General features: G+C 51.4%; 59 protein-coding genes and 1 pseudogene (2 of these 60 cut by a window edge). 30 read left to right on the plus strand and 30 right to left on the minus strand.

What is annotated here, in order from left to right; all coding sequences use genetic code 11:
- Nucleotides 1–181 carry the start of a hydrolase gene (locus HV314_RS11210; RefSeq protein WP_016156803.1) on the minus strand. Its footprint begins 386 nt before the window's first position, so 181 of the gene's 567 nt are visible here — the first part of the coding sequence; it begins with the start codon at nt 179–181; the stop codon falls past the left edge of the window.
- 264 nt (nt 182–445) lie between these two features.
- Here HV314_RS11210 and aspS point away from each other — a divergent pair, with 264 nt between their 5' ends.
- The 6 genes from aspS (at nt 446) to ruvB (ending at nt 5,702) form a co-directional block, all read left to right on the plus strand.
- The gene (aspS, locus tag HV314_RS11215; RefSeq protein ID WP_016153415.1) at nt 446–2,218 is read left to right on the plus strand and encodes an aspartate--tRNA ligase; all 1,773 of its coding nucleotides are present in this window, start codon (nt 446–448) and stop codon (nt 2,216–2,218) included.
- 1 nt (nt 2,219) lies between these two features.
- Nucleotides 2,220–2,663 carry a dihydroneopterin triphosphate diphosphatase gene (gene nudB, locus HV314_RS11220; RefSeq protein WP_016153414.1) on the plus strand — a complete coding sequence of 148 codons (444 nt, stop codon included), beginning with the start codon at nt 2,220–2,222 and terminating at the stop codon, nt 2,661–2,663.
- A 28-nt stretch (nt 2,664–2,691) separates the two neighbouring features.
- Entirely contained in the window at nt 2,692–3,435 is a 744-nt protein-coding gene (locus HV314_RS11225) for a YebC/PmpR family DNA-binding transcriptional regulator (RefSeq protein WP_016153413.1), read from the plus strand.
- Between the two features lie 34 nt (nt 3,436–3,469).
- Entirely contained in the window at nt 3,470–3,991 is a 522-nt protein-coding gene (gene ruvC, locus HV314_RS11230; RefSeq protein WP_003034867.1) for a crossover junction endodeoxyribonuclease RuvC, read from the plus strand.
- Nucleotides 3,992–4,071: 80 nt separating this feature from the next.
- Nucleotides 4,072–4,683 carry a Holliday junction branch migration protein RuvA gene (gene ruvA / locus HV314_RS11235; RefSeq protein ID WP_016153412.1) on the plus strand — a complete coding sequence of 204 codons (612 nt, stop codon included), beginning with the start codon at nt 4,072–4,074 and terminating at the stop codon, nt 4,681–4,683.
- A gap of 8 nt (nt 4,684–4,691) precedes the next feature.
- Complete coding sequence (gene ruvB, locus HV314_RS11240; protein ID WP_016153411.1) at nt 4,692–5,702, plus strand: Holliday junction branch migration DNA helicase RuvB; 1,011 nt, start codon at nt 4,692–4,694, stop codon at nt 5,700–5,702.
- A 74-nt stretch (nt 5,703–5,776) separates the two neighbouring features.
- Here the strand turns inward: ruvB and purB are convergent, their stop codons facing one another.
- From purB to rluE, 5 genes are read right to left on the minus strand one after another with little or no spacing between them, the layout of a single operon-like run.
- Nucleotides 5,777–7,147 (minus strand): adenylosuccinate lyase, encoded by a 1,371-nt coding sequence (gene purB, locus HV314_RS11245; protein WP_016153410.1) that lies wholly within the window; start codon nt 7,145–7,147, stop codon nt 5,777–5,779.
- Between the two features lie 3 nt (nt 7,148–7,150).
- Nucleotides 7,151–7,792, minus strand: coding sequence for a high frequency lysogenization protein HflD (gene hflD / locus HV314_RS11250; protein ID WP_016153409.1), 642 nt, complete (start codon nt 7,790–7,792; stop codon nt 7,151–7,153).
- Between the two features lie 34 nt (nt 7,793–7,826).
- The gene (mnmA, locus tag HV314_RS11255; protein WP_003832402.1) at nt 7,827–8,933 is read right to left on the minus strand and encodes a tRNA 2-thiouridine(34) synthase MnmA; all 1,107 of its coding nucleotides are present in this window, start codon (nt 8,931–8,933) and stop codon (nt 7,827–7,829) included.
- Nucleotides 8,934–8,986: 53 nt separating this feature from the next.
- The gene (locus HV314_RS11260) at nt 8,987–9,448 is read right to left on the minus strand and encodes an NUDIX hydrolase (protein WP_016153407.1); all 462 of its coding nucleotides are present in this window, start codon (nt 9,446–9,448) and stop codon (nt 8,987–8,989) included.
- Nucleotides 9,449–9,461: 13 nt separating this feature from the next.
- Complete coding sequence (gene rluE / locus HV314_RS11265; protein WP_181548014.1) at nt 9,462–10,085, minus strand: 23S rRNA pseudouridine(2457) synthase RluE; 624 nt, start codon at nt 10,083–10,085, stop codon at nt 9,462–9,464.
- Nucleotides 10,086–10,287: 202 nt separating this feature from the next.
- Here rluE and icd point away from each other — a divergent pair, with 202 nt between their 5' ends.
- Together icd and HV314_RS11275 are read left to right on the plus strand one after the other, a co-directional pair.
- Nucleotides 10,288–11,538, plus strand: coding sequence for an NADP-dependent isocitrate dehydrogenase (gene icd, locus HV314_RS11270; protein ID WP_137347963.1), 1,251 nt, complete (start codon nt 10,288–10,290; stop codon nt 11,536–11,538).
- A gap of 782 nt (nt 11,539–12,320) precedes the next feature.
- Nucleotides 12,321–13,943, plus strand: a complete 1,623-nt coding sequence (locus HV314_RS11275) for an SIR2 family protein (protein ID WP_326928847.1) — start codon at nt 12,321–12,323, stop codon at nt 13,941–13,943.
- A gap of 239 nt (nt 13,944–14,182) precedes the next feature.
- Here the strand turns inward: HV314_RS11275 and HV314_RS11280 are convergent.
- Nucleotides 14,183–15,294, minus strand: a protein-coding gene (locus tag HV314_RS11280) for an IS3 family transposase (RefSeq protein ID WP_181548015.1) whose coding sequence is annotated in 2 segments (ribosomal slippage) — nt 14,183–15,033 and nt 15,033–15,294 — 1,113 coding nt in all. Because the reading frame shifts where the segments join, the coding sequence is not laid out codon by codon here.
- Between the two features lie 66 nt (nt 15,295–15,360).
- Here HV314_RS11280 and tnpA point away from each other — a divergent pair.
- A pseudogene (tnpA, locus tag HV314_RS11285) lies at nt 15,361–15,720 on the plus strand (IS200/IS605 family transposase); the annotation flags it as partial.
- Nucleotides 15,721–15,828: 108 nt separating this feature from the next.
- Here tnpA and HV314_RS11290 read toward each other — a convergent pair.
- The gene (locus tag HV314_RS11290) at nt 15,829–17,202 is read right to left on the minus strand and encodes an MFS transporter (protein ID WP_181548016.1); all 1,374 of its coding nucleotides are present in this window, start codon (nt 17,200–17,202) and stop codon (nt 15,829–15,831) included.
- 174 nt (nt 17,203–17,376) lie between these two features.
- On the opposite strand from HV314_RS11290, the gene kdgR reads away from it, so the two are divergent.
- Nucleotides 17,377–18,168, plus strand: coding sequence for a DNA-binding transcriptional regulator KdgR (gene kdgR, locus HV314_RS11295; protein ID WP_003833778.1), 792 nt, complete (start codon nt 17,377–17,379; stop codon nt 18,166–18,168).
- 112 nt (nt 18,169–18,280) lie between these two features.
- Here the strand turns inward: kdgR and HV314_RS11300 are convergent, their stop codons facing one another.
- The gene (locus tag HV314_RS11300; protein WP_016153403.1) at nt 18,281–18,520 is read right to left on the minus strand and encodes a YobH family protein; all 240 of its coding nucleotides are present in this window, start codon (nt 18,518–18,520) and stop codon (nt 18,281–18,283) included.
- Between the two features lie 164 nt (nt 18,521–18,684).
- On the opposite strand from HV314_RS11300, the gene mgrB reads away from it, so the two are divergent.
- From mgrB to rlmA, 6 genes are all read left to right on the plus strand, one after another.
- Nucleotides 18,685–18,828 carry a PhoP/PhoQ regulator MgrB gene (gene mgrB / locus HV314_RS11305; protein ID WP_016153402.1) on the plus strand — a complete coding sequence of 48 codons (144 nt, stop codon included), beginning with the start codon at nt 18,685–18,687 and terminating at the stop codon, nt 18,826–18,828.
- A gap of 74 nt (nt 18,829–18,902) precedes the next feature.
- On the plus strand, nt 18,903–19,187 hold the full coding sequence (locus tag HV314_RS11310; protein ID WP_181548017.1) for a YebO family protein: 285 nt from the start codon (nt 18,903–18,905) through the stop codon (nt 19,185–19,187).
- A gap of 636 nt (nt 19,188–19,823) precedes the next feature.
- Nucleotides 19,824–19,967, plus strand: coding sequence for a DUF2627 domain-containing protein (locus HV314_RS11315; protein ID WP_006684179.1), 144 nt, complete (start codon nt 19,824–19,826; stop codon nt 19,965–19,967).
- Nucleotides 19,968–19,979: 12 nt separating this feature from the next.
- A complete protein-coding gene (gene cspE / locus HV314_RS11320) occupies nt 19,980–20,189 on the plus strand; it encodes a transcription antiterminator/RNA stability regulator CspE (RefSeq protein ID WP_001062678.1) in 210 nt (69 codons plus the stop codon).
- 219 nt (nt 20,190–20,408) lie between these two features.
- Nucleotides 20,409–22,154: a peptidoglycan glycosyltransferase FtsI gene (gene ftsI, locus HV314_RS11325; RefSeq protein ID WP_181548018.1), complete on the plus strand. Its 1,746-nt coding sequence runs from the start codon at nt 20,409–20,411 to the stop codon at nt 22,152–22,154.
- Between the two features lie 63 nt (nt 22,155–22,217).
- Nucleotides 22,218–23,027 carry a 23S rRNA (guanine(745)-N(1))-methyltransferase gene (gene rlmA / locus HV314_RS11330; protein ID WP_181548019.1) on the plus strand — a complete coding sequence of 270 codons (810 nt, stop codon included), beginning with the start codon at nt 22,218–22,220 and terminating at the stop codon, nt 23,025–23,027.
- Here the strand turns inward: rlmA and mntP are convergent.
- From mntP to manX, 5 genes are all read right to left on the minus strand, one after another.
- On the minus strand, nt 23,024–23,590 hold the full coding sequence (gene mntP / locus HV314_RS11335) for a manganese efflux pump MntP (protein ID WP_016153398.1): 567 nt from the start codon (nt 23,588–23,590) through the stop codon (nt 23,024–23,026). The two genes, rlmA and mntP, sit on opposite strands and share 4 nt — an antisense overlap.
- 433 nt (nt 23,591–24,023) lie before the next feature.
- Nucleotides 24,024–24,482, minus strand: coding sequence for a DUF986 family protein (locus HV314_RS11340; RefSeq protein ID WP_016153397.1), 459 nt, complete (start codon nt 24,480–24,482; stop codon nt 24,024–24,026).
- 60 nt (nt 24,483–24,542) lie between these two features.
- Nucleotides 24,543–25,394: a PTS mannose transporter subunit IID gene (locus HV314_RS11345; protein WP_016153396.1), complete on the minus strand. Its 852-nt coding sequence runs from the start codon at nt 25,392–25,394 to the stop codon at nt 24,543–24,545.
- A gap of 12 nt (nt 25,395–25,406) precedes the next feature.
- Nucleotides 25,407–26,207: a PTS mannose transporter subunit IIC gene (manY, locus tag HV314_RS11350; RefSeq protein ID WP_016153395.1), complete on the minus strand. Its 801-nt coding sequence runs from the start codon at nt 26,205–26,207 to the stop codon at nt 25,407–25,409.
- A gap of 58 nt (nt 26,208–26,265) precedes the next feature.
- Nucleotides 26,266–27,228, minus strand: coding sequence for a PTS mannose transporter subunit IIAB (gene manX, locus HV314_RS11355; protein WP_016153394.1), 963 nt, complete (start codon nt 27,226–27,228; stop codon nt 26,266–26,268).
- 313 nt (nt 27,229–27,541) lie between these two features.
- Between manX and HV314_RS27595 the strand changes: the two genes are divergently transcribed.
- Together HV314_RS27595 and yoaE are read left to right on the plus strand one after the other, a co-directional pair.
- Nucleotides 27,542–27,700, plus strand: a complete 159-nt coding sequence (locus HV314_RS27595) for a protein YoaL (protein ID WP_371745393.1) — start codon at nt 27,542–27,544, stop codon at nt 27,698–27,700.
- Entirely contained in the window at nt 27,688–29,247 is a 1,560-nt protein-coding gene (yoaE, locus tag HV314_RS11360) for a CNNM family cation transport protein YoaE (RefSeq protein WP_016153393.1), read from the plus strand. Before HV314_RS27595 ends, yoaE begins: the two co-directional genes overlap by 13 nt.
- 6 nt (nt 29,248–29,253) lie before the next feature.
- Here yoaE and HV314_RS11365 read toward each other — a convergent pair whose 3' ends face one another.
- From HV314_RS11365 to pabB, 4 genes are all read right to left on the minus strand, one after another.
- Nucleotides 29,254–30,855, minus strand: coding sequence for an EAL domain-containing protein (locus tag HV314_RS11365; protein ID WP_181548020.1), 1,602 nt, complete (start codon nt 30,853–30,855; stop codon nt 29,254–29,256).
- 130 nt (nt 30,856–30,985) lie between these two features.
- Nucleotides 30,986–32,350 carry an L-serine ammonia-lyase gene (gene sdaA / locus HV314_RS11370; protein WP_181548021.1) on the minus strand — a complete coding sequence of 455 codons (1,365 nt, stop codon included), beginning with the start codon at nt 32,348–32,350 and terminating at the stop codon, nt 30,986–30,988.
- 183 nt (nt 32,351–32,533) lie between these two features.
- Nucleotides 32,534–33,112 (minus strand): CoA pyrophosphatase, encoded by a 579-nt coding sequence (locus HV314_RS11375; protein WP_016153390.1) that lies wholly within the window; start codon nt 33,110–33,112, stop codon nt 32,534–32,536.
- A gap of 3 nt (nt 33,113–33,115) precedes the next feature.
- Nucleotides 33,116–34,477, minus strand: a complete 1,362-nt coding sequence (gene pabB / locus HV314_RS11380) for an aminodeoxychorismate synthase component 1 (protein WP_181548022.1) — start codon at nt 34,475–34,477, stop codon at nt 33,116–33,118.
- Between the two features lie 83 nt (nt 34,478–34,560).
- On the opposite strand from pabB, the gene HV314_RS11385 reads away from it, so the two are divergent.
- Nucleotides 34,561–34,740 (plus strand): YoaH family protein, encoded by a 180-nt coding sequence (locus HV314_RS11385; RefSeq protein ID WP_016153388.1) that lies wholly within the window; start codon nt 34,561–34,563, stop codon nt 34,738–34,740.
- Between the two features lie 6 nt (nt 34,741–34,746).
- Here the strand turns inward: HV314_RS11385 and HV314_RS11390 are convergent, their stop codons facing one another.
- On the minus strand, nt 34,747–35,091 hold the full coding sequence (locus HV314_RS11390; RefSeq protein ID WP_016153387.1) for a RidA family protein: 345 nt from the start codon (nt 35,089–35,091) through the stop codon (nt 34,747–34,749).
- Between the two features lie 141 nt (nt 35,092–35,232).
- On the opposite strand from HV314_RS11390, the gene HV314_RS11395 reads away from it, so the two are divergent.
- The 5 genes from HV314_RS11395 (at nt 35,233) to rnd (ending at nt 41,665) form a co-directional block, all read left to right on the plus strand.
- Nucleotides 35,233–37,143 (plus strand): ATP-dependent DNA helicase, encoded by a 1,911-nt coding sequence (locus tag HV314_RS11395; RefSeq protein WP_016156792.1) that lies wholly within the window; start codon nt 35,233–35,235, stop codon nt 37,141–37,143.
- A 58-nt stretch (nt 37,144–37,201) separates the two neighbouring features.
- A complete protein-coding gene (gene tsaB, locus HV314_RS11400) occupies nt 37,202–37,897 on the plus strand; it encodes a tRNA (adenosine(37)-N6)-threonylcarbamoyltransferase complex dimerization subunit type 1 TsaB (RefSeq protein WP_094761103.1) in 696 nt (231 codons plus the stop codon).
- Between the two features lie 94 nt (nt 37,898–37,991).
- Nucleotides 37,992–38,576 (plus strand): Slp family lipoprotein, encoded by a 585-nt coding sequence (locus tag HV314_RS11405; RefSeq protein WP_053389065.1) that lies wholly within the window; start codon nt 37,992–37,994, stop codon nt 38,574–38,576.
- Between the two features lie 204 nt (nt 38,577–38,780).
- Nucleotides 38,781–40,466, plus strand: a complete 1,686-nt coding sequence (fadD, locus tag HV314_RS11410) for a long-chain-fatty-acid--CoA ligase FadD (protein ID WP_131379489.1) — start codon at nt 38,781–38,783, stop codon at nt 40,464–40,466.
- An 83-nt stretch (nt 40,467–40,549) separates the two neighbouring features.
- Complete coding sequence (gene rnd, locus HV314_RS11415) at nt 40,550–41,665, plus strand: ribonuclease D (protein ID WP_016156789.1); 1,116 nt, start codon at nt 40,550–40,552, stop codon at nt 41,663–41,665.
- 49 nt (nt 41,666–41,714) lie between these two features.
- On the opposite strand, the gene HV314_RS11420 is transcribed toward rnd, so the two are convergent.
- The 4 genes from HV314_RS11420 to HV314_RS11435 form a co-directional block, all read right to left on the minus strand.
- A complete protein-coding gene (locus HV314_RS11420; protein ID WP_181548023.1) occupies nt 41,715–42,680 on the minus strand; it encodes a PDR/VanB family oxidoreductase in 966 nt (321 codons plus the stop codon).
- Nucleotides 42,681–42,750: 70 nt separating this feature from the next.
- Nucleotides 42,751–43,875, minus strand: coding sequence for a carnitine monooxygenase, oxygenase subunit YeaW (gene yeaW, locus HV314_RS11425; protein ID WP_003833746.1), 1,125 nt, complete (start codon nt 43,873–43,875; stop codon nt 42,751–42,753).
- 45 nt (nt 43,876–43,920) lie between these two features.
- Nucleotides 43,921–45,522 (minus strand): BCCT family transporter, encoded by a 1,602-nt coding sequence (locus HV314_RS11430; protein WP_016153380.1) that lies wholly within the window; start codon nt 45,520–45,522, stop codon nt 43,921–43,923.
- A gap of 255 nt (nt 45,523–45,777) precedes the next feature.
- The gene (locus tag HV314_RS11435) at nt 45,778–46,860 is read right to left on the minus strand and encodes a tartrate dehydrogenase (RefSeq protein ID WP_080859661.1); all 1,083 of its coding nucleotides are present in this window, start codon (nt 46,858–46,860) and stop codon (nt 45,778–45,780) included.
- 103 nt (nt 46,861–46,963) lie between these two features.
- On the opposite strand from HV314_RS11435, the gene HV314_RS11440 reads away from it, so the two are divergent.
- Complete coding sequence (locus tag HV314_RS11440; protein WP_016153377.1) at nt 46,964–47,881, plus strand: LysR family transcriptional regulator; 918 nt, start codon at nt 46,964–46,966, stop codon at nt 47,879–47,881.
- Nucleotides 47,882–47,966: 85 nt separating this feature from the next.
- On the opposite strand, the gene minE is transcribed toward HV314_RS11440, so the two are convergent.
- The 3 genes from minE to minC are packed head-to-tail and all read right to left on the minus strand — an operon-like array spanning nt 47,967 to nt 49,780.
- Nucleotides 47,967–48,233 (minus strand): cell division topological specificity factor MinE, encoded by a 267-nt coding sequence (minE, locus tag HV314_RS11445; RefSeq protein WP_001185666.1) that lies wholly within the window; start codon nt 48,231–48,233, stop codon nt 47,967–47,969.
- Between the two features lie 3 nt (nt 48,234–48,236).
- Nucleotides 48,237–49,049, minus strand: coding sequence for a septum site-determining protein MinD (gene minD / locus HV314_RS11450; protein ID WP_003020956.1), 813 nt, complete (start codon nt 49,047–49,049; stop codon nt 48,237–48,239).
- 23 nt (nt 49,050–49,072) lie between these two features.
- A complete protein-coding gene (minC, locus tag HV314_RS11455) occupies nt 49,073–49,780 on the minus strand; it encodes a septum site-determining protein MinC (protein ID WP_016153376.1) in 708 nt (235 codons plus the stop codon).
- Nucleotides 49,781–49,906: 126 nt separating this feature from the next.
- Between minC and HV314_RS11460 the strand changes: the two genes are divergently transcribed.
- The 3 genes from HV314_RS11460 to HV314_RS11470 all read left to right on the plus strand — a co-directional run bounded on the left by HV314_RS11460 (nt 49,907) and on the right by HV314_RS11470 (nt 51,468).
- Entirely contained in the window at nt 49,907–50,200 is a 294-nt protein-coding gene (locus HV314_RS11460; protein WP_016153375.1) for a YcgL domain-containing protein, read from the plus strand.
- Between the two features lie 69 nt (nt 50,201–50,269).
- Nucleotides 50,270–50,929, plus strand: a complete 660-nt coding sequence (locus HV314_RS11465) for a fumarylacetoacetate hydrolase family protein (RefSeq protein WP_181548024.1) — start codon at nt 50,270–50,272, stop codon at nt 50,927–50,929.
- A 92-nt stretch (nt 50,930–51,021) separates the two neighbouring features.
- Nucleotides 51,022–51,468 (plus strand): YcgN family cysteine cluster protein, encoded by a 447-nt coding sequence (locus HV314_RS11470; RefSeq protein WP_016153373.1) that lies wholly within the window; start codon nt 51,022–51,024, stop codon nt 51,466–51,468.
- Between the two features lie 29 nt (nt 51,469–51,497).
- On the opposite strand, the gene HV314_RS11475 is transcribed toward HV314_RS11470, so the two are convergent.
- The 3 genes from HV314_RS11475 to nhaB all read right to left on the minus strand — a co-directional run bounded on the left by HV314_RS11475 (nt 51,498) and on the right by nhaB (nt 54,166).
- The gene (locus HV314_RS11475; protein WP_016153372.1) at nt 51,498–51,839 is read right to left on the minus strand and encodes a DUF1971 domain-containing protein; all 342 of its coding nucleotides are present in this window, start codon (nt 51,837–51,839) and stop codon (nt 51,498–51,500) included.
- A gap of 110 nt (nt 51,840–51,949) precedes the next feature.
- A complete protein-coding gene (gene dsbB / locus HV314_RS11480) occupies nt 51,950–52,480 on the minus strand; it encodes a disulfide bond formation protein DsbB (protein WP_003844060.1) in 531 nt (176 codons plus the stop codon).
- A 141-nt stretch (nt 52,481–52,621) separates the two neighbouring features.
- Nucleotides 52,622–54,166 (minus strand): Na(+)/H(+) antiporter NhaB, encoded by a 1,545-nt coding sequence (gene nhaB / locus HV314_RS11485; protein WP_029139569.1) that lies wholly within the window; start codon nt 54,164–54,166, stop codon nt 52,622–52,624.
- Nucleotides 54,167–54,402: 236 nt separating this feature from the next.
- On the opposite strand from nhaB, the gene fadR reads away from it, so the two are divergent.
- Nucleotides 54,403–55,122: a fatty acid metabolism transcriptional regulator FadR gene (gene fadR / locus HV314_RS11490; protein ID WP_181548025.1), complete on the plus strand. Its 720-nt coding sequence runs from the start codon at nt 54,403–54,405 to the stop codon at nt 55,120–55,122.
- Between the two features lie 79 nt (nt 55,123–55,201).
- Here fadR and HV314_RS11495 read toward each other — a convergent pair whose 3' ends face one another.
- Nucleotides 55,202–56,734, minus strand: a complete 1,533-nt coding sequence (locus HV314_RS11495; RefSeq protein ID WP_003833557.1) for a SpoVR family protein — start codon at nt 56,732–56,734, stop codon at nt 55,202–55,204.
- A gap of 322 nt (nt 56,735–57,056) precedes the next feature.
- Between HV314_RS11495 and HV314_RS11500 the strand changes: the two genes are divergently transcribed.
- A protein-coding gene (locus HV314_RS11500) for a D-amino acid dehydrogenase (RefSeq protein ID WP_046275019.1) crosses the window boundary here: on the plus strand, nt 57,057–57,413 show its start. It continues 942 nt past the right edge of the window; only the first 357 of its 1,299 coding nucleotides appear in the window; its start codon is at nt 57,057–57,059; its stop codon lies off the right edge, out of view.

The following is a 57,413-nucleotide window of genomic DNA, read 5'->3' on the forward strand; positions in this document are numbered from 1 at the left end:
CGTCAGACCAGCCGACGCGCACCATTACCACCGGGGAACCGTGGGCACGGAATTTTTCCGCCAACTGCGCTGCGCGGGCAACCACGTCGTTTGCCGAGTATGGGCCGCCAGCGAAAGGCAGGATACCTTCCTGTAGATCAATAACAACAAGAGCGGTTGTTTTTGCGTTCAGTTCCAGCATGATCACTCCAGTAAAAAAAGAATTCCGTTACACCTTAATCGCGAATCAGTGTGAAAGGGACGACAATTTTTGTTATTTTTTGTGAGATTACGCAATGCCCGTCCATGAAACAGGCGTACAGTCAGTACCGGACTTATCGTGCGGCAGAATTTCCAGTATAATAGCCGCCTTTTTTCATTCAGTTGTGACATTCAGCTAAAGCTGCGACTTCGTCACCTGCGAGACAGGTGACAATCCGCCTGCGGCAAAGTTAAGGGATATCTCATGCGTACAGAATATTGCGGACAGCTACGTCTGTCCCACGAGGGGCAGCAGGTGACTCTGTGTGGTTGGGTCAACCGTCGTCGTGATCTTGGTAGCCTGATCTTTATCGATATGCGCGACCGCGAAGGTATCGTGCAGGTATTTTTCGATCCGGACCGTGCGGATGCGTTAAAGCTGGCCTCCGAACTGCGTAATGAGTTCTGTATCCAGGTTACGGGCACCGTGCGTGCGCGTGACGCGAAAAACGTCAACGCCGATATGGCGACTGGCGAAATTGAAGTGCTGGCCTCCGATCTGACCATCATCAACCGTTCAGACTCGCTGCCGCTGGACTCTAACCATGTAAACACCGAAGAAGCGCGACTGAAGTATCGCTACCTGGATCTGCGTCGCCCTGAAATGGCGCAGCGCCTGAAAACGCGTGCCAAAATTACCAGCCTGGTGCGTCGTTTTATGGACGATCACGGCTTCCTCGACATCGAAACTCCGATGCTGACCAAAGCTACGCCGGAAGGCGCGCGCGATTACCTGGTTCCTTCCCGTGTTCATAAAGGTAAGTTCTACGCGCTGCCGCAGTCTCCTCAGCTGTTTAAACAACTGCTGATGATGTCCGGTTTTGACCGCTACTATCAGATCGTAAAATGCTTCCGTGATGAAGACTTACGTGCTGACCGTCAGCCTGAATTTACTCAGATCGACGTTGAGACTTCCTTCATGACCGCGCCGCAGGTGCGTGAAGTGATGGAAGCGCTGGTGCGTAACCTGTGGCTGGAAGTTAAAGGTGTGGATCTGGGTGATTTCCCGATCATGACCTTTGCCGAAGCCGAGCGTCGTTACGGTTCTGATAAACCAGACCTGCGTAACCCGATGGAACTGGTTGACGTTGCCGATCTGGTGAAAGGCGTTGAGTTCGCTGTGTTCTCTGGTCCGGCGAACGACGCGAAAGGCCGTGTGGCTGCCCTGCGTGTACCGGGCGGTGCGAGCTTAAGCCGTAAGCAGATCGACGATTACGGTAACTTTATTAAGATTTACGGCGCGAAAGGTCTGGCTTACATCAAAGTCACCGAGCGTGCGAAAGGCCTGGAAGGCATCACCAGCCCGGTTGCTAAGTTCCTGAACGCAGAAATCGTAGACGCGATTCTGGAGCGTACTGGTGCGCAAGACGGCGACATGATTTTCTTCGGTGCCGACAACAAGAAAGTGGTGGCCGACGCGATGGGCGCGCTGCGTCTGAAACTGGGCAAAGACCTGAACATTACCGACGAAGCCAAATGGGCGCCGCTGTGGGTTATCGACTTCCCGATGTTTGAAGACGATGGTGAAGGCGGGCTGACCGCGATGCACCACCCGTTCACCGCGCCAAAAGACATGACTGCCGCTGAGCTGAAAGCTGCGCCGGAAGACGCGGTTGCCAACGCGTACGATATGGTCATCAACGGCTATGAAGTGGGCGGTGGTTCCGTGCGTATACACAACGGTGATATGCAGCAGACCGTATTCGGCATTCTGGGCATTAACGAGCAAGAACAGCGCGAGAAGTTCGGCTTCCTGCTGGATGCGCTAAAATACGGTACACCGCCGCATGCGGGCCTGGCGTTTGGTCTGGATCGCTTGACTATGCTGCTGACCGGTACTGACAACATTCGTGACGTTATTGCCTTCCCGAAAACCACCGCTGCAGCGTGTCTGATGACTGAAGCACCAAGCTTTGCCAATGAAGCCGCGCTGGCGGAACTGAGCATTCAGGTTGTTAAGAAGGCCGAGAATAACTGATATGAGATACAAACAGCCTGTCTCGGTGTTAGTCGTGATTTATGCAAAGGACACCGGGAGAGTGCTGATGTTACAGCGACGCGACGATCCTGATTTTTGGCAGTCGGTCACCGGCAGCCTTGAAGAGGGTGAAACCGCGTCGCAAGCCGCGATGCGCGAAGTAAAGGAAGAGGTCGCCATTGATGTTGCGACTGAGCAACTGACCTTAATTGACTGTCAGCGCACGGTGGAATTTGAGATTTTTAGCCATTTACGTCATCGCTATGCGCCGGGAATTGAGCGTAATACTGAATCCTGGTTTTGCCTGGCACTTCCCTCTGAACGAGAGATCGTGTTCACCGAACATCTGACCTACCGTTGGGTTAATGCGCACGAAGCCGCGCAGTTAACCAAGTCGTGGAGTAACCGGCAGGCGATTGAAGAGTTTGTAATTAACGTCGCCTGAGAAGGCGCGCTTTTTGGAGAGATTATTTATGGCAGGTCATAGTAAATGGGCCAACACCAGACATCGTAAAGCAGCGCAGGATGCTAAACGCGGTAAAATTTTCACCAAAATCATTCGTGAGCTGGTGACGGCAGCCAAACTGGGCGGCGGCGATCCGGATGCTAACCCACGTCTGCGCGCCGCGGTTGATAAAGCGCTGGCAAATAACATGACCCGTGACACCCTGAACCGTGCAATCGCGCGTGGTGTTGGTGGCGACGATGATGCGAACATGGAAACCATCATCTATGAAGGTTACGGTCCTGGCGGAACAGCCGTTATGATTGAGTGTCTGTCTGACAACCGTAACCGTACCGTTGCGGAAGTGCGTCACGCATTCACTAAAACGGGCGGCAACCTCGGTACCGACGGTTCCGTAGCTTACCTGTTCAGCAAAAAAGGCGTGATCTCTTTTGAACAAGGCGACGAAGACGCCATTATGGAAGCGGCACTGGAAGCGGGCGCTGAAGACGTTGTGACCTTCGACGACGGCGCGATTGACGTTTACACCGCGTGGGAAGAGATGGGCAAAGTGCGTGATGCGCTGGAAGCGGCTGGTCTGAAAGCGGACGCGGCTGAAGTGTCTATGATCCCCTCCACCAAAGCGGATATGGATGCAGAAACGGCACCGAAGCTGATGCGTCTGATCGATATGCTGGAAGACTGCGACGACGTGCAGGAAGTTTACCACAACGGCGAAATCTCCGATGAGGTTGCTGCAACGCTCGAATGATGTGGTTAAGCCATAAACTAACAGGAGATGCGTGATGTCTATCATTCTCGGCATTGACCCGGGGTCGCGCATCACCGGTTATGGCGTAATTCGTCAGGTCGGCAGACAGCTGACCTACCTCGGTAGCGGCTGCATTCGCACCAAAGTCGACGATCTTCCATCACGTCTGAAGTTGATTTATGCGGGCGTGACGGAAATCATCACTCAGTTCCAGCCCGACTATTTTGCCATTGAGCAGGTCTTTATGGCGAAGAATGCCGACTCGGCGCTAAAGCTGGGGCAGGCGCGCGGCGTGGCAATCGTTGCGGCTACCAATCAGGATCTTCCGGTCTTTGAATACGCGGCCCGCCAGGTAAAACAGACCGTGGTAGGTATCGGCAGCGCGGAAAAAAGCCAGGTTCAGCATATGGTGCGCACGCTGCTAAAACTCCCGGCAAATCCGCAGGCGGATGCCGCGGATGCGCTGGCGATTGCTATTACCCATTGCCACGTCAGCCAGAACGCCATGCAAATGAGCGAGTCGCGGCTGAATCTGGCGCGAGGTCGGTTACGTTAGTGATAAATGAGGCTGGATATCTATCCAGCCTTTTTTTATGATAGCGCATTACCTTTTAGCCCTTAACGCAGGAGCGTCACGTGATAGGCAGACTCAGAGGCATCATTCTTGAAAAACAACCCCCGCTGGTCCTTCTGGAAACCGGCGGAGTAGGCTATGAAGTCCATATGCCGATGACCTGTTTCTACGAGTTGCCGGAAGCTGGGCAGGAAGCGATTATCTTCACCCATTTTGTGGTGCGTGAAGACGCTCAACTGCTATATGGTTTTAACAACAAACAAGAACGCACGCTGTTTAAAGAGTTAATCAAAACCAATGGCGTCGGGCCGAAGCTGGCGCTGGCGATCCTCTCCGGTATGTCTGCACAGCAGTTCGTTAATGCCGTTGAGCGCGAAGAGCTTGGCGCGCTGGTGAAATTACCGGGCATAGGTAAGAAAACCGCAGAGCGTTTGATTGTGGAAATGAAAGACCGCTTTAAAGGCCTGCATGGCGATCTCTTCACGCCGGCGGCGGATCTGGTCCTGACCTCTCCGGCCAGTCCTGCAACGGATGACGCCGAGCAGGAAGCGGTTGCTGCGCTGGTGGCGTTAGGCTATAAACCACAGGAAGCCAGCCGCATGGTGAGCAAAATTGCTCGCCCTGATGCCAGCAGTGAAACCCTGATTCGTGAAGCGCTTCGCGCGGCATTGTGAGGTAAAGGATGATTGAAGCAGATCGCCTGATTTCGGCTGTCAGCACGACCCCTGAAGATCTGGTGGATCGCGCGATCCGCCCCAAATTGCTGGAAGAGTATATTGGCCAGCCTCAGGTGCGTTCGCAAATGGAGATTTTTATCCAGGCGGCGAAGCTGCGCGGTGAAGCCCTCGATCACCTGCTGATTTTCGGTCCTCCAGGTCTCGGTAAAACCACGCTTGCCAATATTGTTGCTAATGAAATGGGCGTTAATCTGCGCACCACTTCCGGTCCGGTACTGGAAAAAGCGGGCGATCTGGCGGCAATGCTCACCAACCTTGAACCGCACGATGTGCTGTTTATCGATGAAATCCATCGCCTGTCACCGGTGGTGGAAGAGGTGCTGTATCCGGCGATGGAAGATTATCAGCTGGATATCATGATTGGCGAAGGACCAGCCGCACGTTCGATTAAGATCGATCTGCCGCCGTTTACCCTGATCGGGGCGACGACGCGCGCCGGTTCGTTAACGTCTCCGCTGCGTGACCGCTTCGGTATTGTACAGCGCCTGGAATTCTATCAGGTGGCAGACCTGCAGCACATTGTTGGACGCAGCGCCCGCTTTATGGGACTGGAAATGAGCGATGAAGGCGCATTGGAAGTGGCACGCCGCGCCCGTGGTACGCCGCGTATCGCCAACCGTTTATTACGCCGGGTGCGCGACTTCTCCGAAGTGAAGCATGACGGCACAATTTCAGCAGATATTGCCGCTCAGGCACTGGATATGCTCAATGTGGATGCGGAAGGATTCGATTATATGGACCGTAAGCTGCTGCTGGCGGTTATCGATAAATTCTTCGGCGGACCGGTAGGACTGGATAACCTGGCGGCGGCGATTGGGGAAGAGCGTGAAACCATTGAGGACGTGCTGGAGCCGTATCTGATTCAGCAAGGTTTTCTGCAGCGAACTCCGCGCGGACGTATGGCAACGGTGCGGGCGTGGAACCACTTTGGCATTACACCGCCGGAAATGCCATAAGATCCAATAATCCCTAATGGCGCTACGCCTGGCAGGCCTACGATATGATGCAGGCCTGACAGGCGTAAAACAGATTACTTCAGTTCATCAACCATGGTGACGGCGCGACCAATGTAATTGGCCGGCGTCATTGCTTTCAGGCGCGTTTTCTCGTCTTCAGGCAGCGCCAGACCGTCGATAAACTGCTTCATACCTTCGGCGTCAACGCGTTTGCCGCGGGTCAGCTCCTTCAGCTTCTCGTATGGTTTTTCAATGCCATAGCGACGCATCACGGTCTGGATAGGCTCTGCCAGCACTTCCCAGTTATGATCCAGTTCATCCAGCAGATGATCGCGGTTCACTTCCAGTTTGCTCACACCTTTCAGCGTGGACTGATAAGCGATCAGCGCATAGCCAATCCCCACGCCCAGGTTACGCAGAACGGTAGAGTCCGTCAGATCGCGCTGCCAGCGGGAGACCGGCAGTTTGCTCGCCAGATGCTGCAGAACCGCGTTAGACAGGCCCAGGTTACCCTCGGAGTTTTCGAAATCGATTGGGTTCACCTTGTGCGGCATGGTGGAGGAACCAATTTCACCCGCGATGGTTTTCTGTTTGAAATGGTTCAGCGCCACGTAACCCCAGACATCGCGGTCGAAGTCGATCAGGATAGTGTTGAAACGGGCGATGCAATCAAACAGCTCGGCAATATAGTCGTGCGGCTCAATCTGCGTGGTGTACGGGTTCCACTGGATGCCCAGCGAGGTGACAAATTCTTCGCTGAACTGATGCCAGTCCACTTCCGGATAAGCGGCGATGTGGGCGTTATAGTTACCGACTGCACCGTTGATTTTGCCGAGAATTTCGACCTGATTGAGCTGGCGGTACTGACGCTCCATACGGTAAGCCACGTTAGCCATTTCTTTGCCCAGCGTAGACGGGGTGGCTGGCTGACCGTGGGTACGGGAGAGCAGAGGAATATCGCGATACTGTACGGACAAATCTTTCACCGCGTCGATAAGCTTGCGCCAGTACGGCAGAACCACTTCGTCACGGGCGGTTTTCAGCATCAGCGCGTGAGACAGGTTGTTGATGTCTTCTGAGGTACACGCGAAGTGGATGAACTCGGAAACAGCGTGCAGTTCCGGGATATCCGCCACTTTCTCTTTCAGGAAATACTCAACTGCCTTCACGTCATGGTTGGTCGTACGCTCAATGGTTTTGATACGCGCAGCATCTTCTTCATTGAAGTTAGCGACAATCGCATCAAGGAAACCGATTGCGTCGGCAGCAAAAGCAGGAACTTCCTTGATCGCTGCGTGCGCGGCCAGTTTTTGCAGCCAGCGTACTTCAACTTGTACACGGAATTTCAGCAAACCGTATTCGCTGAAAATCCCGCGCAGCGCGCTGACTTTATCGCCGTAGCGTCCATCGACAGGGGAAACGGCGGTCAGTGAAGATAATTCCATAGATCACAACTCCGGGGTTAAATGAGCAAGAATTTGTTTAGCCTGAGTCGTCAGGCGATTACGAGAAAACATGAGTTGCAGACGGCCTCCACCAACCTGATGCCAGAGCACGGCAGCGCGAATGCCAGCCAGCAGGGAAGCGCGTACTTTAGCCTGAACCTGTGGGCTCTGAAGGATGGCCGGGGAGCCCGTAACCTGAATACGTGGGCCGAGTGGGCTGATGACGTCAACATAAATGCCTGCCATCGCACTCATCAACGTTTCTGACTGCAAATCAAAATGGTCCAGTTGGCGCTGCAAGCCGTTGATGCGGTCTCCCAGCGTGTCCATAGCGCCTTTAGCGGCTGACAGCTTACGCTCCAGCACCATCAGGCTTAACGTGTAGCGGGTGAGTTCCGCGTTCAGCCCCTGACGACTGCTGGCGTTGAGCACGCCGAGCATCGTTTCCAGACCTAAACGCAGGTTGGCCTCGCTACCGCCAAACACGCCCAGCGTAGAGCTGGGATTCATGTCGATGACACTGTTCAGTGAAACGTGTAATGCATCGGCATCACAATGCCCCTGGTGCGCCAGTTCCTGCACCAGACGTGCCGACTGACAAATGCCTGCCAGAGCGAGGGTGATGTCATAATAATTCTTTGCCACGTTCACTGCTTCCTTGTATTAGATGTGTAAGTAATTATACCGGCAGAGGCAATCGTTGTTCGATAATGCCGCCGCCGAGACACACTTCGCCATTGTAAAAGACAGCCGACTGACCCGGCGTTACCGCCGCGACTGGCTCGTCGAAAATGACTTCAATACGCTCAGCATCCAGCGCCTTAACGGTGCACGGAATGTCGGTCTGACGATAGCGGGTTTTCACCGTGCAGCGCATTGTGCCGGTGAACGGTTCGCGATCGACCCAGTGCAGCTGTTGCGCCACCAGGCCAACGGACATCAGACGCGGGTGTTCATGACCCTGAGCAACAACCAGAATGTTGTTCTCGACGTCTTTATCCACCACGTACCACGGATCTTCCGTGCCTTCTTTCGTCCCGCCAATGCCCAGACCTTTACGCTGACCCAGCGTGTGGTACATCAGCCCCTGATGCTGGCCAATCTCTTCGCCATCAACGGTGATGATTTTGCCAGGCTGAGCCGGCAGGTAACGACCGAGAAACTCGCGGAACTTACGTTCGCCGATGAAGCAGATACCGGTTGAGTCTTTTTTCTTGGCCGTAATCAGACCAAGATCTTCGGCAATTTTACGCACCTGCGGTTTTTCCAGTTCGCCTACCGGGAACAGGCTCTGCGCGATTTGTTCATGACCGAGCGTGTAGAGGAAATAGCTCTGGTCTTTATTGCCATCGAGTCCACGCAGCAGGCGGCTTTTGCCGTCGACGTCGGCGCGGCGCACATAGTGACCGGTGGCGATATAATCGGCACCTAAATCTTCGGCGGCAAACTCGAGGAAGGCTTTAAACTTGATTTCTTTATTGCACAGAATATCGGGGTTTGGCGTACGGCCCGCTTTGTACTCTTCAAGGAACAGTTCAAAGACGTTGTCCCAGTATTCTGCAGCAAAGTTGACGGTATGCAGTTCAATGCCGAGTTTGTCACAGACAGCCTGCGCATCTGCAAGATCGGCGGCCGCTGTGCAATATTCCTCGCCATCGTCCTCTTCCCAGTTCTTCATGAACAGGCCTTCTACCTGATAACCCTGTTGTTGCAACAGCCAGGCAGAAACGGAGGAATCGACACCGCCGGACATGCCGACGATCACTTTTTTTGGGCTTTCAGACATAGGAATACTCACGACATTGAACTTCAAGGCGGCATATTCTAGCACGCAGCCCCTTACTTGACACCCTCTGTAAACGGCCAGTTAAATTCGCCGATCATCGCCAGCGGGTAGCGCTGTCCGCTCTGATAGCAACGAATACTCTCCGCAACCAACGGTGAACGCAGATTTGGCGCTGAGAGAACCTCTTCTGCGCTGACCCAGCGACAGCAATCTATATCGCTGTCATGAGGTTCAGTAGCGCACATATTGGCAAGCTCGATAGAAAACAGAAAACGTAAAAAGGGCGTTTTGTCCGGCGCAATCCATTGATGCATCCGGATGAAGTGTTGCGGCTGTGCTTTGATGCCCGTCTCTTCCCACAGTTCACGAGCGGCGGCTTGCACCAGGGTTTCATCCGCTTCCAGATGTCCTGCAGGTTGATTCCACAGGGCTTTGCCATTGATTGTTTCCTCAACGACTAAGAACTTATCTTCTGCATGCACAATGCAGGCGACCGTGACGTGCGGTTTGAACATACCTGTTCCTTATTCAGTTAGTTGCATCCCGCCATTGACCGTTGGCGAGATTTTCCAGCGTGTAATCTCCCATGGCATAGCGGATGAGGCGCAGCGTCGGGAATCCAACATGCGCTGTCATACGACGAACCTGGCGGTTACGGCCTTCATATAAAGTTACTTTCAGCCAACGGGTAGGGATATTTTTCCGTTCCCGAATAGGCGGGTTTCTCGGCCACAGCCAGGTGGGTTCCTCTACTATTTCAATACCTGCGGGCAGCGTGGGACCATCATTGAGCGTCACCCCGGTACGCAGCGCATCCAGCGCTTCTGCTGTCGGCTCGCCTTCTATCTGGACGTAATAGATTTTCCCCGTGCGCTTGCCAGGTTGCGTTAACCGCGCCTGCAGCGCGCCGTCATTGGTCAGCACCAAAAGTCCTTCGCTGTCCCGGTCGAGTCGGCCCGCAGCATAGATTCCCGGCACGGGAATAAAATCTTTTAACGTGCTTCTGCCCGCCTCGTCAGTAAATTGTGGCAAAACATCGTAGGGTTTATTGAACAAAACCACGCGTTTTGGCTGGTTTTCTTTACGCTGTTTGGTGACTTGTCGTGAGCTGAATCGCTCAACCCGGTGATTTCTAAAAGAAGTTTTTTGCATGGTATTTTCAGATTATATCAATTGCCGCATTATAGCCTAAGAACGAGTGTCTTTCATGGCGACGAACATTAGGGTAGTATTGACATGCTCATTACAAAACATTAACAAAAAATTGCTCTAACGCATTCGTGCAGCAGGACGCAAACGCACATGCAGCGCGATGACAGACGAGCAGAACCAGAAGCGCTCGAAGGAGAGGTGAATGGAAAGCAAAGTAGTTGTTCCGGCGGAAGGTAAGAAGATCACCCTGCAAAACGGCAAACTCAACGTTCCTGAAAATCCGATTATCCCGTTCATTGAAGGCGACGGTATCGGCGTTGATGTAACCCCACCGATGATCAAAGTTGTCGATGCTGCTGTCGAGAAAGCCTATAAAGGCGAGCGTAAAATCTCCTGGATGGAAATCTACACCGGCGAGAAATCCACTCAGGTTTATGGCCAGGACGTCTGGCTGCCTGCTGAAACCCTTGATCTGATTCGTGAATATCGTGTTGCCATCAAAGGCCCACTGACCACCCCAGTTGGCGGCGGTATTCGCTCTCTGAACGTTGCCCTGCGTCAGGAACTTGACCTGTATGTCTGCCTGCGCCCGGTGCGTTATTACCAGGGCACGCCTAGCCCGGTTAAGCACCCTGAACTGACCGACATGGTCATCTTCCGTGAAAACTCCGAAGATATCTACGCAGGTATCGAATGGAAAGCGGACTCTGCAGATGCCGAGAAAGTGATTAAATTCCTGCGCGAAGAGATGGGCGTGAAGAAAATCCGCTTCCCGGAGCATTGCGGTATTGGTATCAAACCGTGTTCTGAAGAAGGGACTAAACGTCTGGTTCGTGCGGCGATCGAATACGCCATCGCTAACGATCGTGATTCTGTTACCCTGGTACACAAAGGTAACATCATGAAATTCACCGAAGGCGCGTTCAAAGACTGGGGTTACCAGTTAGCGCGTGAAGAATTCGGTGGTGAACTGATCGACGGCGGTCCGTGGGTGAAAATCAAGAACCCGAAAACCGGCAAAGAGATCGTAGTTAAGGATGTTATCGCCGATGCGTTCCTGCAACAGATCCTGCTGCGTCCGGCTGAATATGATGTGATTGCCTGTATGAACCTGAACGGCGACTACATCTCCGATGCGCTGGCCGCACAGGTTGGTGGTATTGGTATCGCGCCGGGCGCGAACATCGGTGACGAATGTGCGCTGTTCGAAGCAACCCACGGTACTGCACCGAAGTATGCAGGTCAGGATAAAGTGAACCCAGGTTCCATTATTCTGTCCGCTGAAATGATGCTGCGCCACATGGGTTGGACCGAAGCGGCTGATTTAATTGTTAAAGGTATGGAAGGCGCAATCAACGCCAAGACCGTAACCTATGACTTCGAACGTCTGATGGAAGGCGCTAAATTGCTGAAATGTAGCGAGTTTGGCGACGCGATCATCAAGAACATGTGATGCCGTAGTTTGTTAAATTCATTAACGGGAGCGTAACGCTCCCGTTGTTTTTTGTTAGGTTGCTAACGGTTATCAAAATTTTATCAAAATAAGTTATCAAAACTTCCTCCATCTAATCCCTTTAAAACTTCTGTTCAGCAGAGAAAATAACTAAACTAACACCGTATTCGTTACAAGATCGTGGCAGTAAATTCACTTTTTCTTCATCAATTTTCCAAGACAATTCACATCGCTGCGTCTCTCGCTACGGCAAGATTTTAATTGTGTTGCAACTAAAACCTAGATCCGAGACGTGTTCGACTCGGCAAATGTATCCTTGTTAAACAAAAAACTTATATGATTAGGTTTTGTTGATTCCTCATTGTCTTAACTTGATATTATCATTATAATTTTTCAGACAATATAATCGCAATATAAATGACAAATCATTATATTCTATCCGGCGAGAAATCAGGATGAAAATTAAACCCCAAAAGCATTTGATCAACATACTTACCTCCACGAAGAATCATCATCCCAATTTCACTCTTTTCTTGGGAGCAGGAGCAAGCATAACTAGTGGTGTCAAAAGCGCTGGAGGGATGATTCAAGACTGGCGCGAAGCATTCGATGACATGCACTGAGAAGGTGAGGTCAGGGGGCAAGTTTGGTTTGATAAAGATAACGAGTATTCAGAGTTATTCGAGTCGCTATATGATCAACCCACGCAACGAAGAGAATACATTGAAAGTTGCATTACTTCTGCTAATCCTTCTTGGGGTTATGTCTATTTAGTTAATCTGTTGAAAGAAAAACACTTTAACACAGTATTTACCACCAATTTTGATGATTTGCTTAATGAGGCTTGCTATACCTTTTCTGATAGTTTAAGACCTGTCGTTTGTGCTCATGATTCCAGTATAAATAGTGTTAGGTTGACATCATCTAGGCCAAAAATTATAAAACTACATGGTGATTTTCTTTTTGATAATATAAAAAATACAATTAGAGAGCTCGAGTCACTTGAAGACAATATGCGATCTAAATTCAGGCAGTTTGCAAATGAATTTGGTATGATCGTGATAGGTTACTCTGGCCATGATCGTTCGATCATGGATACTTTAAATACATTACTGCATAGTAAAACATGTTTCCCGCATGGTATATATTGGTGTACACGAGATAAATTTGAAGACCTACCTGACGGGCTAAAAAATCTTGCACGTTTTCCTCGATTCCACTTAATTCAAATAACTGGATTTGATGAGTTCATGGCTGAGCTTCATCTCGCACTAGGCTGTAAGCTTCAGGATGAGGTGGTTAATCCATATTCGGCGTTATCAAAAAAACTCGACAAGTACTTCATATCCTTGCAGGATACTGATGTCGACGAATTGTCATCACATCCTTTGATTAATTCTGATATGATAAATTTAGCCGATCATGTGAGACAAGTGAATTCGGTGAGCCAGTTTGTAAGAAAAATAAAATCACTTCTTCCTTCCGGAAAAACAAATATTGATGATGCATCAATAACTCAGTCTCTAGAGCTCATGCTCAAAGAAACTCGTTTTGCAGGTGGCAGAGATAGCATATTATTTTATAATACACCCAATTTCCTAATTGCTAATTCAGCTTTCCGCGCTGAAGAGTATGATGAATGTATTGAGTATTGTTTGAAACATCTTGAAAATGGACCTTTTGTAGAAGCGGTTATACTAATTTGTCGGGCAGCCTTTAAAAAAGGGGATATGTCGTTACTGGATGAGCATATTCAGCATTTGAAAACCTACTCAGGATTAAAAGATAGCGAGGTTAGCAAGTCTGTTAACTTCTGTGTAGAGTTAATTTCTGAACAGCAGTACGAAAGGGCGCTCGAAATTCTTGGTTACTTAGAGTTGCTTCCTCTTGGGGTAGGTCACAAAGATCTAGTTTTAATAAATAGTGCTTTAATTGCCAGATTAAATGATAATGCAGTGAATGATAAGCAGAAAACAGGTTTGCGGGATATTTACGCTCAATCAATTGACAATAACTCCTATTGGAATGCGTTTGGTGCGGCAGTTCTTCTTGATGACGATGAGGCCGCGATTGGAATTGCTGCTCATTTATCAGAAAGTTCATTTAGAAGTATCCTTTGGCTTGAAATGCCAATCTTCAACCTCATCTCGACGCCTCTGTATGAGCAACTTACTGCTTTAGCACACGAGAGGGGATTCGAGGTTCCTGATGTGGAGGAGACTGATGAGGAGGAAAATGTTGAATCTGTCTCTGAACAAGCCTCTGATCATCAAATCATTCTGGATGTCCAAGCCACTAAAACAAACAAAAGTGGTGATAAACCGGAAGGCACATTGACTCCTTTGATTTCAAATGGTATTGATGTTTCAGGAGAAACTAATCCTACAGATTTCATAAATTCTTAGGTCCCTTGCTCAAGGTTTTGATCTAGACTGTTGAAGATTAGGTACTGATGGTCATAAGGAGCATTGCATGAAAGAAAAAAACTTAAACTCCCCTAAGCTTCCTGAAGCTAACAAAGAGAAACTGAAAGCATTGTTAACTAAATGACATTAGGCCGCGCAAGCGGCCTTCTTCTTATCTGTCGTAGAGCATTCTATCTATTCTATTGATTTTTATATATGCTATTGTAAATAGACCCGTTTTAGTTCCATGCATTTTTTGAGATCCCGGCCAAATAATGGTGCTGTCGGTATTCCTCCGGTGTCATATTGTTCAGTGATTCATGCGGGCGTTCACAGTTATATTCTGACAACCATTTTTCCGTGATTTCCCGCACTTCACTCAGCGTTCTGAACAGATAAAAATCGAGTATTTCTGTACGGTATATCCGGTTAAAGCGCTCAATGAAAGCGTTCTGCGTCGGCTTACCTGGCTGGATAAACTCCAGTTTTACTGCATGTTTCTCTGCCCATTCGGCCAGTGCCAGAGAGATAAATTCCGGGCCATTATCCATGCGCAGCATGACCGGATACCCGCGATTTGCCGCAATCCTGTCGAGTACACGGACCACTCGCTGAGCTGGCAGATTCAGATCGATTTCAATCGACAATGCCTCACGGTTAAAGTCATCAACGACATTGAACGTGCGAAAACGACGACCACAGACCAGAGCATCATGCATAAAATCGACAGACCAGCTCTGGTTCAGCGCTTCCGGTGTGGCCAGTGGCGAGGGATTACGCACCGGCAACCGTTGTTTGCCTTTACGGCGAAAATTCAGCTTCAGCAGACAATAAATACGATGGATCCTTTTGTGATTCCACGGGTATCCCTGCCGCCGCAGAACCTGGAAAAGTTTTGGAAAACCGTATCGTGGGTATCGCTCGGCCACTGCCTGCAACGCGACAATAACAGGTTCGTCACGCGTGGTATCCGGACGGTAATGGTAAACCGTTCTGCTCAGGTTCAGACTCCGGCAGGCCTGACGGATACTGAGTCCAAATGTCGTTATCAGATGAGTGACCAGCTCACGCTTAAAGGCTGGTTTTAAAGCTTTTTTTCGATAACCTCTTTCAGCGCCCGGTTCTCAAGGCTCAGGTCGGCAAACATCTGTTTGAGACGTCGGTTCTCGTCCTCAAGATCCTTGATCTTTTTAATATCAGAAGCCTCCATGCCGCCGTATCTGGACTTCCAGTTGTAGTAGGTGGCTTCAGAGATACCGGGCTCCCGGCAGACATCTTTAACAGTTCGTCCGGCTTCAACCGACTTAATCACAGAGATGATCTGATGCTCAGTAAAACGGGCTTTACGCATAGCGATCTCCTTCGTTGGCAGATTGATTATGCCGGATGAGCTCTAAATGTGAATGGCACGATTATGCGGGATACTTACAGCAGCATCTTAAGAAAGCTGTGTGAGTGGAAAAACGTGCGGATCCTGGAAGCGGAATGCTGTGCGGATCATATCCATATGCTTGTGGAAATCCCACCCAAAATGAGCGTATCCGGCTTTATGGGGTATCTGAAAGGGAAAAGCAGTCTGATGCTGTATGAACAGTTTGGGGATATGAAATTCAAGTACAGGAATAGAGAGTTCTGGTGCCGGGGATACTACGTAGATACGGTGGGTAAGAACACGGTGAAGATACAGGAATACATAAAGCACCAGCTTGCAGAAGATAAAATGGGTGAGCAGTTATCGATCCCTTATGCGGGTAGCCCGTTTACGGGCCGTAAGTAACGAAGTCTGATGCAAATGTCAGATCGTATGCGCCTGTTAGGGCGCGGCTGGTAACAGAGCCTTATAGGCGCATCCGAAAAACCTCCGGCTATGCCGGAGGATATTTATTTATGCCTGAACTCGCGGTTGCGTAATACGTAAACCACTCACAATTGCTGCCAGCGAGGCCAGAATTCCAGCGGTTATCAGCGAGACGTGCGTTCCACTGTCGCCAAACTGGTTTAGCATCAGCGCGACCAGTGCAGCCCCGGTACTCTGACCCAGTAAGCGCGCCGTCCCCAGCATACCGCTTGCCCCACCGCTGCGTTCACGCGGCGCGGAGGTGATGATGGTGTGATTATTTGGGGACTGGAACAAGCCAAAGCCCGCGCCGCACAGAATCATCGGCCAGATGATATTAAAATCGGAGGGGGAAACGGGCAGCAGCACCAGCGAAAACAACCCGCTTGCCATCAACGCCATGCCCAGTGCGCCCAACAGCCCGGCGTGAACGCGTTCAATCAGATATCCCGCCAGCGGTGCCATCACCATGGTTGCCAGCGGCCATGGCGTCAACAGCAGGCCTGTTTCGACCTCGCTGCGTCCGAGCACCGTTTGCATAAAGAAAGGCAGGGAAACCAATGCCAGCATTTGTGCGCAGAATGAACATATCGAGGTACAAATCGAGAGTGAAAACAGTGGAATGCGTAACAGGTCAACCGGCAGTAATGGCACCTCCAGCGCGAGCTGGCGTCGGATAAAGAAAAAACCCACCACCATAAGCGCCACAAGCTCGGCACCAATCAGTTTTAGCGACTGTCCTTGTGCAAAGCCGCTGAGCGCCGTAATTAACAAGCCAAACGTTAAGGCATTCATTACCGCACTGGGCAGGTCAAAGCGTGGTTTAGTGCCGCGAGACGCATTGGCTGGCAAAAAACGCATCGCCAGCAACAGGGCAACTATTCCCAGCGGGACGTTAATCAGAAACAGCCATTTCCAGGAGGCAATAGAAAGAATTGCTGCGGCAATGGTCGGACCCGCAGCCGAGGAGACCGCGACGATAAAGGAGTTAATCCCCATCCCCCGCCCAAGCTGATGCTGGGGATAAATAAGTCGGATCAATGCCGTATTCACGCTCATTAGCGCCGCACCGCCAAAACCTTGGGCGACGCGAGCCAGCGTCAGCATGTGCAACGAATCTGACAAGGCACAAAATAGCGATGCAAGCAGGAACACGACCAGGCCACACTTATAAATACGCCGGTAACCGAACATATCGCCTAAAAAAGAGAGGGACAGGAGCGAAACGACGATCGCGATTTGATAGGCGTTCACAATCCAGATTGAGCTGGCAGGTGAGGCCTGAAGATCGGCGGCGATAGTTGGCAGGGCCACGTTCGCTATTGCACCGTCGAGTACTGCCATAGAAATGCCAATAACAATGGTTAAAATTGCGCCATATCGCTGGGGCAATGGCAGACCATCGGCCTGAATTTTTTCCATAGAAAGTCGATATTTGTGGAATTTATGATGAAAGTATTAATTTTAGCATTGATATTCAGGTGTTAGGTCGCAGATTTGTAACTAAGTGAGCAAAGAGCGATTGCGAGGGTTGGTACGTGAAATTATAATAAAAACCGGTTCTGATTTTTATAAAACACTCGAAAGGGGTGATAAATGGCAATCGCAGATCTGGATAAGCAACCCGATTCTGTATCTTCCGTGCTGAAAGTTTTTGGCATTCTGCAGGCGCTGGGTGAAGAGCGCGAAATTGGTATTACCGAGTTGTCGCAACGCGTCATGATGTCGAAAAGCACCGTTTATCGCTTTTTGCAGACCATGAAAACGCTGGGTTATGTGGCACAGGAAGGGGAGTCTGAGAAATACTCACTGACCCTGAAATTATTCGAGCTGGGCGCGCGCGCGTTGCAAAACGTCGATCTTATCCGTAGCGCTGACATTCAGATGCGCGAACTTTCGCGCCTGACCAAAGAGACTGTACACCTCGGTGCGCTGGATGAAGACAGCATCGTCTACATTCACAAAATCGACTCTATGTACAATCTGCGCATGTATTCCCGCGTTGGTCGTCGTAATCCGCTGTACAGTACAGCTATCGGTAAAGTTCTGCTGGCATGGCGTGACCGCGATGAAGTGAAGCAGATTCTGGATGGCATTGAGTACAAACGCAGCACCGATCGTACCATTACGAATACTGATGAATTACTGGTACTGCTGGATAAAGTACGTGAGCAGGGTTACGGCGAAGATAACGAAGAACAGGAAGAAGGCCTGCGCTGCATCGGCGTACCGGTGTTTGACCGTTTCGGCGTGGTTATTGCGGGGTTGAGTATTTCATTCCCAACGCTGCGTTTCTCAGAAGAGCGTTTACACGAGTATGTGGCAATGCTGCATACGGCAGCGCGCAAGATTTCAGAACAAATGGGCTATAACGACTATCCGTTCTAATCTGACGTAATCGCGAATGTTAAAAACCCCAGGTATTTTGTACCTGGGGTTTTTTATGAACAGTCATAACGTTACCTGGCGTAAATAACGTATCGAATGTAATGTTGCATTATTAGCCGTTATCGATAATGACCGTGCTTTTCCTTAACAGGGGACAATCCGACAGGCCAATGATACCGCTACTGGTGTGGACGTACTGTGCCGTGCTGGTTCCACGGGCAGTCAGATATTGGCATTGCAGACCCAGACCGGCAGCATTCTCCTTACTTCCAATCAAAATTCCATAGCCGCTCAATAATAAACCGATCCAAACCAGAGCTAACAACACAATAGCGCGGATAATCAGACGCATTACAACCTCTTATTTTTTCTCATTGTTATTAGATTAGCCTGTACACGGTATGAAACAAGTCAATCATTCCTAAAAAGATTGAATGCCTATACAGTTAACGCTGGGTTTAGGTAACGCATGATAATTTATAGACATAAGATGTGGAGTTGAAGAGTGGAGCTGGAGTGAAAAAAATTCGCTGGGTAGTGCTGATTGTTGTTGTACTGGTATGCATACTGATGTGGGCGCAGGTGTTCAACATCATGTGCGATCAGGACGTACAATTTTTCAGCGGTATTTGTGCCTTCAATAAATTTATTCCCTGGTAAGCGCATTTTCGCAACAGTTGATTACCTTCTTGTGCGGCAGTGGTAAACTACACTGTCTACATTGAGGTGGTAAAATGAACGAAGTTTTGAATTCTGGCGCGTTGAGTTTTGCGCCTTTAGCGGTATCGGTGGTGGTTCTGATTGTTGGGCTTGTTCTTTGGTTTTTTATCAATCGGGCAAGTTCGCGTACTAACGAGCAGATTGAGCTGCTTGAGGCATTGTTAGATCAGCAAAAAAGACAGAATGCTTTGTTACGTCGCCTTTGCGAAGCTAACGAACCCGAGAAAGCAGCAGAGCCTACTGCACTGCCCATTAAGGATAAAGACGATGACATCATCCGCCTGGTAGCTGAGCGGTAAAAAAGGTATGGCAGGATGAGGAAAGGCTGTTGTTGTTCTCAGTTGCTTCATCCTGTCGTCAGCGCGTCAGATTATTTTCTTCTGTCCCCGTCGTGTAATTGGCGGCCGGGCAGTCATCTATTCTCAGTATTTTCAGATGCTCCGCCTAATTAATATCTTATCCCCAGTCTGATATAAATATAATCTTCCATACGTAAAAAATATGATTATGTCATTTTTGTGATAACGATCGTTTTATTAACAGCGAAACGTTTCTCTTACTTTTTTTGTGCCTTGTCATCATTCTTTCATTATTTTGGTGCAAAACCAGAAGGCGGATCTCATTTTTACGCTTGTGACATTTTATGCATTACTAAGCATAAAAAATGATATCTGGCAGAACTCGTAACAGATAACCTGGAACAACTGAACCTATTGAGCTATGGTAGAAATATCCCAGCTATGGCGCAAGTCAGGCGGGGATAGGGGAGAGAGGCGAGAATATAATTCTACTCGATCTGGCGCATAACTGTGCAGTTGCTGTTTGATGGACGACGGGATTTGTGCGACCGATCGAGACACGTTTAAAAATGGCTTGCCATTATTAACGTTGTATGTGATAACACGTTTTGGGTTAAACGAGGTACAGTTCTGTTTATGTGTGGCATTTTCAGTAAAGAAGTCCTGAGTAAACACGTTGACGTTGAATACCGCTTCTCTGCCGAACCTTATATTAGTGCCTCAAGCAGTAATGTCTCAGTTTTATCTATGTTATGCCCGCGGGCGAAGAAAATACTCTAAGGAATTTTGCAAATGGCAAAGATTAAAGGTCAAGTTAAGTGGTTCAACGAGTCTAAAGGTTTTGGTTTCATTACTCCGGCTGATGGCAGCAAAGACGTGTTCGTACACTTCTCCGCTATCCAGGGTAACGGTTTCAAAACTCTGGCTGAAGGCCAGAACGTTGAGTTCGAAATTCAGGACGGCCAGAAAGGTCCGGCTGCTGTTAACGTAACAGCTATCTGATCGACACCACTGATTTGAAGCGCTTTTGCGCATCCATCTCAGATATAAAGCCTCGCTTATGCGGGGCTTTTTAATTCAAATTACGTCAAAATATTACTGAATGCCCATCCATTAGCGCTTTGTTGCAAAGGCGTGATGTTCGTAGCATAGTTTTCCCCGCTTTCTTGCGGCATTTCCCGTTAAATCAGACACCTGAAAAACTATCTTGTTGGAGATCGGGTGAAAAAGAAAAACGACGGCGATGCACGCAATTTTACTCCCGTACGTTTTGCCCTGCTTTGCGTGGCAATATTATTGAGCCTTGGATTGCTGCTGGGGCGGGTTGCGTGGTTGCAAATTGTCACGCCGACGAATCTGGTAAAACAGGAAGACATGCGTTCCTTACGCGAGGTGTCCATCGCTTCGCCACGCGGAATGATAACCGACAGAGAAGGGCGACCGCTGGCGGTAAGCGTTCCGGTTAACGCCGTCTGGGCCGATCCGAAGACGATTATCAGCAAGGGTGGCGTTGGCTATAACGAACGTTGGCAGGCGTTAGCGAAGACGCTGCATATTTCTCTCAGCACGCTGGCTGAACGCGTTAACAGCAATCCAGCCGGGCGGTTTATCTATCTGGCGCGCCAGATCTCTCCTCAGCAGGCAGAATGGGTCGATAAACTGGATCTGCCGGGAATCAACCTGCGTGAAGAGTCCCGCCGCTTTTATCCCGCCGGACATGTTGCGGCCAATCTGATTGGTTTCACCAACATTGACGGTCAGGGGATTGAAGGGCTGGAGAAAAGCTTCAATAGCCAGTTGATGGGCAAACCTGGCTCCCGCCTGGTACGGAAAGACAAATTTGGCCATGTCATCGAAAATATCACGGAAGTGATGCCGGTGCCGGCGCATGAATTACAGCTCAGCATTGATGAGCGCTTGCAGACGGTTACTGAAGACGCGCTGGACAATGCCGTGACATGGAATAAAGCGGAATCAGGGGCCGCAGTGCTGGTCAACATTGCCTCCGGCGAAATACTCTCCATGGCAAGCTTTCCCGATTTCAATCCCAATAACCGTGATGGCGCGGTACTGGATGATTTTCGTAATCGTGCAATTAGCGATACCTTTGAACCCGGTTCAACCGTAAAACCACTGGTGATTATGACCGCTCTGCAGCAGGGGATAGTACAGCCTGACAGCGTGATTGATACTCATCCTTTTATTGTTGATGGGCATCGCATCCGCGACGTCGGATTTTACCCGGAGCTATCGCTGACCGGGATCTTGCAGAAATCGAGCGATACCGGCGTGTCACACCTTTCGCTGGCGATGCCGGTACAGAAATTACTGAATACCTATAAAAGCTTTGGCTTTGGCGATCCAACCGGACTGGGTTTAACCGGGGAAAGCCGCGGATTAATGCCTCAACGCCGCTACTGGAGCGATCTGGACCGGGCAACCTTCGCATTTGGCTATGGATTAATGGTGACGCCGCTCCAACTGGCGCATGTATATGCCACCATCGGCAGTTTTGGTATCTATCGACCCCTTTCTATTACGCGTATCGATCCGCCGGTAATAGGTACGCGGGTGATGCCGGAGGCGTTGGTTCACCAGGTTGAACATATGATGGAAAGCGTCGCGCTACCCGGCGGCGGGGGAACCAAGGCCGCGGTCAGAGATTATCGCGTCGCGGTTAAGACCGGAACGGCAAAGAAAATTGGCGATGACGGCAAATATGTCGATAAATATGTGGCCTATACGGCGGGCGTTGCGCCAGCAAGCGACCCAAAGTTCGCGCTGGTTGTGGTTATAAATAACCCGCAAAACGGTGCTTATTATGGGGGGGCAGTCTCCGCGCCTGTATTCAGCCAGATAATGGGCGATGTCCTGCGTCTGGAAAACGTAAAGCCGGACGGTATGCCTCCCGACTCCGATCATCTGCTGGTAATGCACGGCAGCAACGTATCCTCGCCGTCGCTGTAAGTTATTTTCCCAGGGCGCAATTCGCGTTACACTTGCGCCCTTAAGTCACCTGCCGGAGTTGTCATGTCGTTTTCCTGTCCTCTTTGCCACCAGCCTCTTACTCAAGCGAATAACAGTTTTGTCTGCCCTGGGCGGCACCAGTTTGACGTGGCGAAAGAAGGGTATGTCAACTTACTGCCGGTTCAGCACAAACGGTCGCGCGATCCGGGTGATAGCGCGGAGATGATGCAGGCGCGCCGGGCATTTCTCGATGCCGGACACTATCAGCCGCTGCGCGATGCAATTGTGGATGCGCTCACCCGGAGGTTGAGTTCAGAAGATGCGGCGATCCTGGATATTGGCTGTGGGGAAGGGTATTACACCCATGCGTTTGCCGATGCGCTGACGGGCTGTACAACCTTTGGTCTTGACGTTTCTAAAGTGGCGATTAAGTCCGCAGCCCGACGTTATTCGCAGGTGACCTTTTGCGTTGCCTCCAGCCATCGTCTGCCATTTGCCGACGAGTCAATGGATGCCATCATCCGGATCTACGCGCCCTGTAAAGCGCCGGAGCTGGCTCGCGTGGTCAAACCGGGTGGCTGGGTTATTACCGCCACGCCGGGTCCGCGTCATTTAATGGAGCTGAAAGGGCTGATTTATGATGAGGTGCGTTTGCATGCGCCACACACTGAGCAACTGGACGGTTTTGTTCTGCAAGAGAGTCTTGCGCTGGGGTATCAGATGCAGCTCAAAGGTAGCGAGGCCGTTGCGTTACTGCAAATGACGCCGTTCGCCTGGCGGGCAAAGCCGGAAGTGTGGGAAACGTTAGCCGGAAAAACGACGTTTGACTGCCAGACAGACTTTAGTATTCATATCTGGCAGCGCCTGAATTAACCGTGGAAGTGTGCCCAGAGGATCTGGGCGCCAATACCTATCAGTACCACCCCGCCCAAAATTTCAGCTCGCTTGCCCAGCATCGGGCCAATGAAACGACCGATCATCATGCCGAGCGTAGACATAATCAACGTGGCGCAGCCGATGGCCAGAGCAGTGGCAATAATGTTGACCTGCAGGAAAGCCAGACCCACCCCGACGGCCATTGCGTCGAGACTGGTTGCAATGGCGGTGGTGACCAGCAGCCAGAAGCCATGGCGGCGCTGTGGCTCTTCATCTTCATCCCCGTCGTCGCGAAAGCCTTCTATTATCATTCGTCCGCCTAAAAAGATCAGCAGAATGAAGGCGATCCAATGGTTCCACTCCAGTACAAATTTGCTGGCGAGCATACCCATGCCCCAGCCAATGAGCGGCGTAAGCGTTTCAACGGCGCCGAAAATAAGACCGGTGCGTAGTGCTTCAGAAAATTTGGGTTTATGCAGGGTGGCGCCTTTGCCAATTGATGCAGCGAAAGCATCCATCGACATGCCGAAAGCAAGAAGAACAGTAGCGGTGAGATTCATAACAGCGTCCTGACCGGGGTATCCATAACACACATCACTGCCCCCAGTAACCATGCATACAGGCTGGAATCACTGTAAATACAGCGCCATTCAGGTATGCATTGCAGTTGATGTGCCTATGGTCTCGCCTGACTGAACCTGTAAGATCAGTCCGTACGCGCCACGTTTTTCAACGAGTATGTTGACACGTACATTTCCGGAGTCTGGAAATCGGCTACTCCCCAACGACGGGCGCAACCTTAACATATTTTGAGAATATAAAACAAGAAACGCAGAAATAATATTTGGCCTCTAATTGAAAACGATTTTCATTTAGATTTATTTATAAATAAAACGTTAAAATAAATAACATTATGAGCAGTGGGATATAGCCTTAGCTATGTTTATTTTGGAATGGATATATATAAAACATAGTTCAGGCTATATTTTTAACTCATTGATTTGAAATTAAAAGTTTATATATGTTTTCGAGATCGTCTATATTACGTACGCGAATCAGTAATCTTCGATGTTCTAATTGCATCACCAGGACACCGTCTTCAGATAAATTCATCTCTTTAATCCGGTTATATTCAATCCAGACATTGGCGAAAAAAAAGCCTTTCTGTTTGAAGATGATTTTTGGCGTACGGATCCAAAACAGATACAGTCCCATCAATACCAGTGCACATAATAACCATGTGGTAAATTGCGCGCCGTGGCTGGTGATGTTGTTGTAGATAAGAATAGCAATCAAGCCAAGGAAGATAACGCTGTCGACTCTGCTACGAGGAAGCAGGGCGACAGACAACAGAGTAGGGCCATTACGGCGGGGCATGATGAACTGATCGTAAATGGCATACGCCAGCAGCGAAAAGATAAAAAGAACCAGCACCAGGTCCGTGATAGTCATGAATCCTCAACCCTCTAAATAGAAAAACCGGGGGCAAGCCCCCGGCGGTGTACAACAGTCTTACAGGCCGAGCAGTCCGACAGCGTAGCCCGCGATACCGATGACGAAGAAGCCAACGATGATCCACAGCGGGTTCACTTTTTTACGCAGCAGCCACATACAGGCGAAAGTCAACAGCAGAGGAACCAGACCCGGCATCAGCTGGTCAAGGATAGTCTGCACAGTGGTGACGCGAGTCTGACCATCCTGACCGGTGATGGTGGAAACCACCAGCGGGATGTTTACGTGCGTCCACTTGTTAACCAATGCCCCCATGACAAACAGGCCGAGGATTGACGCCCCCTCAGTCAGTTTCTGCAGGAAGCCGCCGCCCATATCTTTAACGATATCGATACCTTTACGGTAGCCGTATGCCACACCGTAGTAACGGGTTGCCAGACGAACCAGGTTAAACAGGATGAAGAACAGCAGTGGTCCAAGCAGACTGCCGCTCATCGCGATACCTGCGCCAAGTGCGGCGAATACCGGACGTACGGTACCCCAGAAGATCGGGTCGCCCACGCCTGCAAGCGGTCCCATCAGACCAACTTTGATACCGTTGATGGCACCATCGTCAATCTCTGCGCCGTTTGCACGCTGCTCTTCCATCGCCAGCGTAACGCCCAATACGGGGGCCGCTACGTACGGATGGGTATTAAAGAATTCCAGGTGACGCTTAATAGCCTGCTTACGTGCGTCGTTGTTTTCCGGGTACAAGCGGCGGATAGCCGGCACCATGGAGAAACAGAAACCCAGCGCCTGCATACGTTCGAAGTTCCAGGAACCCTGAAACAGGTTAGAACGAAGGAACACGCCACGAATGTCACTCGGAGTGAGTTTTTTCTCGGTGGTAGTTTTAGTCATATCAACCATTTCGCTCACCTGCTAGTCCAGTTCGTTATCGAGATCGTTATTGCCAGCCGCAGCAGCAGGTGCGCCGGCTACGCGGTTATATTTCGGGCTCAGCTGAATGTAGAGGATAGCCATTACTGCGCCAATCACACCCAGAGCAACCAGGTTGAAGTTAGTAAATGCCGCGGTGACGAAGCCGAGGTAGAAGAACGGCATCAGGTAGCCTGCGCGCATCATGTTGATGACCATCGCATAACCAACCACTACGATCATACCCCCTGCGATGTTCAGACCGCCGGTCACAACTTCCGGAATGGCATTAAGCATGCTCTGAACTTCACTGGTACCAACAGAAATCGCCACGATTACCGCCGGGATAGCGATACGCATAGCCTGCAGGAACAGGGAGGATACGTGCAGCCAGGAGATCGCCGTCAGGTTACCGTTTTCTGCCGCCTTATCCGCTGCGTGCTGGAATGCTACGGTGATAGTACGAACGATGATGGTCAATACCTGGCCTGCTGCTGCCAGTGGGATAGCCAGCGCGATACCTGCACCAATGCTTTGGTGACCCGCGATAACCAGAACGGTAGAGATAATTGAGGCCAATGCGGCATCAGGTGCAACCGCAGCACCGATGTTCATCCAGCCCAGGGCGATCATTTCCAGGGTACCACCGATGATGATACCGGTTTTCATATCACCGAGAACGGCACCAATCAGCGTACAGGCCACCAACGGACGGTGGAACTGAAATTCATCGAGTACCGACTCCATACCCGCGATACATGCGACGATGAACACCAGCACAATCTGAAGAGTGGTAATCTCCATTGTACTTCTCCTATTGCTATACAGACTTAAGTGTGAAAACTAAGTAAATGCCAGGGCGTTATTTCACCTTGGCAATCAAATCCATCATTTTCAGTTTCTGATCGGTAGAAACCTTACGAGCCTCGAGCTCAATACCGCGTTCGTTGAGTTTCTTGAAGGCTTCGATGTCTTTTTCATCGACAGAAATTGCGTTGTTTACCTGCGTTTTACCCTGACGGAAAGCCATACCGCCAATGTTTACAGAGGTAATTTTCACACCACCTTCAACGATACGTTCTACGTCGGTCGGGTTGGTAAACAACAGCATCACACGCTCACCTGCATATTTCGGGTTGTTGTAGACGCGGATCATTTTCGCGACATCAACCACATGCGCCGTCACACCCGGAGGTGCAACCTGGGTCAGCAGCGTTTTACGCACGGTATCGGCGGCAACTTCATCACTGACGACGATAATGCGTGTTACGTTGGTTTCTTTGGTCCAGCGAGTTGCCACCTGACCATGGATTAAGCGGTCATCAATACGCGCCAGGCCGATCTGCATATAATCGTTCGGACCCATCGGTTTGGCGGGAGCTGCTGCTTTTGGCGCCGCGACTGGGGCTGGAGCGGCTTTCTCCACCGGTTTTGCTTTCAGCGCTTTCACGCCTTCGCTACCGGTTTCAACGGCCAGTGCTACTAATTCATCGAAGCTGGGGTTGTCATCACGCGCCATGAAGGTTTCAACCAGCATGGGAATGTTCACACCGGCGATGACTTCGTAATGCTCTTTATCGACGACAATGCGGCTCGCAGCGTTAAACGGGCTGCCTCCCCATGTGTCAACGAGAAACAGCACGCCTTTACTGGTATCGAGTTTTGCCAACTGAGCGTTGTACTTTTCAATCAGCGTTTCGGCATTTTCGCCTGGAACGAAATCGATCCAGCCGACGTTTTCCTGCTCGCCTAACAGCATTTCTGCTGTCTTAAGTAACTGCTCTGCAGCCCAACCATGTGTGCCTATTACAATAGCAATGGTCACTTGCTACCTCCTTTATTATCGTTAACACATCAACGTGAAGATGTATTTGAATCGTCGTCCGCAATCGAATCGATTCAGATAAGGGTTACAAAGAAAAACCTATGATTTTCGTGAATTATTTTAGATATCGAAAAAAATATTTTATGTGATGAAGATCCGTAATTTAACTTCCGATAAAAAGAAATTTCGAAGGGTAAAATATCTCCGAAACAACTTATTGCAAAGGAAGGTAAATCTTTGCTAAAAAACGGTTGTCTCTGTTATGTTTAGCATCGGTTTAATTACTCAGGAGTATAGGGCAGTAGCTCACCATATGGATCGTCACCGACGTCATTTCACTATCAGGCCGTATCAAGCCTGTCAGATTGGCACTTTTTGCCACAAATTTTCTCTGCATATCGCTTCAACGCCTGAGATCCTCAGCGCGCAGTTTGGTCATTCCTTAAGCAGGAGCTTGTCATGGAATTATTAATGGACCCGCAGATTTGGGTGGGTTTGCTCACGCTTGTCGTTCTCGAAATTGTTCTGGGTATTGATAACCTGGTCTTCATTGCGATCCTGGCTGATAAGCTGCCGCCAAAACAGCGAGATAAAGCGCGTTTAATCGGTTTGTCACTGGCACTGGTTATGCGCCTGGGCTTGTTGTCCGTGATTTCGTGGATGGTGACGCTAACTAAGCCGCTATTTACGGTAATGGACTACTCGTTCTCGGGGCGCGATCTGATCATGCTGCTGGGGGGGATTTTCCTCTTGTTCAAGGCCACGACAGAGCTGCATGAGCGGCTGGAAAACCGTGAACATGATACCGGCCAGGCAAAAGGGTATGCGAGTTTTTGGGTTGTTGTGACGCAGATTGTCATCCTCGACGCGGTGTTCTCGCTGGATGCCGTTATTACGGCGGTCGGTATGGTCAACCATCTGCCGGTGATGATGGCGGCGGTCGTGATTGCTATGGCCGTGATGCTGCTGGCTTCTAAGCCGCTGACACGATTTGTGAACCAACATCCGACGGTGGTGGTGCTGTGTCTGAGCTTCCTGTTAATGATCGGTCTGAGCCTGGTTGCCGAAGGGTTTGGCTTCCATATTCCGAAAGGCTATCTGTATGCGGCGATTGGCTTCTCAATCATCATTGAGTTGTTTAACCAGATTGCCCGTCGGAACTTTATTCGCCACCAGTCGACGCTGCCGCTGCGTGCGCGCACTGCCGATGCAATCCTGCGTCTGATGGGGGGTAAAAGTCAGGCCAGCGCGCAGATGGAATCCGACAACCCGGTGCCGGTTCCCGTCCCGGAAGGCGCATTTGTGGAAGAAGAACGTTATATGATTAATGGCGTCCTTTCTCTGGCGTCGCGTTCATTACGTGGCATTATGACGCCTCGTGGCGAAATTAGCTGGGTTGATGCAGACCTGAGCGTGGAGGAAATTCGCGAGCAATTGCTCTCGTCACCACACAGCCTGTTCCCGGTGTGTCGTGGCGAACTGGATGAAATCATCGGTATTGTGCGTGCTAAAGAGCTGCTGGTCGCGCTGGAAGACGGTGTGGATGTGGCGGCCATTGCCTCTGCGTCTCCGGCTATTATTGTCCCGGAAACGCTGGATCCTATCAATCTGTTAGGTGTTCTGCGACGTGCCCGCGGCAGCTTTGTTATCGTCACTAACGAGTTTGGTGTAGTCCAGGGTCTGGTCACGCCGCTGGACGTATTAGAAGCTATTGCCGGTGAATTCCCGGATGCCGATGAAACGCCTGAAATTATTGCTGATGCAGGCGGTTGGTTGGTGAAAGGTGGTACCGATCTGCATGCGTTGCAACAGGCGCTGGACGTGGATACGTTAGTGAATGAAGATGAAGATATCGCCACGGTGGCAGGTTTAGTCATTGCCGCTAACGGCCATATTCCACGCGTAGGTGATGTTATCGATGTTGCACCGTTGAGCATTACGATTGTCGAAGCCAATGACTATCGTGTGGATTTAGTTCGCATTGTTAAAGAACAACCCGCTCACGACGAAGACGAGTAAGCGGGGTTAGCGAAACGGCATAACGTGCATACTGTGTCGCCCGTTATGCCGGGCGGGCGGCGGCGTGCTGCCCGCCAGCCATTTGGGAAAATCGCGCAGCGGCATCGGCTTTGCATACAAAAAGCCTTGCAATAAATGTACGCCGTGTCGGCGCAAATGCTGTGCCTGCGCCTGTGTTTCAACGCCTTCCGCCACCAGTTCTATATTCAGTTTTTTCCCCAAAGCGATAATGATGTCTGTGACGGTTGAGTTCACGGCGTCTGTCCCGATTGCTGAGGTAAATGATTTATCTATCTTCAGCACATCCGGGCGAAGCTTTTCCAGCCAGGAGAGCGAGCTGTTGCCGGTGCCGAAATCGTCAATTGCCAGCTTTACGCCAAGCCGATTTAACTCGCGCACGACCCGATAATCCACATCCAGTAACGCATCGCGCTCGGTGAGTTCGATAACCAACTGCTGAATAGGGTGCTGGCTGAACCAGTACTGGTTGAGATCTTTTAGCAGCGTACCGTTACGAAAATGGCTGGCGGCAACATTTATCCCAATATGAAACTGGCTGCTCATCGGGAATACGTGCCGTTGCTGAATGGTTTCTGCGATGACATGACGGGTAAGCGGCACAATCAGGTTGTGCTCCTCTGCGATGGGAATAAACACTTCGGGAGAGATCCAACCCTGGCGCGGGTTATTCCAGCGTAAAAGGATTTCCACTCCCATACATTGCTGGGTTTGCGCATTAAGTAGCGGCTGGCAAAACAGCTCGAATTCCCGTGCAGCAAGGGCCAGATTTATCTCCCAGGAGAAGCTCATTCTGCTGGCGGTCGCCAGCCATGCCAGGTAGCCCACTAAAAAACTTAGGATCACCGCCAGCGGCAGTTGTGTTGGCAAATGTTTTATAGCCAGTTCGCTGGCACCCGGACCGGTAACGCTGATAGTAAAGGGGAAATGTTGCGATGAGAGCTGGTAGCGTTTTTCATTATTCAGTTCAGGTAGCGTATCGACAACACCCAGTCCATATAGCAAATGGCGATTACCGACGGTTAAGCTGGCATGGGTAATTTGCGGTGGCTGGGGTTCAAGCAACATGGACGATAATAAATCAATGTTAACGATTTCCAGCACGCCATCTGAGCCATCGGCAGATGCTGGATACCATTGCGTCAGAATCGGACTGCCCTTAATCAACGAATGGTCGGTAGACAGCAGCAATTGCGGCTCCCGACTGGGTAATTCAGGCTCCAGTTGGCGAATAGGCACATTGCGATAGCCAAAAATGCTGGAACAATAAAGGACCCCGCTCTGAATCAGGCTGATAGAACGTACCGTTTGCAGTCTGGCTGCATGCTTACTCAGAGGTAAACGCGCGACTGAACAGGGAAGCCCAATCAGCGGTAGCAGTACATCGCGTCCGGTCTGTAGGGGCAAAAGCACGTCATCCAACTCTTCAACGGCGTGGTTGGCAAAGGTAACGGTATTGCGATGATTTAAATTACGCTCCGAAATAAATCGGACAGTTAATGTGAGAATGAGCGTCAGTAGTGCACATAATGTGCAGACGATTAAGCGATTCCGGCGATAGTTCTTGATGATCCTTTGCGCTGTTTGCATGCGGGCCGCCCGATAAGCCGTTGGTCACAGTAGCCAACAGCAACAGAGCAAGTGTAGTGGGGAAAATTACGCCAGACGAGGGAGAGGGGGCAAATTCGCCCATCCGTCGCAGATGGGCGAAAAATAAGTATTAGTCACATTGAACTTTGATTGCCAGACCACCGCGTGACGTTTCACGGTATTTGGCGTTCATGTCTTTACCTGTTTCGTACATGGTCTCAATGACTTTATCCAGCGAGACGCGCGGAGCGCTGGTACGGCGCATTGCCATACGCGCAGCGTTGATCGCCTTCACTGACGCAATGGCATTACGTTCGATGCACGGAACCTGTACCTGTCCCGCAACCGGATCGCAGGTTAAGCCGAGGTTATGTTCCATGCCGATTTCAGCAGCAACACACACCTGCTCAGGGCTCGCGCCTAACAGTTCAGCCAGACCCGCGGCAGCCATGGAACAGGCTACGCCCACTTCACCCTGACAACCCACTTCTGCACCAGAGATAGACGCGTTCATTTTGTACAACGCGCCAATCGCGCCGGCCGCCAGGAAATAACGGGTATAGATATCCGGGCTGACGGACTCGATGAAATGATCGTAATAGGCCAGTACCGCAGGGACGATACCGCAGGCACCGTTGGTTGGCGCAGTAACTACGCGACCACCCGCGGCGTTTTCTTCGTTAACGGCCAGCGCGAACATGTTCACCCAGTCGATCACGTTCATCGGATCGTTGGACAGCTTGTCGCTGGAAACCAGCATACGACGCAGGGCTGAAGCACGACGAGGAACGCGCAGCGGACCCGGCAGCACGCCTTCGGTGTTCATACCACGATCGATACAAGCCTGCATGGTTTGCCAGACGTTACCAAAGTATTCTTCAATCTCTTTTTTACTGTGCAGAGCAAGTTCGTTCTGCATCGCCATGCCAGAGAGAGACAGGCCGGTGCTGTTGCAGTATTCCAGCATTTCGGTGGCGGATTTGAACGGATAAGGCACACTGACCTCGCCCGCGGCATCCTGACCAAAATGTTCTTCATCAACGATGAATCCACCGCCGATGGAGTAGTAGGTTTTGCTGTAAATGACGGTTTCGCCACTGTACGCGTGGATCTGCATTCCGTTTTCATGCAGCGGCAGGTTGCCGTTGTGAAAACGCATTCCGTCATTCTGCGGGAAATCCACTTCGTGCTGGCCCAGCGCAAGCAGCAGGCGTCCACGCGTTTCTACGTCTCGGATAAATCCGGGGATGCTGTCAATATCCACGGTAGCAGGCTCATTGCCCGCCAGACCCATAATAATGGCGATATCGGTATGGTGACCTTTACCCGTGAGCGACAGTGAACCATACACGTCGACGGCGACACGAGTAACGCTGTCCAGTAATCCTTTTTCGACCAGGTCATCGACGAACTGTTTACCCGCCTTCATAGGCCCTACGGTATGGGAAGATGAGGGACCAATCCCCACCTTAAACATGTCGAATAGACTAATCACGATAATACTCCTACAGGGCGACTGGGGTTTCCAGTAACGATGTTATAACTGCGCATAGTGTAAGAGGGAACGCGGCGATCGGCTTAACTATTCACATGAATTAAACTAATAGATAACCGCGGTTTTACTAATGTTGTGACCTGAGTTTCAAGTTGTCTATGGTGTGCGTAAAGATAAGTATAGTCAGGGCTTGACGCCAATTTGCAGCGCCAGCTCACGAATTATTCCGGCGGTCATTCCCCAGACGAAATATTGCTCATACCAGGAAAGCCATACACGATGTGAATCGCCGCGACGGTAGATATCCAACGGATGATAACGACCTAAATGCAGGGCTTGTGCCAGCGGCATTTCGAACACGGCGGAAACTTCATCAACACTTGCGCGATACGGCAAATTTGGCGGGATAATGCCTACCACCGGCGTGACCTGGAAACCGGTCACACTGTCGACCGGCGGCAGAACGCCAATCACCTCCACGCAGGATGGTGGGATCGCCACTTCTTCCTGCGCTTCGCGAAGGGCGGCGGCAATTAACGAGGCATCGCTGCTATCCACCGCGCCGCCGGGAAAGGCGACCTGTCCGGCATGCTTGCGCAGATGAACGGATCGCTGAGTTAACAGCAACCCCGGCTGTGCACGACGCACGACGGGGATCAGTACGGCGGCCTGACGCTGGTTTAACGCAGTATGATTAACCTGCGGGCGCAGGAGTTGAAAGCGCGATAAAAAATCATCAAGCGTCAGGCTGCTGTATTCCACGTGTCAGTTCTCCAGTTGGTGCAAAATACGATTCACTTTATCAAACGTTTCCTGATACTCCGCATCTTCCTGGCTGTCCGCCACAATGCCACCGCCAGCGGAACAATAAATGCGTCCGTTGGTGGCTGTCAGCGTGCGAATGGTAATGCTGGTATCCATATTGCCGCAAAAGCTCAGATAGCCAATGCTACCGCACCAGGCGTTGCGTCTTTGCGGTTCCAGTTCGTCAATAATTTCCATTGCCCGCACTTTTGGCGCACCGGTAATAGAGCCGCCGGGGAAGGCGGCACGCAGCAGGTCAGTGGCGTGCAATGACTCTGGCAGACGCGCGGTAATGGTGCTGACCAAATGATGAACGGCAGGGAACGGTTCGACAACAAACAGTTCCGGAACCTGTACCGAACCGGGTTCGGCAACGCGGCCGATATCATTACGCATTAAATCGACGATCATCAGGTTTTCCGCCTGATCCTTTGGGGAGTTCGCCAGTGATTGAGCCTGCTGACGATCGGCATCGGCATCTTCAAGTCTGGGCAGCGTGCCTTTAATCGGACGCGTCTGGATGTGCTGGTTTTCCAGCAGAATAAAACGCTCAGGTGAAAGGCTGAGAATCGCTCCCTCCTCAAGACGTATAAACGCACTGAACGGGGCGCGGTTCGCATGGTTGAGACGTACAAACGCTAACCATTCATCTCCTTGATAATGCGCCTGAAAGCGCTGGGCAAGATTGACCTGATAGCAATCGCCGCTGTGCAGATAACGCTGCACCTGACGGAACCTTTCACCATACTGCTCGCGGGTCATGTTTGACTGCCACGAGGATGTTAACGAAAACGGTTCGCGCACGGGTATCTGTTGATTTTCCAGCCAACGGCGTCGTGCCTGTACATCGGAGTGGCTAAGTAGCGACACCCTTTGCAACTGATGATCGACAATCAGCGCCCAATCGTAAATGCCAACCGCCATGTCCGGTAGCGTGATATCCTGTTCGGCTTCCGTTGGCAGAGATTCAAAACGACGGCCTAAGTCATAACCGAACAGACCCAATGCGCCTCCCTGGAAGGGAAAATCGGGATTATAATCGGGCTGAATAGTCAGCGATGTCAGCGCCGAACGTAAAACCGTCATCGGATCATCAACCGTTTGCATAGTGCCGTGATGGTCATGCACAACGGTCTCTTCTGCATGTGTGACCAGCGTGGTAATGGGGTCGGCGACCAGAATATCAAAGCGATTATGCGGATGGTCGGCATGGCCCGAATGCAAAAGCATTGCCCAGGGCTGGTGGCTTAATGTGGCAAAATAGTGCTCAGCGGCGTCCAGACGCCAGGGGAGTGTGATTACAGCGGGAGATAACGTCTTCATCAGTCCTGACTCGTTGCTACTTCACTGGCTATGTGCCGGGTAGCATGAAATAATTAGCGCTAATAATTTAGCAGGAGTTCACCATGATTGCAGGTTTACCTTCACTCACGCACGATCAGCAGCAACAGGCGGTTGAACGCATTCATGAACTGATATCCCAGGGGATGAGCAGTGGCGAGGCGATTACGAAAGTGGCTGCTGAATTACGCGCCAGTCATACCGGCGAGCGGATCGTGGCGCGTTTTGAAGATGAAGACGAATAACGCCGCTTATACCGCAGCGATAATCTTAATTTCAACTTTGTATTTCGGGTTCATTAACCCGGCCTGAACGGTGCAACGTACCGGCGCGTGACCAGCAACAACCCATGCGTCCCAGGCTTTGTTCATGGCGGCAAAATCATTTTTGTCCGCCAGGAACAGGGTGGCATCAAGAATACGTGACTTGCTGCTGCCCTGTTTTTCCAGCACCGCATCAATTTGCGCCAGCGTATTTGCCGTTTGCTCAAAGGCGTCGGCATCCAGATTTTCCGGTACGCCGGTGTAATACAACGTGTTGTTGTGGATAACCACGTCGGACCAACGCGCTTCGGCATCAATGCGCACAATCGTCATAAATCATTCCTCATTTACGTTTTTTCATAATGGCTTCGGGTTGCGCCAAGACTGCCATAATGTTGTGTCCACGTCACCTCTTCAACTGGCGAAAGAGCCGCTGGCCTGACATAATCCCTGTTCAAATGAACAGGGGGCAGTGTGACGGACGATTTTGCAGCAGACGGTCAGTTGGCTAAAGCGATACCCGGTTTTAAACCGCGTGAACCACAGCGGCAGATGGCCTTCGCCGTCAGTCATGCTATCGAAAAATCACAGCCGCTTGTTGTCGAAGCCGGAACAGGAACGGGTAAAACCTACGCTTATCTTGCCCCCGCGCTGCGTGCCGGAAAGAAAGTGATCGTCTCCACGGGCTCGAAGGCGTTGCAGGATCAGCTATACAGCCGCGATTTACCCACAGTAGCGAAGGCTCTGGAATTCACGGGTAAACTGGCGCTACTGAAAGGGCGTTCAAACTATCTGTGTCTTGAGCGTCTCGAACAACAGGCGCTGGCGGGCGGTGACCTGCCGGTACAGACTTTAAGTGACGTCATTCTGCTACGCTCCTGGTCAAATCAAACCCTTGATGGTGACATCAGCACCTGCGTCAGCGTGGCGGAAGACTCTCAGGCCTGGCCGCTGGTGACGAGCACAAACGATAATTGCCTTGGGAGCGACTGTCCGCTGTACAAAGAGTGCTTTGTCGTTAAAGCGCGCAAGAAGGCGATGGATGCAGATGTCGTCGTGGTAAACCACCATCTGTTTCTCGCTGATATGGTAGTGAAAGAGAGTGGGTTTGGCGAGCTGATCCCGGAAGCTGAAGTGATGATCTTCGATGAAGCGCATCAGTTACCGGATATCGCCAGCCAGTATTTTGGTCAATCGCTCTCCAGTCGCCAATTGCTGGATCTGGCGAAAGACATCACCATTGCCTATCGCACCGAGCTGAAAGACACTCAACAGCTTCAAAAATGCGCCGACCGGCTGGCGCAAAGCGCGCAGGACTTCCGCCTGCAGCTGGGCGAGCCGGGCTATCGAGGAAACTTGCGGGAACTGCTGGCCGACCCGCGCGTGCAGCGCGCGTTTTTGTTGCTCGATGACACGTTGGAGCTGTGTTACGACGTGGCGAAACTGTCTCTCGGACGTTCCGCTTTGCTGGATGCCGCGTTTGAACGTGCCACGCTTTACCGTACTCGTCTGAAGCGCCTGAAAGAGATCAACCAGCCAGGTTTCAGCTACTGGTATGAATGCACCTCGCGCCATTTCACCCTTGCGCTGACGCCGCTCACGGTGGCGGATAAATTCAAAGAAGTGATGGAACAGAAGCCGGGCTGCTGGATTTTTACCTCCGCGACGCTGTCGGTAAACGATGATCTTCATCATTTCACCGCGCGGCTGGGTATTGAAGATGCCGAGTCGATGCTGCTGCCAAGTCCATTTGATTACACGCGCCAGGCGCTGCTGTGCGTGCCGCGTAATCTCCCGCAAACCAACCAACCGGGAGCGGCGCGTCAGTTGGCATCCATGCTGCGTCCTATTATCGAAGCGAACAACGGACGCTGTTTTATGCTGTGTACCTCGCACGCGATGATGCGCGATCTGGCGGAACAATTCCGCGCCACCATGACCCTTCCCGTGCTGCTGCAGGGCGAAACCAGTAAAGGACAACTGTTACAGCAGTTTGTCAGCGCAGGTAATGCGTTACTGGTTGCCACCAGCAGCTTCTGGGAAGGGGTGGACGTGCGTGGCGATACGTTGTCGCTGGTGATTATTGATAAACTGCCGTTCACCTCGCCCGACGATCCGCTGTTAAAAGCGAGGATGGAGGACTGCCGTTTGCGCGGCGGCGATCCGTTTGAAGACGTTCAGTTGCCGGATGCGGTAATCACCCTGAAACAGGGCGTGGGGCGTCTGATTCGTGACGCCGACGACCGCGGGGTGCTGGTGATTTGCGACAACCGTCTGGTGATGCGACCTTACGGTGCCACTTTCCTGGCAAGCCTTCCGCCTGCGCCGCGGACGCGTGATATTGCTCGCGCTGTTCGTTTTCTTGCCATACCAACGACTGAGTAATTTGTTACGGAGTGTGGTAAGATGCGCGCCAAATTTATTGACCTGATCACAAACACCCATGCGAATTCTGGCTATCGATACCGCCACAGAGGCGTGCTCTGTTGCCCTGTGGAATGACGGTACTACCAAGGCTCATTTCGAGCTTTGCCCACGAGAACACACCCAACGAATTTTACCAATGGTCGAGGAAATCCTGGCTGCTGGCGATCTCACGTTAACCGATATCGACGCTCTGGCGTTTGGTCGCGGTCCTGGCAGTTTCACCGGTGTACGTATTGGGATTGGCATTGCTCAGGGGCTGGCGTTAGGCGCGAATTTACCGATGATCGGCGTCTCCACCCTGGCAACAATGGCGCAGGGCGCCTGGCGTAAGTCGGGCGCGACCCGCGTACTGGCCGCGATCGACGCGCGAATGGGCGAAGTCTATTGGGCCGAATACCTGCGTGATGAGCACGGCAACTGGCACGGTGAAGAAACCGAAGCGGTGCTAACCCCCGAGCAGGTGCATGCGCGTTTACTGCAACTGTCTGGCGAGTGGGTAACGGTCGGAACAGGCTGGCCTGCCTGGCCTGAGCTCGGTAAAGACAGCGGTCTGACGCTGAGCGATGGCGACGTTTTGCTTCCGGCGGCTGAAGATATGCTGCCTGTTGCCACGCAAATGCTGGCTGCCGGTAAGACCGTGGCGGTTGAACATGCGGAACCGGTTTATTTACGTAACACCGTGGCATGGAAGAAACTTCCCGGTAAAGAATGAATCTTAGTAGTACATCCCCGGTTAATTCGCACAGCCGTCAGTGCGCAGCATGGTGAATTGGTCGGGGCAGAAGCTAAGAAAAGGGAGTCGCAATATGGCGGTGCAAAAGCAGTTATTGAAAGGTCTGTTGGCGGGCGCATTCGCGTTAATGCTTAGCGGTTGTGTCACCATCCCGGACGCGATTAAAGGTTCGAGCCCTACGCCGCAGCAGGATCTGGTGCGGGTTATGAATGCCCCGCAGCTGTATGTCGGACAGGAAGCGCGTTTCGGCGGTAAAGTTGTGGATATTCAGAACCAGCAGGGGAAATCCCGTCTGGAAATTGCCACTGTTCCTCTTGATAGTGGGGCGCGACCGGTGCTGGGCGAAGCCTCCCGCGGGCGAATTTATGCTGATGTAAATGGCTTCCTCGACCCGGTGGACTTCCGCGGTCAACTGGTTACCGTCGTCGGTCCGATTAGCGGTACTGTGGATGGAAAAATCGGTAATACGCCGTATAAATTCATGCTGATGCAGGTAACTGGCTATAAACGCTGGCATATTACTCAGCAAATTGTTATGCCGCCTCAGCCGATCGACCCCTGGTTCTACGGTGCGCGTGGCTGGCCTTACGGTGGCTACGGTGGATGGGGATGGTACAATCCCGGCCCGGCACAGGTTCAGACCATAGTAACTGAGTAACTCTTTGTTTTATGAGTAAAAGAAACAGCGGCTCGTCCGCTGTTTCTGCATTAACGTGGATATAAGAAAAATAAATAGTGACGTGCTTCGCAACCTTGTCGTTGTGTAATAAACAAACTGGTACGCTGAGTTAATATTATGTTAACAGTTTGTTTATTGCCTGGGGTTGTGATGACGACGAATACGCATTTTAGAGGTGATGTATTGAAAAAGGTTTGGCTTAACCGTTATCCCGCTGGTGTTCCTGCGGAGATCAATCCTGACCGTTATCAATCCCTGGTGGAACTCTTTGAACACTCAGTAAGACGGTATGCCGATCAGCCCGCGTTTGTAAACATGGGGGAGGTGATGACCTTCCGCAAGCTTGAAGAGCGTAGCCGGGCATTTGCGGCCTATTTGCAACAGGGACTCGGGCTGAAGAAGGGCGATCGCGTCGCATTGATGATGCCGAACCTGCTGCAATATCCGGTCGCACTGTTTGGGATTTTACGTGCCGGCATGATCGTCGTGAACGTGAACCCGCTGTACACGCCTCGCGAGCTGGAACATCAGCTCAACGACAGCGGCGCGTCGGCGATTGTCATCGTGTCTAACTTTGCCCACACGCTGGAAAAAGTCGTCGACAAAACGTCGGTGCAACACGTGATCCTGACGCGTATGGGCGATCAGCTGTCGACCGCCAAAGGGACGTTGGTTAACTTTGTCGTCAAGTATATCAAGCGTCTGGTGCCGAAATACCACCTGCCGGATGCCATCTCTTTTCGTAGTGCGCTGCAAAACGGTTATCGCATGCAGTATGTGAAACCCGAAGTAGTGTCGGAAGATCTGGCGTTCCTGCAATATACCGGGGGGACTACCGGTGTGGCGAAGGGCGCGATGCTTACGCACCGTAACATGCTGGCTAACCTTGAGCAGGTTAACGCCACTTATGGCCCGTTGCTGCATCCGGGTAAAGAACTGGTGGTGACGGCCCTACCGCTGTATCACATTTTTGCGCTGACGATGAACTGTCTGCTGTTTATTGAGCTGGGCGGTCAAAACCTGCTGATTACCAACCCGCGTGATATTCCGGGACTGGTAAAAGAGCTGGCGAAGTATCCGTTCACCGCTATGACCGGCGTCAACACGCTGTTTAACGCGCTGCTGAATAACAAAGAGTTCCAACAACTGGACTTCTCGTCACTGCACCTTTCGGCAGGCGGCGGGATGCCGGTTCAACAGGCGGTAGCTGAACGTTGGGTGAAGCTGACCGGTCAGTATCTGCTGGAAGGCTATGGCCTGACGGAGTGTGCCCCTCTGGTGAGCGTCAATCCTCATGATATCGACTACCACAGCGGCAGTATCGGGTTACCGGTTCCTTCCACCGAGGTCAAACTGGTGGATGACGACGATAACGAAGTGCCGCCGGGAGAACCGGGCGAACTGTGCGTGAAAGGTCCGCAAGTGATGCTGGGCTACTGGCAGCGACCAGACGCCACCGACGAAATCGTCAAAGACGGCTGGCTGCACACCGGCGATATTGCGGTGATGGATGATGAAGGCTTCCTGCGTATTGTCGATCGTAAGAAAGATATGATCCTGGTGTCCGGCTTTAACGTCTATCCAAATGAAATTGAAGACGTGGTTATGCAACATCCTGGCGTACAGGAAGTGGCTGCGGTTGGTGTTCCGTCGGGCAGCAGCGGTGAAGCGGTGAAAATTTTCGTGGTGAAGAAAGATGCCTCGTTAACTGATGAGGCGCTTATCACTTTCTGCCGTCGTCACCTGACGGGCTATAAAGTACCGAAGCTGGTGGAGTTTCGCGACGAGTTGCCGAAATCTAACGTCGGTAAAATTTTGCGACGAGAATTACGTGACGAAGCGCGCGCCAAAGTGGACAATAAAGGCTGAGCGTTAAGTCAGCCAGCAGAAAACGCCGGGTAATCCGGCGTTTTTTTGGCGCAAACCTAAGAGAGCACGATTTGAATTATCAAATGATCACCACGGACGACGCGTTAGCCACGCTGTGCGAAGCCGTCCGTGAATTTCCGGCGATAGCCCTGGATACCGAATTTGTTCGCACACGTACCTATTATCCGCAGTTGGGGCTGATCCAGCTGTTTGATGGCAAACACGTTGCTCTGATTGATCCGCTAGGGATCACCGACTGGTCGCCCCTGCGCGATATTCTGCGTGATACCGCCATCACCAAATTCCTGCATGCGGGAAGTGAAGACCTGGAAGTGTTTCTCAACGCTTTTGGCGAACTTCCGCAGCCGTTAATTGACACACAAATCCTGGCCGCGTTTTGCGGTCGTCCGCTGTCGTGGGGCTTCGCCTCGATGGTGGAAGAGTTTACGGGGGTGGCGCTCGACAAAAGCGAATCGCGTACCGACTGGCTGGCCAGACCGCTGACCGAGCGTCAGTGCGAATACGCGGCGGCTGACGTCTGGTATCTGTTACCGATCACCACAAAACTGATGGCTGAAACCGAAGCCAGCGGCTGGCTGCCAGCCGCGCTGGACGAATGCCGCTTAATGCAGCAGCGTCGCCAGGAGATTCTGGCGCCAGAAGACGCCTGGCGTGACATCACCAACGCATGGCAACTGCGCACCCGTCAGTTAGCCTGCCTGCAACTGCTTGCTGACTGGCGACTGCGTAAAGCACGCGAGCGCGATCTGGCGGTAAACTTCGTGGTGCGTGAAGAGCACCTGTGGGCGGTGGCGCGTTATATGCCGGGCAGCCTGGGTGAACTGGATAGCCTGGGTCTTTCCGGGAGCGAAATTCGTTTCCACGGTAAAACGCTGATCGCCCTGGTGGAAAAGGCCCAGGCTTTACCGGAAGAGTCGCTGCCGCAGCCGCTGCTGAATTTGATGGATATGCCAGGGTATCGCAAGGCGTTCAAAGCCATCAAAGCGCTGGTTGCCGAGGTGAGTGCGGAACATAATCTCAGCGTCGAACTTCTTGCTTCGCGTCGCCAGATCAACCAGTTGCTCAACTGGCACTGGAAATTAAAGCCGCAGCAATCCCTGCCAGAGCTGGTTTCCGGCTGGCGTGGCGAATTGATGTCCGATCGCCTCAACGCGCTGCTGCAGGAATACCCGCAGTAAGTCACCAGGCTCGCCGGGTCGCGCGTTTGCTGACCCGGCCTGCGCAACGCTACAGATCGAGCACCAGGCGCTTACCTTTGGCGCGCGAGCAGCAGATGAGCATGCTTTGCTGGCTGGCTTTTTCGTCGTCGCTGAAATACTGATCGCGGTGATCCGCTTCCCCTTCGAGAATCGTCGTTTCGCAGGTGCCGCAAACACCTTCCCGGCACAGGCACTCAACCCGGGCGGCTTTGTTATTTTCGATAACCTGCAAAATGGTCATATCTTCCGGGACCACAAACTCGCGCCCGGAACGCGCCAGCACCAGGGTGAAGGCGTCGCCGCCTTTCTCTTCCACGGCAAATTGTTCGAAATGTAGGGTATTGCTGTCCAGTCCAAGGCGGGAAGCCGCTTCTCTGACAGCATCGTTGAGCACCGCAGGGCCACAGGTGTAGATATGCGTGCCGGGTTCAACATCTGCCAGCAGACGGGCTAAATCGAGGCGGGTGCCTGCGTTCGACAGGTGCAGATGAATGCGATCGGCGCTGGGGTGTTGCATGAGTTCGTCATGAAACGCGCAGGTCTCCTGGCTGGGAGAGCAATAGTGCAGTTGCCATTGCGTCTGAGATTGTTCCAGCTCCGGGAGTTGCGATAAAAACGGTGTGATGCCGATGCCTCCGGCAATCAACAGATGTTTTTGTGCCTGAGAGGCGAGGGCGAAGAGATTGTTTGGTGTGGAGATCGTGAGCGTGTCGCCGGGCTTCACGTTTTGATGCAGATATCGTGAGCCGCCTTTGGACGCTTCCTCCAGGCGTACGGCAATTTTATAGGCGCGCGTATCGCGTGGTGAACTCATCAGCGAGTACGCATTGCTGTACAGATTCTCGCCATCGCGCATCTGCACGATAATATGGCTGCCACCCTGAAACGCAGGCAACGGCTGGCCTGAGGTCGCCGTTAAGGTGAAGCATTTTACCTGCGCGGTAATCGTCTCAATCCGGCTGACCCGGACTTCTTGCATTTGATAATCAGACATTGCGGCCTCCCTAAAAAATCTGTCCGACGCGCCTCAGCGACGCGCCGGAACCTGTCGTAACAGCCCCGGGTTATTCCTGAAAAACCTGGGCGACCAGATTATGGAAATGGGCAATGCCATGCTCGGAGATGCCGCTGCCGCTGGTGTCCGCCATAATGCGTCCCTGACCGCGATACCCGCGCGATTTCAGCCCTTTTTGTACGCTTTCAACCAGACGTAAATCTTCAGGACGAAAGACGTTGCGATACCATTCGATCAGTTGTTTCTGCTCTTCGGTCAGCTCTTCGTTGGTGAAGTAGATGTCATAGTTTTGCAGCGTGGTTTCCGCATCTACCGGGAATTCGTAGATAACGGTCATCATGCCTTTGATTGGCGTCACGTTGAGCATGGTACACGGCCACAGCCAGAAACCGTGGAAGGCGGCATCAACCCCTTCTTCGAACTTAAATGACTGCTCTGAAGGTTTGGCGAAACCGTATTGCAGCGTCCAGTTGCCGTGCATGGTATGCCAGTAACGGTCAACCTGGACCGAGTCGGAAAAACCTGGATGGGCCGGACCGCAGTGGTAGCACTCCAGATAGTTATCGACGATATTCTTCCAGTTGGCTGGGGTACGGGTAGTAAAACGTGCAGCAAGTTTCAGGTCATGCACGTCTGGGCAGGCTTCGATAACTTTGTCCGCAAGTCCAGGGAGTTGTTCTTCCACGCTGCCCGCGTTCGGATCCATGTTAATAAACACGAATCCGGCATATTCTTCCAGGCGTACCGGTGTAAGGTGCGCTTTTTCGCTGTCGAAGTTGGCGACGTTTTCGCAGTTACGCGCATGCGCCAGATTGCCGTCAAGTTTGAACGCCCATGCGTGGTAAGGGCAGGTAATCACATTTTTCGCTTTCCCCTCGCCGCTCAACAACTGATGACCGCGATGCGGGCAGACGTTGTAGAAGGCCCGCAGCACGTTATCGCGCCCACGTACCAGCACGATATTCTCGCCAATCACTTCTCGGGTAACATAATCATTGGGTTTCGCCAGTTCGCTACTGTGAGCGACGCAAATCCAGCTTTTAGCGAACACCTTTTCTTGTTCGTGTTCGAAAGCCTGATGGTCGGTATAAAACCGGGCCGGGATAGTCCAGGCATCCTGCGGGTTGGCACAGAAATTTTGCGGCAGAATAAACTCAGGGCTCAGATTGCTCATTGGAATACCTTTAATTTGTGAGTAAGAGGATTTTTGTACTGGCGCTTAATTGTCGCCTTTGAGTAGTGTCCCGGCCGGTGGCGCGACCGGGACGTCAACTGGCGCTTCGGGAATATGACTTTCAATTTGATGCGCAGGAACGTGGGCATAGTCCTGCCGTACCCAGCGCAGAAAACCGCCAACCTTCACCAACAGGATGGCGAGGAATGGAAGAGCGGTCAGAACCACTGTGGTCTTCATGGTTTCCAGTGACGCGCCGGTGAACAAAATCGATAATGGGATCAGGGTGATAACCACGCACCAGAACAGACGAAGACTGCGCTGCGGATCTTCCCCTTCCTGCAGGTTGCGCGTGCTGGTGGCCGCCATGGTGTAGGCCACAGCATCCATGTGTGAGGCGAGGAATATAATCATTATCGCCAGATACGCCACCAGAAACAGTTTCCCGGCAGGCAACGACATCAACACTTGCTGTACGGCTGTCTCACCGCCCAGCGTCGCCATAACCTGCGGTACGTCGATCACGCCGTTCACAAACTGGTGAATGGAGTAGCTTTCCATCACGCCAAAGAAGAACCAGCAACCAACAGTGCTACCGAGGATTAATGCCCAGATAACCTCTTTGATTTTGCGACCACGGGATACGCGAGTGACAAACATTGCCACGCCCGGCGTGTAGGAGATCCACCACAGCCAGTAGAACACCGTCCAGTTACGGGTGAACTCACCGTTGCCAAGCGGGTCGGTGAAGAGGCTCATTTGCAAAAAATTTTGTGTCGTCAGGCCGATGGCGTTGATGATGTTGTTGGTGATGAACTCGGTCGGGCCGACGATCAGCACCAGCAGCGGCAGTAAAAACGCCCCCCAGCCGACCATTTTGCTCAGACGTTGCAAACCGTTATTGATGCCAATCCAGGAGCTCAGGCAGAAAATGCCGCCAGAGAACAGGATCACAAACGCCTGCACCGTGAAGTTATCCGGTAACCCCGTCAGGGCAGACAAACCGCGGGTAAAGGTGGCGGCGGTGACGACCAGAGAGATAGTTAACGCGCCAACTGTCGCGATCAGGAACATCAGGTCAACCAGGCGACCCCAGACACCCTGCGGATGCACGCCGGTAATAGCGGCGATAATCCCGGACAGGCTCAGTCCTTTGTTTTTACGCACATGGAAGTGGTAGGCCATGGTTAATGAGGCCAACGTGTAGGTCGCCCATGCGCTGATCCCCCAATGGAAAAAGGAATAGGGCAGGCTGTATTCCAGCGCTTTTTGCGAGTGCGGCGCGATATTCAGACCCGGGGTCTGGTAATAATAGGCCCACTCAGCAACGCCCCAGTAGAGCGTGGAGGAGCCTAATCCGGCGCATATAAACATAAACAGCCAGGAGAGCGTGCTGTATTCCGCTTTACCTTCTCCCAGACGGATGTTGCCGTATTTGCTGGTAGCCAGCCAGACGACCAGACCCATAGCCATCAGAACGAGGATCTGCACGGCGGAACCCAGCATCCGGGTAACGCCGTTGAAAAGAGTATTTGCGACTTGTGCAGACTGCTGAGGGAAGAGACTAAGTGTGGCGGCGATGAAAAGAATAGCCACCAGGCTGATGGCTATCAGCGGCATGTCTTTTTTCTTGACGTTGCTCAACATGGGATCTCCTGGGCACAGTTGCCCGCGTATGGCATTAGCCTGTCGTTGTTATCATGCTGTAGGGGTAGAATGAGTTACTTTGTATTTAACAATTTTATTATTTGTTCTTTACATGAATTAAACAATTGCCCGATGCGTGAAGCAATAAAACACGGAACGGAAATAATAAAAGGTGAATTGGCGCAGGTTATTGGCTCCACAAAACGCATAAAAAAGCCGCGTCAGTGACGCGGCTCATATTTCGTGGTTTGACCTCTAACGTAGTGCCTGACAGATGGCTTCTCCCACCTGTTGCGTGGTGGCGCTGCCTTTCATATCCGGCGTTTTCGGGCCACTGGCAATAACGTGCTCAATTGCCGCCAGAATACCGTCGTGGGCAGCCTTATAGTTGGCATCACCGTTGCCAAGGAAGTCCAGCATCATGGCGCCAGCCCAGATAGTGGCAATCGGGTTGGCGATGTTTTTTCCGTAAATATCGGGAGCCGAACCATGTACTGGCTCGAACAGGGACGGGAAGGTGCGTTCCGGGTTTAAGTTGGCAGAAGGTGCGATGCCAATCGTCCCGGTACAGGCCGGACCCAGATCGGAGAGGATGTCGCCGAACAGGTTGGAAGCAACCACAACGTCAAAGCGCTCCGGCTGCATCACAAAGCGGGCGCACAGTATATCGATATGCTGTTTATCCCAACGGATCTCAGGATAGTTAGCCGCCATTGCTTCAACACGCTCGTCCCAGTAAGGCATGCTGATGGCCAGACCATTGGATTTGGTCGCCGAGGTCAGGGTTTTGCGCGGGCGGTTTTGCGCCAGCTCGAAGGCGTAACGCAATATACGATCTACGCCGCGACGGGTGAAGATCGACTCCTGGATAACCATCTCGTGTTCCGTCCCTTCACTCACGCGTCCGCCGAGAGAAGAGTATTCTCCCTCGGTGTTCTCGCGTACGACGTAGAAATCAATGTCGCCTGGCTGCTTGCCCGCCAGTGGGCAAGGGACTCCCGGAAACAGGCGTACCGGACGCAGGTTGACGTACTGGTCGAATTCGCGGCGAAACTTAAGCAGCGAGCCCCATAAAGAGATGTGGTCCGGTACGGTATCCGGCCAGCCAACGGCGCCAAAATAGATAGCATCAAAGGATTGCAACTGCTCATGCCAGTCATCCGGCATCATTTTGCCGTGATGGGTGTAGTACTCGCAGCTGGCCCATTCCATTTGCTCAAAGCTGAACGACAACCCCCAACGCTCGGCGGCTGCCTGTAACACATGAATGCCTTCAGGCAGCACTTCTTTACCAATGCCATCTCCGGGGATAGCGGCAATACGACAGGTTTTCTTCATAGCAGCTCTCACTTGTACGCCATCAAAATTGACTTTCCCCTTATCCTATAATTGACTGATTAAGAGTTAATCCCCCTAACTGGTGAAACATAAAACACAGATCATGAATAATCTGCCGCTGCTAAATGATTTACGCGTCTTTATGCTGGTTGCCCGTCGGGCAGGATTTGCCGCCGTTGCCGAGGAACTGGGTGTATCACCGGCTTTTATCAGTAAGCGAGTAGCCCTGCTGGAGCAGACACTGAACGTGGTGCTGCTGCACCGGACAACGCGGCGTGTAACCATCACGGAAGAGGGGGAGCGGATCTACGAATGGGCGCAGCGGATCCTGCAGGATGTCGATCAGATGATGGACGAGTTGTCTGATGCCAGGCAGATCCCGCAGGGGATGCTACGCATTATTAGTAGCTTTGGTTTTGGCCGTCGGGTGGTGGCTCCGGCGCTGTCTGCGCTGGCAAAAGCGTACCCGCAGCTAGAACTGAGGTTCGATGTTGAAGACCGCCTGGTGGATATGGTGAATGAGGGCGTCGATCTTGATATTCGTATCGGGGATGATATCGCACCGAACCTGATTGCCCGCAAGCTGGCGACTAACTACCGTATTCTGTGCGCCTCGCCGGAATTTGTGGCGCAGCATGGGACGCCGAAGCAACTCAACGATCTCTCCACTTTTCCTTGTCTGGTTATCAAAGAGCGCGACCATCCGTTTGGCATCTGGCAAATGCGTAATAAAGAGGGCGCTCACTCAATTAAAGTTACGGGGCCTCTGTCGTCTAATCATGGCGAAGTGGTACATCAGTGGTGTCTTGATGGGCAGGGAATTGCCCTGCGTTCGTGGTGGGACGTTTGCGACAACATTGCCGGTGGACATCTGGTACACGTATTACCCGAGTATTATCAACCAGCAAATATATGGGCGGTTTATGTTTCTCGGCTGGCGACGTCGGCAAAAATCCGTATTACGGTTGAGTATTTGCGCCGCTATTTTGCCGAAAACTATCCAAAGTTTACTTTGGAATAAATACGCAACAGCTGGCAAGAAACTGAAAATAAAAAAGGCAGAATAATCTGCCTTTTTTGTAACTATAACTCACTGAGCAAAGCCGTTATTTAGACTCTTCAGCTTCAGGTAATGTCACGTTAAGTTCGAGGATAGAAATATCGCCGTCTTTTTGTTCAAGCTGTACGGTGACCATTTCGGGATCAATTTGTACATACTTGCAGATAACCTCGAGAATATCTTTCCTCAGTTGCGGTAAATAATGTGGCTCGGCGTCACTACGACGACGTTCCGCAACAATAATCTGCAGTCGCTCTTTAGCGATGTTCGCTGTGCTCTTTTTCCGCGAGAGAAAAAAATCCAGTAATGCCATAACTTATCCTCCGAACAGGCGTTTGAGGAAACCTTTCTTCTCTTCTTCAATGAAGCGGAAAGGACGTTCTTCTCCCAACAGACGGTCTACGGTATCAGCATAGGCTTTACCGGCATCAGCATTGATGTCGAGAATAACCGGCTCACCCTGGTTAGACGCGCGCAGGACTGACTGATCTTCAGGAATCACGCCAACCAGCTTGATTCGCAGAATTTCCAGTACGTCTTCCATGCTCAGCATGTCACCTTTATTTACGCGGCCGGGGTTGTAGCGCGTCAGCAACAAATGCTCTTTAATCGGATCTTCACCGTTTTCCGCACGACGAGATTTCGACGCCAGAATACCCAGAATACGGTCAGAGTCACGTACAGAGGAGACTTCCGGGTTAGTGGTGATAATCGCTTCATCGGCAAAATACAGGGCCATCAGCGCGCCGGTTTCAATACCCGCTGGGGAGTCGCAGACGATGAAATCGAATTCCATCGTTTTCAGGTCGTCCAGAACTTTCGCGACGCCTTCACGCGTCAGCGCGTCTTTATCGCGAGTCTGTGAGGCCGGAAGAATAAAGAGATTTTCGGTACGCTTATCTTTGATTAACGCCTGATTTAACGACGCATCGCCCTGAATAACGTTGACGAAGTCGTAAACGACGCGGCGTTCACAACCCATAATCAGATCGAGGTTACGCAGGCCGATATCAAAATCAATAACGACAGTTTTCTTTCCCTTCTGGGCCAAACCTGTAGCGATGGCCGCGCTGGAGGTGGTTTTGCCAACGCCCCCTTTACCCGAAGTAACAACAATAATGCGTGCCATAGAAATTCCTTGTTAAAAAGGGATTAATTCAACGGTTGAACTGTCAAAGCGTTCTCTGCTAATTGCAGACGGGCCGCTTTGCCATAAAATTCTGCTGGGATTTTATCACTCAGCCAATAAACACCTGCGATAGACACCAGTTCTGCCGTCAGATGGGTACAAAAAATTTGCGCTTCACGATCGCCGCTTGCACCTGCCAGCGCACGGCCTCTCATCATTCCATAAACATGAATATTGCCATCAGCGATAAGCTCTGCGCCCGCACTGACGTGGCTTGTAACAATCAGATCACATTGTGGAGCATAAATGCGCTGACCGGAACGAACCGGCACATTTATTAATCGTGTTTTTGTGATGGGAGTAACGTTTTGCGGCGGAGCGACGGGAGCCGGGACCTCAACAGGCGCAGGACGAATAGCTTTTTCTTTACCTTCAGTCAGTAAAGGAAGACCCATTTCGTCGATTTCTGCCTTTAGTCTGGCGTCTTTGCATCCGCTAACGCCAATAATGCGCAATCCGGTAGACGCGACAACTTTCTGCAGCGCTGACCAGTTTACCGGGCTTTCAAGACCACTCACGTTAACCACCACGGGAGCATGTTTTAAAAAAGCCGGTGCCTGCGCGATTTTGTCTTCCAACGCCTGACGAATAACCTCGGGTTCTGCTTCATGTAAATGAACCACTGATAAGGTGAAGCTACTGCCTTTAAGCTCGATTGGCGTGTTTGACATCCTGGCCTTACTCAATTTGCTATTTATCATCCCCAGCGCGGGGTGATATTCCGAAGACTATAAGGCATGTTATAGTCAGTATTATATTGAGGCAAGCCACCATTCCGTGAATTCAGAGTAAAAGATATGTTTTGTGTGATCTACCGAAGCAGCAAACGTGACCAGACCTATTTATATGTCGAAAAAAAAGACGATTTCTCGCGCGTTCCTGAAGAACTGATGAGAGGATTTGGTCAGCCGACGCTGGCAATGATGTTACCGCTTGATGGGCGTAAAAAATTAGTTAATGCCGATCTTGAAAAAGTAAAACAGGCCCTGACCGAGCAGGGCTATTATTTACAAATACCTCCGCCGCCAGAAGATTTACTTAAACAGCATCTGGCAGCGGCAAAACAAAATACACCAGACGCTAAACGTTAAACTGCATCCGGCAGCAGCACGTTCCATCGATGCAGTACCTGAAATCTATGACTACGTTAGGGGAAAGTAATGTATCAACATCACAACTGGCATGGTGCTCTGCTGGATTATCCGGTGAGTAAGGTGGTTTGCGTAGGGAGTAACTATGCCAACCATATTAAAGAGATGGGCGGAACCACCCCGGAAGAACCGGTTCTGTTTATTAAACCGGAAACCGCGCTGTGCGATTTGCGCCAGCCGCTGGTGATCCCATCTGATATGGGGTCTGTCCACCATGAAGTTGAGCTGGCTGTGCTGATCGGCGCGACCCTGCGGCACGCGACAGAAGATCATGTGCGTAAAGCCATTGCCGGTTATGGTGTCGCGCTGGATCTGACTCTGCGCGATATTCAGGGCAAAATGAAGAAGGCGGGGCAGCCATGGGAAAAAGCGAAGGGTTTTGATAACTCTTGCCCGCTGTCTGGATTTATTCCTGTGACGGAGTTTAACGGCGACCCGCAGGATACGATGCTTGGATTAACGGTCAACGGTGAAACTCGCCAGCACGGCTCCACGGCGGACATGATCCATCACATCGTTCCCTTGATTGCTTATATGAGCCGTTTCTTTACCCTCAAAGCGGGCGATGTGGTGCTAACGGGAACGCCAGCAGGTGTGGGACCTTTAAGCAGCGGCGACGAACTGGCCATCAGTTTTCACGGTCAAACGCTAACAACCCGCGTGCTGTAATCTCTGCTTGCCGCCTTTTCGGGCGGCAAAACTTGCATCAGCGTGCCAGACTGGTTATAAGGTGCAGCTTTATTGCAATAGCGGAAACCCTGATGAGCGACATACCTTTCTGGCAAAGTAAAACCCTTGATGAAATGACCGATGCCGAGTGGGAGTCATTATGTGACGGGTGCGGTCAATGCTGCCTGCATAAGCTGATGGATGAAGACACTGACGAAATCTACTTTACCAACGTCGCCTGTCGTCAGCTCAACATTAAAACCTGCCAGTGTCGTAATTACGAACGTCGATTCGAGTACGAGCCTGACTGCATCAAACTGACGCGTGATAATCTGCCGACTTTTGAATGGTTGCCGATGACCTGCGCCTATCGTCTGCTCGCAGAAGGAAAAGGGTTGCCGGAGTGGCACCCGTTGCTGACAGGATCAAAAGCGGCGATGCACGGTGAACGTATCTCGGTTCGTCATATTGCGGTGAAAGAATCGGAAGTGCGTGACTGGCAGGATCATATCCTGAACAAACCTTCATGGGCGGACTGAGCCGCCCATCGATTAGCAGGCGTTAAGGGTTAAGACTTTTTCGCCTGATACATCTCATCGGAGTGGTTGTCATCTTCCACCCAGAAGTTAATGTTGAATTGCGCATCGTCGCTTAATTCAACGCGATGCCAGTACTGCGGTGGGCTGGTCGCGAACTGACCGGCATTAATCACCACTTTCACTTCAGGTTCTTTTGCGTCTTCATTGGCAAAGCCATAATACGTTACCGTACCTTCCATTACGCAGAGCTGTCCAAACACGCCTGCTGCGGTGTTATGGTGAGAAAGAAGTGCTGCCGGGACGTTGTCTTTGGTAAAGAAGGGAGTAGAGCGTTTTACTTTCCAGTTTGCCGGGATGCGTAAATGGGACATCAGACATCTCCTTGGTGTGGCATCTATAAGATGTATTTAATATACATTTTATAGATGCCAGCAGGCAATGAATTTAAGGCAAAAAAAACGCTCCCGAAGGAGCGTCTCTGTTAGCGACCGAAGAGGTCACGTTTTTTCGGTTTAAACGGCTGTGCTATGACTACCAGCACGGCGACCACCAGGTAAGCGGCGAAGATCCCCAACAGCCACTGTGGCATTTCCAGGGTTAAAAAAGACCACTGGCGTTCAGCACAGTCACCGGATGCTAAAAACACCTGCGGCAGCCATTTGTCCAGCGGCAGCCAGCTCGGGAAGCGTGCTGCAAAATCACAGGTCATAAACGGTGATGGGTGCAACTGAATCATGGTGTGCTCATAAGCTAACTGCAGTCCGCGCCAGGCACTGTAAATCCAGATAATCATCGCCACATAGCGTAGCGGCGTTTTTGGTGCGATAGCCCCCACCAGCCCCGCGCCCATCACGCCAAATAATGCGCTACGTTCGTAAATACACAACACGCAAGGTTTTAGCAGCATGACGTGCTGGAACCACAGCGCGACAAGCTCCAGCGCAAAGGCGGTTAACGCCAACAATAACCATGCACCACGACCTCGGGAGCACTGGTTTAAAAATCGCAACATAATAATTTCCCTGCAACATGCGTAGAGAGCGCAGTTTAAACCAATTCAATTTATGCGCCACTAGCAGGAATTGAAAATTTGAGTAATCGGATAATTATCATGCAAAAAGTCAAACCGGGCAGTGATTTGCCCGGTAAATTGTTATGAAAGTGTAGCTAACCAGCCCGCCTGGGTCATCCACTCAGTCACCGGAACAAGCGTGAACTCGACGCAAAGCAGACCAACCAGCGTCAGGACGAGAGTATAAGGCAGAGCCATCCACACCATGCGGCCATAAGAGAGTCGAATCAATGGTGCCAGCGCGGAGGTCAGCAGGAACAGGAATGCCGCCTGGCCGTTTGGTGTAGCAACGGAAGGCAGGTTAGTCCCGGTATTGATCGCCACCGCTAACAGCTCAAATTGGTTAAGGCTGATGGTCCCATGTTCCAACGCGGCTTTGGCTTCGTTAATGTAAATGGTGCCGACAAACACGTTATCAGAGATAGAAGACAGCAGGCCGTTAAAGAGATAGAACAGCGTCAGTTGAGCATGTTCAGAAGACTGCAAAACAAACTGAATAATCGGTGAAAAGAGCTGTTGATCGATAATCACCGCAACGATAGAGAAGAACACGGTTAGCAGGGCGGTGAAAGGCAGCGACTCGGTAAACGCTTTACCAATCGCGTGTTCGTCAGTAACGCCGGTCAACGACGTGGCCAGGATAATGACGGACAGACCGATTAATCCGACTTCCGCCAGATGCAGGGCCAGGGCAACCACCAGCCAGATACCGATAATCGCCTGAACAATCAGTTTGATTTTTTCCTGACGAGTACGCTGCTGACGGCTTTGATCGTCAAACTGTTGCAGGACATCGCGGACGGTCTCCGGCAGCGTTTCGCCATAGCCAAACCAGCGCAATTTCTCAACCAGCATGCAGGTTAACAGGCCGCAAATCAGCACCGGGACGGTGACCGGCGACATGCGCAGGAAAAAGTCACCAAAATGCCAGCCAGCCGCTTTGGCGATAATCAGGTTTTGCGGTTCGCCGACCATAGTCATTACGCCACCTAACGCCGTACCGACACCCGCATGCATCATCAGGCTGCGTAGAAAACCACGGAACTGCTCCAGTACGACCTTATTGTGCTGATCGATATGGCTGTCATCGAGCATATTGTTGTCTTCCGTGCGGGAAGAGGCGAAACGATGGTAGATACCATAAAAACCAACCGCTACGCTGATTACCACGGCAACGACGGTCAGCGCATCCAGGAATGCAGAAAGGAAGGCGGCGGCAACGCAAAATGCCAGCGATAGCAGCATCTTGGAGCGAATCGTAAGCAGTAGGCGGGTGAAAATAAACAGCAGCAACTGCTTCATAAAGTAGATGCCAGCCACCATAAACATCAGCAGCAACAGCACCTCAAGGTTAGCGGCAACCTCTTCACGCACATGTGTGGCGCTGGTCATGCCGATGATGACCGCCTCGATGGCTAGCAGCCCGCCTGGTAGCAGCGGGTAACATTTTAACGCCATCGCCAGCGTAAAAATGAACTCGGCTACCAACAGCCAGCCCGCAATAAAGGGATTGATGAAAAATATAACCGGGTTAACGACTAAGAATACGAGTAGTGCAAGTTTGTACCAGTCAGGTGATTGACCTAAAAAATTGCGCCACATAGCGCGGCCCCATGATAGCTCCATGGTGATTTCCCTACCTTTAAAAATGAAATCATGTTTTTATGTTTGACCGCAAAGCTTAGCGGGAGGAGGGAGTACAGGCAAGCTATTCACGCGACGGACAAGGCTGGCTGTGCTTCAGCGTAATCTGGAAAATGAAGCCTTGATCCACTTTTTCTTCATTGCGTCAGCTATCAGCCATGTAGCCCGTCTGGTATGATAACTGTAACTATGTTTTGCTGTGTAATGGAATTATCACTATGGTCATTAAGGCGCAAAGCCCGGCTGGGTTCGCGGAAGAGTACATCATTGAAAGTATCTGGAATAACCGCTTCCCACCTGGCACTATTTTGCCTGCTGAACGTGAACTCTCTGAACTGATTGGAGTGACACGTACCACGTTACGCGAGGTATTACAGCGTCTGGCGCGGGACGGCTGGTTGACCATTCAACACGGCAAGCCGACGAAGGTGAATAACTTCTGGGAAACCTCCGGGCTAAATATCCTTGAAACGCTGGCGCGTCTCGATCACGAGAGCGTGCCGCAGCTTATTGATAATCTGCTGTCCGTGCGTACCAACATCTCGACGATCTTTGTTCGTACCGCGTTTCGCCAGCATCCTGATAAAGCGCAGGAGGTTCTGGCAACGGCAAATCAGGTGGCCGACCATGCTGATGCGTTCGCCGATCTGGACTATAACATTTTCCGCGGTCTGGCATTTGCCTCTGGCAATCCGATTTACGGTTTGATCCTCAATGGAATGAAGGGATTATATACCCGCATTGGCCGCCATTATTTCGCCAATCCGGAAGCCCGCGCGCTGGCGCTGAGCTTTTACCGTAAGCTGTCAGAACTTTGTGATCAGGGTGCTCATGAGCAGGTATATGAAACGGTGCGTCGCTATGGTCACGAGAGCGGCGAGATTTGGCATCGTATGCAGAAAAACCTGCCGGGCGATTTAGCTATTCAGGGGCGCTAATCGCACCTTATCCGGCCTACGAACTGCACGCATTGTAGGCCGGATAAGACGTTTTCGCGTCGCCATCCGGCAATAAGATTTACAGACCGTTCATCCTCGGCGGGCAACGCTCCAGCAGTTCCACACTGCCGTCTTCATTCTGCTGCTCCAGCATTACGTCAAAACCCCAGAGCCGGTGCACATGCTTGAGCACCTCTTTGCGTCCTTTATCCAGCGGAGCGCGATTATGCGGAATATAGCGCAAGGTGAGCGAGCGGTCGCCGCGCAGATCGACATTCCAGATTTGAATATTCGGCTCAAGGTTGCTCAGGTTATATTGCGACGACAGCCTGTTGCGGATCTCACGATATCCTTCCTCGTTGTGAATCGCGGAAATCTCCAGATAATTATGACGATCATCATCCAGCACGGTGAACAGGCGGAAATCACGCATAACCTTCGGTGACAGAAACTGGCTGATAAAGCTCTCATCTTTGAAATCGCGCATCGCGAAATGCAGGGTTTCCAGCCAGTCAGAACCCGCTATATCCGGGAACCAGTATTTGTCCTCTTCGGTAGGCGACTGACAAATTCGTTTAATATCCTGGAACATGGCAAAACCCAGGGCATAGGGGTTTATGCCGCTATACCACGGGCTATTGTACGGCGGCTGGAACACCACATTGGTATGGCTATGTAAAAACTCCAGCATAAACCGTTCGGTGACTTTACCTTCGTCATAAAGGTGATTAAGGATGGTGTAATGCCAGAAAGTGGCCCACCCTTCGTTCATCACCTGCGTCTGTTTCTGCGGATAAAAATACTGGCTGACCTTGCGCACAATGCGCAGCACTTCGCGTTGCCAGGATTCCAGCAGCGGGGCGTTCTTCTCCATGAAGTACAGAAGGTTCTCCTGCGGTTCAGAAGGATAACGTCGGGCTTCCGCAACGGTTTTCTCTTCCTCTTTCTTCGGCAGCGTACGCCACAACATATTTACCTGGCTTTGCAGATACTCTTCACGGCTTTTCTGTCGGGCTTTCTCTTCCTGTAGGGAGATTTTTTGCGGGCGTTTGTAACGATCCACGCCGTAGTTCATCAGCGCGTGACAGGAGTCGAGGAGCTTTTCGACTTCATCCACGCCGTAACGCTCTTCACACTGGGTAATATAGTTTCGCGCGAAGATCAGGTAATCGACGATGGAGCTGGCATCCGTCCAGCTACGGAACAAATAGTTGTTTTTAAAGAAGGAGTTATGTCCGTAGCAGGCATGCGCCATCACCAACGCCTGCATGGTGATGGTGTTCTCCTCCATCAAATACGCGATACACGGATTGGAGTTGATAACAATCTCATAGGCCAGCCCCTGCTGACCATGCTTATACAAACGCTCGGTTTCAATAAATTTTTTACCAAACGACCAGTGAGGATAGTTGATTGGCATCCCGACGCTGGAGTAAGCGTCCATCATTTGTTCGGAGGTGATCACCTCGATTTGGTGCGGGTAGGTATCCAGTCTGTAGAGTTTCGCCACGCGGTCTATTTCCGCCAGATAGACATCCAGCAGATCAAACGTCCAGTCGGGTCCATCGCTTAACCGTGTGCTGTCCTTGTTCATGGAATCAATCGTAGCCATTCGCGCACCCTCATTGTTGGCGGCACTCTCTGTCTGGAGTACCTCATTTCAAGCATAGATCATGGTGTTAAAAAACGTGCTGCGGCTGAATTTTTTTCTTTGCGATTTCTTGTTAGCGAGGCGTCGAAAAACGGTATGGCCGCAAAATTTTATGCTGGATAAAAATAACGCACAGCAGGAGATACCAAAGCAGGGAGTTCCCCGCCATCACCGCCATATGTGAGATAAGTCACCATAAAAAAGCCATATGTTGAATAATATTTTCAACTGAGTTATCAAGATGTAATTAGATGATTGTTCTTTTACTGTTAACGGAGTGGCTATGCGAGTTGTCATACTGGGAAGTGGTGTCGTTGGCGTGACCAGCGCCTGGTACTTAAGTCAGGCTGGACACGATGTCACCGTCATTGATCGTGAGCCCGGTCCGGCACTGGAAACCAGTGCGGCGAACGCGGGGCAAATCTCTCCAGGTTATGCAGCACCCTGGGCGGCGCCAGGCGTTCCGCTTAAAGCAATTAAATGGATGTTTCAGCGCCACGCGCCGCTGGCCGTTCGCCTCGACGGGACGCAGTTCCAGTTGAAATGGATGTGGCAGATGCTACGCAACTGCGACACCAGCCATTACATGGAAAACAAGGGCCGGATGGTGCGACTGGCGGAATACAGCCGTGATTGCCTG

The sequence above is a fragment of the Citrobacter sp. RHBSTW-00887 genome (assembly GCF_013728095.1).
Lineage (GTDB): Bacteria > Pseudomonadota > Gammaproteobacteria > Enterobacterales > Enterobacteriaceae > Citrobacter > Citrobacter braakii.

Bases quoted from the DNA above. Each gene is read 5' to 3' on its own strand.
- dsbB (WP_003844060.1), bottom strand. From the start codon at position 52,480: ATGTTGCGATTTTTAAACCAGTGCTCCCGAGGTCGTGGTGCATGGTTA.
- manY (WP_016153395.1), bottom strand. From the start codon at position 26,207: ATGGAGATTACCACTCTTCAGATTGTGCTGGTGTTCATCGTCGCATGT.
- pabB (WP_181548022.1), bottom strand. From the start codon at position 34,477: ATGAAGACGTTATCTCCCGCTGTAATCACACTCCCCTGGCGTCTGGAC.
- minE (WP_001185666.1), bottom strand. From the start codon at position 48,233: ATGGCATTACTGGATTTTTTTCTCTCGCGGAAAAAGAGCACAGCGAAC.
- yoaE (WP_016153393.1), top strand. From the start codon at position 27,688: ATGGAATTATTAATGGACCCGCAGATTTGGGTGGGTTTGCTCACGCTT.
- HV314_RS11475 (WP_016153372.1), bottom strand. From the start codon at position 51,839: ATGTCCCATTTACGCATCCCGGCAAACTGGAAAGTAAAACGCTCTACT.
- HV314_RS11460 (WP_016153375.1), top strand. From the start codon at position 49,907: ATGTTTTGTGTGATCTACCGAAGCAGCAAACGTGACCAGACCTATTTA.
- HV314_RS11470 (WP_016153373.1), top strand. From the start codon at position 51,022: ATGAGCGACATACCTTTCTGGCAAAGTAAAACCCTTGATGAAATGACC.
- HV314_RS11225 (WP_016153413.1), top strand. From the start codon at position 2,692: ATGGCAGGTCATAGTAAATGGGCCAACACCAGACATCGTAAAGCAGCG.
- mntP (WP_016153398.1), bottom strand. From the start codon at position 23,590: ATGAATCTCACCGCTACTGTTCTTCTTGCTTTCGGCATGTCGATGGAT.
- rlmA (WP_181548019.1), top strand. From the start codon at position 22,218: ATGTCGTTTTCCTGTCCTCTTTGCCACCAGCCTCTTACTCAAGCGAAT.
- HV314_RS11300 (WP_016153403.1), bottom strand. From the start codon at position 18,520: ATGCGTCTGATTATCCGCGCTATTGTGTTGTTAGCTCTGGTTTGGATC.
- HV314_RS11260 (WP_016153407.1), bottom strand. From the start codon at position 9,448: ATGTTCAAACCGCACGTCACGGTCGCCTGCATTGTGCATGCAGAAGAT.
- purB (WP_016153410.1), bottom strand. From the start codon at position 7,147: ATGGAATTATCTTCACTGACCGCCGTTTCCCCTGTCGATGGACGCTAC.
- ruvC (WP_003034867.1), top strand. From the start codon at position 3,470: ATGTCTATCATTCTCGGCATTGACCCGGGGTCGCGCATCACCGGTTAT.
- rluE (WP_181548014.1), bottom strand. From the start codon at position 10,085: ATGCAAAAAACTTCTTTTAGAAATCACCGGGTTGAGCGATTCAGCTCA.
- HV314_RS11385 (WP_016153388.1), top strand. From the start codon at position 34,561: ATGATTGCAGGTTTACCTTCACTCACGCACGATCAGCAGCAACAGGCG.
- HV314_RS11440 (WP_016153377.1), top strand. From the start codon at position 46,964: ATGAATAATCTGCCGCTGCTAAATGATTTACGCGTCTTTATGCTGGTT.
- HV314_RS11430 (WP_016153380.1), bottom strand. From the start codon at position 45,522: ATGTTGAGCAACGTCAAGAAAAAAGACATGCCGCTGATAGCCATCAGC.
- aspS (WP_016153415.1), top strand. From the start codon at position 446: ATGCGTACAGAATATTGCGGACAGCTACGTCTGTCCCACGAGGGGCAG.
- HV314_RS11315 (WP_006684179.1), top strand. From the start codon at position 19,824: ATGTGTGGCATTTTCAGTAAAGAAGTCCTGAGTAAACACGTTGACGTT.
- HV314_RS11310 (WP_181548017.1), top strand. From the start codon at position 18,903: ATGAACGAAGTTTTGAATTCTGGCGCGTTGAGTTTTGCGCCTTTAGCG.
- HV314_RS11290 (WP_181548016.1), bottom strand. From the start codon at position 17,202: ATGGAAAAAATTCAGGCCGATGGTCTGCCATTGCCCCAGCGATATGGC.
- kdgR (WP_003833778.1), top strand. From the start codon at position 17,377: ATGGCAATCGCAGATCTGGATAAGCAACCCGATTCTGTATCTTCCGTG.
- HV314_RS11420 (WP_181548023.1), bottom strand. From the start codon at position 42,680: ATGTCTGATTATCAAATGCAAGAAGTCCGGGTCAGCCGGATTGAGACG.
- HV314_RS11495 (WP_003833557.1), bottom strand. From the start codon at position 56,734: ATGGCTACGATTGATTCCATGAACAAGGACAGCACACGGTTAAGCGAT.
- cspE (WP_001062678.1), top strand. From the start codon at position 19,980: ATGGCAAAGATTAAAGGTCAAGTTAAGTGGTTCAACGAGTCTAAAGGT.
- minD (WP_003020956.1), bottom strand. From the start codon at position 49,049: ATGGCACGCATTATTGTTGTTACTTCGGGTAAAGGGGGCGTTGGCAAA.
- nudB (WP_016153414.1), top strand. From the start codon at position 2,220: ATGAGATACAAACAGCCTGTCTCGGTGTTAGTCGTGATTTATGCAAAG.
- nhaB (WP_029139569.1), bottom strand. From the start codon at position 54,166: ATGGAGCTATCATGGGGCCGCGCTATGTGGCGCAATTTTTTAGGTCAA.
- ruvB (WP_016153411.1), top strand. From the start codon at position 4,692: ATGATTGAAGCAGATCGCCTGATTTCGGCTGTCAGCACGACCCCTGAA.
- fadR (WP_181548025.1), top strand. From the start codon at position 54,403: ATGGTCATTAAGGCGCAAAGCCCGGCTGGGTTCGCGGAAGAGTACATC.
- HV314_RS11435 (WP_080859661.1), bottom strand. From the start codon at position 46,860: ATGAAGAAAACCTGTCGTATTGCCGCTATCCCCGGAGATGGCATTGGT.
- HV314_RS11405 (WP_053389065.1), top strand. From the start codon at position 37,992: ATGGCGGTGCAAAAGCAGTTATTGAAAGGTCTGTTGGCGGGCGCATTC.
- tsaB (WP_094761103.1), top strand. From the start codon at position 37,202: ATGCGAATTCTGGCTATCGATACCGCCACAGAGGCGTGCTCTGTTGCC.
- HV314_RS11390 (WP_016153387.1), bottom strand. From the start codon at position 35,091: ATGACGATTGTGCGCATTGATGCCGAAGCGCGTTGGTCCGACGTGGTT.
- HV314_RS11465 (WP_181548024.1), top strand. From the start codon at position 50,270: ATGTATCAACATCACAACTGGCATGGTGCTCTGCTGGATTATCCGGTG.
- rnd (WP_016156789.1), top strand. From the start codon at position 40,550: ATGATCACCACGGACGACGCGTTAGCCACGCTGTGCGAAGCCGTCCGT.
- HV314_RS11345 (WP_016153396.1), bottom strand. From the start codon at position 25,394: ATGGTTGATATGACTAAAACTACCACCGAGAAAAAACTCACTCCGAGT.
- mnmA (WP_003832402.1), bottom strand. From the start codon at position 8,933: ATGTCTGAAAGCCCAAAAAAAGTGATCGTCGGCATGTCCGGCGGTGTC.
- HV314_RS11365 (WP_181548020.1), bottom strand. From the start codon at position 30,855: ATGCAAACAGCGCAAAGGATCATCAAGAACTATCGCCGGAATCGCTTA.
- HV314_RS11340 (WP_016153397.1), bottom strand. From the start codon at position 24,482: ATGACTATCACGGACCTGGTGCTGGTTCTTTTTATCTTTTCGCTGCTG.
- HV314_RS27595 (WP_371745393.1), top strand. From the start codon at position 27,542: ATGGATCGTCACCGACGTCATTTCACTATCAGGCCGTATCAAGCCTGT.
- icd (WP_137347963.1), top strand. From the start codon at position 10,288: ATGGAAAGCAAAGTAGTTGTTCCGGCGGAAGGTAAGAAGATCACCCTG.
- minC (WP_016153376.1), bottom strand. From the start codon at position 49,780: ATGTCAAACACGCCAATCGAGCTTAAAGGCAGTAGCTTCACCTTATCA.
- yeaW (WP_003833746.1), bottom strand. From the start codon at position 43,875: ATGAGCAATCTGAGCCCTGAGTTTATTCTGCCGCAAAATTTCTGTGCC.